Origin of the sequence: Massilia sp. PWRC2 (assembly GCF_049896725.1) — a bacterium.
Classification (GTDB): domain Bacteria; phylum Pseudomonadota; class Gammaproteobacteria; order Burkholderiales; family Burkholderiaceae_D; genus JAFCUW01.
This window is the reverse complement of sequence record NZ_JAFCUW010000014.1, coordinates 1-57671: the sequence shown is the minus strand read 5'-3', so window position 1 is coordinate 57671 and position 57671 is coordinate 1. Positions and strand designations below refer to the sequence as shown.

The following is a 57671-nucleotide window of genomic DNA, read 5'->3' as shown; positions in this document are numbered from 1 at the left end:
GCTCGACCTGGCACAGCGCGAACTGCTGCTCGACACGATGGTGCAAAACACCCCGGTGGCGATGTTGCTGCTGGCTGACACGGGCGGCAGCGGTAGTAAAAACGAAGGCACCAGCGGGCGCCAGCAAGCCATCGTCTACGCCAACCTGGCGGCGCGCCAGCTGCTCAACCGCGGCCACAAGCTCGAAGGCTTGTTGATGGACGCCCTGCTGGCCCAGTCCAGCCCCGCCCTGCGCGAGGCGCTGGCGCGCAGCGGCGACGGCCTGTTCACCACCGGAGAAGGCGAATTCGAAGAGGTCTACCACCTGGCGCGCCGCCACTTTCAGCTCAATGGACGGCGCCACCAACTGCTGCTGCTGCGCCAGCTGACGGCGGAAATGCGGCGCCAGGAAGTGCAGACCTGGAAAAAAGTGATCCGCGTAATCAGCCACGAATTGAACAATTCACTGGCGCCGATGGCCTCACTGGCCCACTCGGGCGCCGAACTGGTACGCCGTGGCCAGTTAGAACGGCTGCCACAAATTCTCGCCACCATCGAAGAGCGCACCGGCCACCTCGAGCGTTTTATCCTTGGCTACGCCAGCTTCGCCAAGCTGCCGACGCCACGCCTCGAGCGCATCGACTGGCCCGCCTTTGTGGCCCAGCTGGCGGCGCAAACGCCCTTCACGCTAACCGGCGCGCTGCCGCTGGAAGCGGCCCTGCTCGATGCGGCGCAGCTGCAGCAGGCCTTGCTCAATTTGCTGAAAAACGCCCACGAATCCGGTTCGCCGCCCGACCAGGTACAACTGCGCATCAGCCGCGTGCAAGCGCTGCTGCGCATCGAGGTGTGCGACCGCGGCAGCGGCATGAGCGAGGCGGTGTTGACCCATGCGCTGGTGCCGTTCTATTCGACCAAGCGCAGTGGCACCGGTCTGGGCCTGGCCCTGGCGCGCGAAATCGCCGAAGCCCATGGTGGCCGCATCACCCTCGGCAACCGCGACGGCGGCGGCCTGACGGTGACCCTGATCCTGCCGGCCTGAGGGCACGCTCTGCTAAGATGGGCCTGCGCAGCTTTTTTTCATTCTCATGTCTTCCAACGATCACCTTGCCGACGGCCGCTTCGAGCAGCCCGGCCATCCCCCCGCCACCGTCACCGAATTTCGCGGCGTGCGCTTTCTGCACCTGGGCACCTCGTGGGTGCAAGGCGCCATGCGCCTGAACAAGCCGGACGCCATCGAACTCGAATACATCCAGATGATGATGTTGTGGCTGTTGTTCATGGATGCGCCGCGCCACGTGGTGCAGCTGGGCCTGGGCAGCGCCGCGCTGACCAAGTTTTGCTATCACCGCTTGCCAGGCACCCGCGTGACCGCCGTCGAACTCAATCCCAACGTGATCGCCATCTGCCGCGCGCTGTTCGCCCTGCCGCCGGACGACGCCCGCCTGACGGTGCGCGAAATGAACGCGCTCGACTTCGTGCTCGAGCGCGCCAACCACGGCCAGGTCGACGTCTTCCAGGTCGACCTGTACGACGAAGACGCCCGCGGTCCCGTGCTCGACACCGTCGAGTTCTACCAGGGCTGCCACGATTGCCTCAGCAGCGACGGCGTCATGACCATCAATGTGTTCGGCGAATACGCCAACTACGACATCAACCTGCGGGCGATGGAAGAAGTGTTCGATGCCGTGGTGTGGCTGCCCGAGGTGAGCGATGCCAACATCGTGGTGATCGCCTTTAAAAAATCGCCGCAGATCGATTTCAGCGTGCTGTTCGAGCGCGCCGGCGCCATCAAGCGCAGCATGAACCTGCCGGCCAAGGGCTGGGTCGAGGGTTTGAAGGAATGGATGCACGACCAGGCGGCGTAGCATTGACTTGCTCGCATCCATAGCAGTGACTGCGCCAGCGCGCCCCTCGCAGTCCTGCTAGCTGGTTATGCAGCATGGCCCTCGCGTAGGCTGATCCGACCATGACTTCGGAGACAGCGATGCGCAGGCAGACCGGTAATACCGTCCTCATCCCGACCGTGCTCACGTTCGCTGCGCTGGCGCTGGGTACCAGCACACCGGCACGGGCGCAGACGGCGACGGCCGAAGCGCCCGCCACCGTCGTCGTCCTCGGCTCGCGCGCCAGCGCCAAAAGCGCCCTCGATACCGCCGTCCCGGTGGGCCTGATCAACAGCCGCGACTTGCAGGCGGCCGGACCGCTCGAACTGGGCAAGCTGCTGCAAACACTCGACCCGTCGGTCAATTTTCCCACCACGTTTGTGAGCGATGGCACCGACATCATCCGTCCGGCCACCCTGCGCGGGCTGGGACCGGACCAGCTGCTGGTGCTGGTCAACGGCAAACGGCGCCACCAGCAGGCGCTGGTCAACGTCCAGCAAACCATCGGCCGTGGCGCCGCCGGCACCGACCTCAATGCGATCCCGCTGTCGGCCATCCACCACATCGAAGTGCTGCGCGACGGCGCCGCCGCCCAGTATGGCTCGGACGCCATCGCCGGCGTCATCAACATCGTCCTCAAGCAGCAATCGAACCAGACCCAGTTGAGCGGCACTGCCGGCACCACCAAAGTGGGCGATGGCGACCTCGCCTCGGCCAGCGTCAACCAGGGCTTTGCCGTCGGCGACCGCGGCGGTTACCTCAATCTGACGCTCGAAGCGCGCCGCCGCGGCGAGACCAACCGCGCCGGCCTCGATACCCTGCGGGTCGATCCGCCGCGCGTCACCCAGAGAATTGGCGACAGCCTGGCCAAGGATGCCTACCTGTGGTGGAATGGCGCCGTGCCCACCAATGCCAGCGGCTCGAGCGAGCTGTATGTGTTTGGCGGCCTCTCCAAGCGCACCGGCGACGCCGCCGGCTTTTTCCGGCCGAAGGACGATGGTCGCACGGTGCCGGCAGTCTATCCGGACGGCTTTTTGCCGAATATTCTCACCACCGTCAGGGACGCGTCCGTGGCGATCGGTTACCGCCGCGACCTCGAGCGCGGCTGGAAAATCGACACCAGCGTCAACCTGGGCCGCAGCGAACTGGCTTTCCACGAACGCAATTCGATCAACGTCAGCTACTGGTACGAGCCGAACGCCTGCACCTGCCAGCCGTATGCGCAGTCGCCACTGGAAGCCGATACAGGCACACTGCGCATGACCCAAACCACCTTCAATGTGGACCTGCACGGTCCCCTCGGCCCGCTGCAGGCGGCCGCTGGCTTCGAATACCGCAACGACAATTACGACATCGAGGCGGGCGAGCCGGTGTCGTACCAGTACGGCCGCACCAACAACCCGGCCATCCCGATTTTCAATCAGCTTGGGCTGCCAGCAGCGTCGGGCATCCAGGGTTTTCCCGGCTATACCCCGGCCAATGCCGTCAACGACGGCCGCCACAACATCGCCCTGTATGTGGACCTGGAGCGCCGTTTCAGCGACAAATTGAGCGCCGCCGCCGCCGTGCGCACGGAAAAATACTCGGACTTCGGCACCACCACCACCGGCAAGCTCAGTGCCCGCTTCGACCCCGTCAGCAGCGTCGGCCTGCGCGCCAGTGCCTCGACCGGCTTTCGCGCACCCGGCGTGCAGCAAAAATTTTACAGCTCGGTGTCGACCAATCTGAATGCTGCCGGCGTGCTGACCGAAACGCTGACCGCACGCGAGGGCAGCGCCGTCACGCGCGCCTTCGGCATCGCCCCGCTCAAGCAGGAGACGTCGAAAAGCGCCAGCATCGGCGTGGTGCTGCGCCCGACCAGCAGCCTGTCGCTGACGGCCGACCTGTACCGCACCGACATCGCCGACCGCATCGTCTTTTCGAGTAACATCGCGCCCGAGACGGGCACCTGCGCCAGCGCCGCCGACTGCCCCATCAAGGCCATCCTGGCGCCCTTGAGGGTGGGCCAGGCACAGTTCTTTACGAATGCGATCGACACTTCGACCGAAGGCCTCGACCTGGTCGCCGAGCACACCAGCCGCCTCGCCGGCGGCCGCCTGGTGCTCACTGGTCAACTGGGGTTTAACCGCACCGAAGTGACCGGCCGCCATTCGCCCTCGCCGGTACTGAGCGGTGCGCAGCTGTTCGACGACGCCCAGGTCACCCTGATCGAACGGGGCCAGCCGCGCAAGCACCATGTGGTGGCCGCCGATTACGGCATCGGCCGCTGGAACCTGACCACACGCGCCAATTACTATGGCCAAGTGCAGGGCCAGGGCTTTACGGCGCCGTTCATCCAGACCTGGGAAGCGAAGTGGCTGGTCGACGCCTCGCTGCGCTATGCGATCTCGCCGCGCGTTGCCATCAGCGCCGGCGCCAACAACCTGTTCGACACCTACCCCAGCGAGTGGGACAAGGTGCGCGCCGCGCCCTTCCCGCAACTGGGGTTCACGCGCTGCTGGGAGACTTGCCCGGTCGGACTGAATGGCCGCTCGGTGTTTGTCAAACTCGATGTGACGCTATAACCGCCAGGAGGGCGCGGGAGGGCGGGCCGGCCGGCGCATGCTACGCTTGACCTGCCCGGCCGCTTGACCCATGATCGCCGGTGCGGGCGCATGCCCTTATCTAATTACCGGAGAGACCATGAAACAACTGATCCTGGCGGCCATGCTGGCCGTTGGACTGTGCGGGGCCGTCCAGGCTGCCGACGATGTCGCCCTCAAGGCGGCCATTGCAGCGCCCACCCGCACCCCCGCCAACGTCGCCCGCGACGGCGCCCGCCATCCTTACGAAACCCTGTCCTTTTTCGGCATCAAGCCGACCATGACGGTGGTCGAACTGACGCCATCGGGCGGCTGGTACACCGAGATCCTGGCGCCCTACCTGCGCGAGAACGGTGTGCTGATCGGCGCCAGCGAAGAAGTCGTCGAAGGCAAGCGCGCCGGTACCCAGTTCCGTGCCAAGGTCAATTCGAATCCCGTCTACAGCAAGGTGCGGCTGGGGATTTTTCAGCCGCCGACCAAGTACGCCATCGCCCCGGCCGGCAGCGCCGACATGGTGCTGACCTTCCGTAACCTGCACAACTGGGTCGAACTCGGTCCCGACAAGCTGCAGGAAGTTTTTAAGAACGTTCACACCGTGCTCAAGCCGGGCGGCATCTTCGGCGTCGTCGACCACCGCCTGCCAGCGTCGAAAACCCAGGATGCGACGGCATCGACCGGCTACCTGCATGAAGCGTGGGTCATCAAAACGATCGAAGCGGCCGGCTTCAAGCTGGTGGCCAAGTCCGAGATCAATGCCAACCCAAAAGACAATGCCGATCACCCGAACGGCGTGTGGGCGCTGCCGCCAGTTTTGGCCAACAAGGATGACAAGCGCAGCGAGTACCTGGCAATCGGCGAGAGCGATCGCATGACGCTCAAATTCGTCAAGCAGTAAACAGGCTTCGGCTGCGGCAGCGGCGGACGGCCCAGCAACAGCCGTTCGCCCTGTTGAATCACGCCTTTTAGTTACGTTTTTTAGTCACGCCTTTTAGAAATACCTTTTAGTTAGTTACGTTTTTTAGTCACGCCTTTTAGAAATACCACCCATGGTTGACGCTACCCGGACCGATTCGTGACGACGCCTGCATTCGATGGCAAGGCCGGGCGCAGCGCTGCGCGCGCTTGTGCGATGGCGGCGATGGCGGCGCTGTACCTGCTCGCTGCCTGCAAGCCGGTGCCGGCCACCGACAGTGGCGTGTTCGCGGCGCCTGCCGCGCCGGTGCCGGCGCCAGTCACCATCAGCGCGCTGATCTGGGCGCCCGACTGGGCCGACGACATGCGCCGCATCGCCGCTGAATTTCACCGCCTGAACCCGGACGTCAACGTCGCCCTCGAGTTCATGGGCGGTAACTCGGTAGAAGCGAACCTCAAGCCGAAGGTGGCCGCGCACCGGTTGCCCGACCTGATGTCGGTGAACCCGAATGCCTACGCTGCCGAACTGGCCGATCGCGGCATGCTGGCCGACGTCGGTGCAACGCAGGCGTGGCAGCGGCTGCGTCCTGGTCTGAAAGCCGACTGGCTGTCACCGAACGGCAAGCGCTTTGGCATCGCCGGCGGTGTCGCTGCCACCGTCATTTACTACAACAAGAGCATGTTCAAACAGGCAGGCATCGAGCGCCTGCCGACCAATTTCAGCGAATTTCTCGGCCTCTGCGAGCGCCTCAAGCAAGCCGGCTTCACGCCACTGTACTTCAGTGGTGGCTATCCCAACCTGATCGCCAACGGCGCCTTCAGCTTCGGCTTTGCCAACAACATCGTGCCTGCCACGCCAGACTGGCGCGCGCGCATCGCCGATGGCACCCTGGAACTCGACAACAGCGCCGGCGCCGACATGTTCAGCAAGATCCACACGCTGGTCCAGCGCGGCTATGCCCAGCCCCAGCTGATGCAGTCCGGTTACGCCGGCAGCGTCAGCAGTTTCGTCGAGGGCCGCACGGCGATGGCGTTCGACGGCACCTGGGCCGCCGGTGGCCTGCTGCACCCGCAGGGCTTCGAGGTGGGCCTGCTGGCGCCGCCGTGGAATGACCATGGCAACACCAGCGTGCCGGTGATCGGCAGCGAAACCGGCTTTGCCGTCGCCGAAACGGCCAACAAGGCGCAGGCGCTGCGTTTTCTCGAATACTTGAGCGACGCCGGCTTTACCATCGAACAAGCCAAGCGGCAAAACATCAGCCCCTTCATCAGCGAGCGCGCCACGCCCGAAGGCGACCCGCAGATCATCGCCTATCTGGCGCAGATCGAACGCGCGCCCGTGACCGGCAGCCCGTACTACTCGATGCTGCCGGCGGCGACCATCGATGTGCTGCACCAGCTCATTGGCGAGGTGTTGTCGAACAAGCTGACGGCGCGCCAGGCAGCCCGCCGGCTGCAGACATCGATTCGCGACGAGTCACGTCACAATGACAAATAAGGCGCGGCCAGGCCGCTCATGCCGTTCGATGATTCAAAAAATTGGGGACCGGGGACTGGCACTGCAGGGTGCCTGTCCCATTTTTACTTTACTGACCGGCATGACGACAAGACTGCCACGTATATTGCTCCCCCCGCCGTTCGCGGTCTGACTACTCCACTTGATCACTTCAACCATGCTTCGATTTGCTACTCTCCTGATGCTGCTGGCCGCCAGCGCTGGCGCCTTCGCCCAAACTCCTCCAGCGACCGCCGCCGCCGAAGTGGCCGCACCGATCGCGCCAAATATCGAGAACGCCGTCGTCAAGGTGTTTTCCACCCTGCGCGCGCCTGACCCCAGCAAACCGTGGAGCAAGGCGGCACCGCAGGAAGTGACCGGGTCCGGTGTGGTCATCGAAGGCCGGCGTATCCTCACCAACGCCCACGTGGTGGGCTACGCCAGCCAGGTACAGATCCAGGCCAGCCAGTCGGGCGACAAGATCGGCGCCACCGTGGTGGCGATTGGCCGCGGTATCGACCTGGCCATCCTCAAACTCGACGACGACAGCTTTTTCGACAGCCATCCGCCGGTCAAGCGCGCCAGCCTGCTGCCGGACGTGCGCGAAGCGGTGTTCGCCTATGGCTATCCGACCGGCGGCAGTTCGCTGTCGATCACCAAAGGCATCGTCTCGCGCATCGAGTTCGTGCCGTATAACTTCGGTAACCTGGGACTGCGCATCCAGATCGATGCCGCCATCAATCCCGGCAACAGCGGCGGCCCGGTAATCGCTGGCGACCAGATGGTGGGGCTGGCCTTCGCCGGCGCCAACGGTGCCCAGAACATCGGCTATATCATCCCCAACGAAGAAGTCGAACTGTTCTTGCGCGACGCCGGCGACGGTCACTATGACGGCAAGGTCGGCATGTTCGACGACACCCAGACGCTGGAAAACCCGGCCCTGCGCAGCTACCTCAAGCTCGACAAGGCAGTCGAAGGCGTGGTGGTGCACCGGCCATATTCAAGTGACCCGGCCTATCCGCTCAAGGAGTGGGACGTCATCAGCAAAATCGGCGACGATGTCATCGATAACCAGGGCATGGTCAAGCTGGGCGCCAACCTGCGGGTGCGCTTTCAATACCGCGTGCAGCAGCTGGCCAAGGACGGCAAGCTGCCACTGACGGTGGTGCGCGGCGGCCGCTCACTGACCATCGCGCTGCCGGTGGGACGCGCGCGCAAGCTGTTGATCAGCGATCTCGATGGCGGCTACCCGCCCTATTTTATTTATGGTCCGATTGTCTTTTCGCGTGCTTCGGCCGAATTTTTGGGCGGCGTCTCGGGCAACCCGAATGTGCTGCAGGCGCTGGCCTATAACGCCAGCCCCCTGATGACGCGGCGGGGCGACGAACCGGAGGGCGGGCGCGACGAGCTGGTGATCGTCAGCGCGCCGTTCTTCCCCCACAAACTGGTGAGCGGCTACAGCAACCGCTTCGGTGCGGTGATCTATTCAATCAACCAAGTGCCGGTCAAGAATCTGCGCCACCTGGTGGCCCTGCTGCGCGACCTGAAGGACGAGCTGGTGGTCATTCACTTCGACCAGCGCGCTGGCGAAACCATGGTGATGCCGCGCCGCGCGATGGTCGAGGCGACCGAAGCGATCCTGACGGACAACGGCATTCGCCAGCAGGGTTCGGCCGAGTTGATGGAGGTATGGAGCGGCAAGGCCAGGCAGTAAATCAGTGCCCGGGCAGCGTCGACAGCGCCCGCAGCACCGCCGCTTCGGCATGCAGCGCAGTGGTGTCGTACAGCGGCACGGCGCTGTCAGCAGGGCCAACGAGCAGCATGAGTTCGGTGCAGCCGAGGATAATCGCCTCGGCGCCGCGTGCCACCAGCCGCGCAATCACCTGGCGGTAAGCGTCGCGCGACGTCTCCAGCAGCCGTCCGTGCACCAGTTCCTGGTAGATGATGCGGTGTACGGTGGCGCGGTCCAGCGTCTCCGGCACGATCACATCGAGACCGTGCTGACGCGCCATGCGTCCCGAATAAAAATCCTGCTCCATGGTGAAGGCGGTGCCCAGCAGCCCGACCCGGCGCAGCCCGGCCGCCTTGATGGGGGCGGCGGCGGCATCGGCGATGTGCAGCAGGGGCAGATCGACCGCTGCCTCGATCTGCGGCGCGCTAATGTGCATGGTATTGGTGGCGATGACGAGAAAATCGGCGCCGCCGCGCTGCAGCCGCTGCGCCGCATCGACCATCAGGGCAGCTGCCTGCTCCCAGCGGTCGGTGCGCTGCAACAGTTCGATGTCAGCGAAATCGAACGACCATAACAGGCAGCGCGCCGAATGCATGCCACCGCGGCGCTTGCCCACCGCCTCGTTGATCAGGCGGTAGTACTCGGCCGAGCTTTTCCAGCTCAAGCCGCCGATCAGGCCGATGACCTGGGTGCTGCGTTCGCTCGTTGTCGACATCGAGACTCCTTGGTGGCAGGGGCGGGCAAGTGCTGTTCAGCGAGTATAGTTTAAGGGAAAGCTATTAACAAACCATCCTGCATCAGCTGCATCAGTTGCTTCAACTGCTACAACTGCTGCAACTGCAGCCACTGCCAAGCTCAGGGCGTTTTTTTGTTCGCCTTCACCGGCAGCAAATTCAAATCGGCGAAATCAAAACTGAAATCGGTCTCCATCGACACCGGCGCCATCTTGACGCGCTCGATGCTGCCGTCCGGGTTGAGCGAAAAGGTGACGTAAGCGTCGGCATTAAAATTGCGCTCCTTCCAGCGGACGATGAAGGTGTCGTGCTGGAAGTGTTCGAGCGTGCCATTGAGGTCCGGGGTGCGCGAAAAGCGCATGATGTGCTTGCCGCCCTCGGCAGCGATCGTCACCTTGCCATACCAGGCGTCGGCATAGTCGCCGTCATAAGCGGCCAGCGCCAGCGAGGGCTGCGATTTGGCGACCCGCTTGCCCGCTTCGCTTTGCAGGCGCGCCAGCTCCTTGTCGTGCGCTTCGCGGGCAATGTCGCCGTAGCGGCCGATCCAGTCGGTCGGCGCAAAGTCCAGGTACTGGTCGAGAATGCGGTACTGCAGCGCCGTCATCGCCGGGCTGCTTTCGGCATTGGTGAAAATGGCGATGCCAAGCTTCGCCTGCGGCACCAGGGTGACCTGCGAATAAAAGCCCTGCAGGGCGCCGCCGTGGGTGGCCAGCTTGACGCCGCGGTAATCCTTCAGTTCAAAACCCAGCCCATAGGCGCGGAAATTCGGCCTGGTCGCCGCCAGCGCCGGTTTCGGTTCGGCGATGGCGATCGGCGTTTGCGCCGTCCACAGCTCGCTGCTGCGCGCCTGGCTAAACAGGCGCTGCTCCTTGCCATCGGCGCCGCCTGCGGGCAGCTTGCCGGCGTCGAGCAGCACCATCATCCAGCGGGCGATATCGTCGGCGTTGGTGTTGATGCCAACGGCGCCGGCGCCGTTCGGTGCCGGCATCGGTTTGACGACGGCGATGCGGTCGTCAATGTTGGCGTGCGGGCTCGATTGATTGGCGACGCTGGCGTTTTCCGCCAGGCTGGTGGTGGTAGTGCGCATGCCGACGGGCACCAGGATGCGTTCGCGCACCGCCTCGCCCCAGCTTTTACCGGCCTTGCTGGCGACGATTTTGCCGGCGGCGATGTAGAGCAGATTGTCGTAGGCATAGCTGTTTCTGAAGCTGGTGGCGGGACGGATGTAGCGCAGCTTTTCGATGATCTCGTCGGCGCTGAAGGTGGTGGTGGGCCACCACAGCAAATCACCGGCACCGAGGCCCAGGCCACTGCGATGGGTCAGCAGGTCACGCACCGTCATTTCATGGGTGACGTAGGCGTCGAACATTTGAAAATCGGGCAGGTGTTTGGTGACCGGATCGTCCCAGGCCAGCTTGCCTTCGTCGACCAGCATGGCCAGCGCCACCGCCGTAAACGCCTTCGAATTGGACGCTACCTCAAACAGGGTGCCTGCGTCGACCGGCGCTGGCGCGCCCAGCTTGCGCACGCCGAAACCGCGCGCGGCGACCACTTTACCGTCCTTGACGATGGCGATGGCCATGCCCGGCACATTGAAGGTGCGCATGGAACGCAGCACATCGGCTTCGAGGTTGAAGGCGGCAGCGTCGGCGCTGGCGGCCGCTGGCGCGCTCTGGGCGTGCGCGGTGGTCGCTACGGCGGCGTTAGCAATGAGGGCCAGCAGCAAGGCTGCGGCGAGTCGGTTCATCGTTGGCACGGATATGTTCCTGGTTGGGTGGCGATCGGGCGCAAGAAGAATAGCACCGATGCGAACGGCATGGAAGGCGGCGCCGTCAGCGCGCGCTGGCACCCTGCTGGCTGACCCACACTGGCGCCGACCACACTAGCTTGCCGTCGTCCTGGGTCACCCTGACATAGTAAAAATGCTGGCCCGGCGCGGGCTCGATGGTGCTGTCGAAGCCGATCGGGGTTTCAGTGACGGCGCCGTTGCGACCGGGCACACCGTCGACCAGCAGCACGCTGGCGGCGCGCCTGCCGCCGCTATTAAAAAAGCGCGCCTGCAGCGTGAGCGGGCCGCGATTACTGAAACGCTCGCCCATCAGGTGGCCGTTGGCGGTCAGTAGCAGGGTCGATTCCCTGTCCATGGTGGCGAACACCCGCCGTGCGCGCAAGGCGTCAAGCAGGGCGCCCGGCTCGAAAGCGTCGCCGCTGCGCAGCAGCACGCCGGTGCGGTTGGTCGACGACATGCCCCAGTTGGCGCAGTGGTTATCCTGGTCGCTGCTCAAGGCCACGTGAAAGCCCGCTTCGAGCACCTGCCGGCAGGCGTTTTCAAAGGTGCTGCGACGCGGTTCATCTTCGCTGTCGCGGTTCGAAAAGGCGTTCGTGTTGAGCACTTCGCACAGCACCATGGTGGCGTCGCCATCGGCCGTATAGCCAAAGGCCTTGCCGTCGACCATAAACTGGTCACTGCTGGCCGGGTGGTTGAACTGGCCGATCCAGCCGCGCTGGCGCATGGTGGTGTAGAGGGCGGCGTAATCGCCCTTGGCGGTGGCGACATCGGCCAGCAGGGCGCCGGCGCGGTTGCTCTCCCAGCCGGGCAGCACGGTCGCATTCAAGATATTTAAGTGACCGCCATGCTCGATCACGCCCCACTCGGTGCCGTACAGCGCCACAAAACCAGGGTGGCTGCTGTTGTAGGCGGCCGCCGCGGCCAGGCCGGAATGGTACAGCGCATGCACGCGCTGCGGGTCGGCGTCGGCGTTGGTGGCGGTCGAGCCGTCATACAAATGATTGTGTTCGGAGGCGAGCAGAAAATCGAGGCCGTGCAGATCGGCGTAGGCGTAGGCGGCCGCTGGCCCCAGCGGCGAGCTTTGGGGTGCCTGCGCACCGTGGCAGCTGGCCAGCGCGCCGCCGCCATCGCTGTGGCCGGTCTGGCTGTGCAGGTTGCCCAGCACGATGCGCCACGGCGCCGGCGTCGATATCGGCGCCAGTGCCGGCGTGGCCGGGTTGGCGACGGCGCCCACCGCGATCTCCCAGCCTTGCTCGATGGCGCCGGCGACCAGGGTGGCGCGGTAGATGCCGGCGGGCGCCGGCATGGCGCCGAAGCGGCCATTCCATGCCACTTCGATGGTCACTGGCGCACCGCTCAGTGACTGCTCGCCACGCCAGGTTTGACCGATGGTGCCGTCAGCTGACGACAGCGAAAAGTGCCAGGGGACGGCGAAGTGGGCGGGCGGGTGCGGATGCTCGAGGACGATCTGGAACAGGCGGGCGGCGCCGTTGTCGTTGCCACGGTAGGGCGCCAGCAGGGTGGCGTCGAATTCATCGTGGTCGCCGGCGTGGCAGGTCGCTGCGGCAAGGAGCAGCAACAGTACAGGAAAGTGATGGCGCATGCTTGTCTCGCTGGAAGAGGGATCACCATTCGATGATCCGGCCTTAGCAATAAGACAAGTTGATGCAGAGATATCGGTGCTGCTATTTTGTTAATGGCGGCTTGCGCCGGCTTAAGGGGGATACTTGCGCTGGCCGCAGCGGGGACTGGGGCGCAGTCGCCTGTCCCCGTCTTGCTTAACCGCGCAGTACGGCAGCCTACTGCGTTTTCTATGGTTTGGCCACCACCAGCGTCACCGCATGCGTCCCGCCATCATCGACCAGCGTGATCACATTGCCATCGACCTGCCGGCCATCGACCGTCAGGCTGGCCTGCGGCCCGCTGCTGACGGCGATGGCATAGCTGGCCGTACGGTACTGATAATGCATGCTAAAGCCATCCCATTCGGCCGGCAGCGATGGCGCCACCGTCAGCTTGTCGATGGCCAGGTCGAGGCCCAGCAGCGATTCGATCATCAGGCGGTACATCCAGCCCGACGATCCCGTGTACCAGCTCCAGCCGCCGCGGCCGATATGCGGGGCGACGGCATAGACGTCGGCGGCCACCACGTAAGGCTCGACCTTGTAGAGTGCCGCGCTGGCGGCGCTGCTGCCATGCTGGACCGGGTTGATCATGCGCAGCAGCTCCCATGCCTTGTCGCTGTCACCCATCTTGGCGAACGCCATCGCGGTCCAGATGGCGGCATGGGTGTACTGGCCACCATTTTCGCGCACCCCCGGCACGTAGCCGCGGATATAGCCGGGATTGAGCACGCCCTTGTCGAACGGTGGATCGAGCAGCTGCACCAGGCCATAGTGGCGCCGCACCAGGCGGGCGTCGACCTGCGCCATGGCGCTGACCACGCGCGCCGGATCGGCCGCGCCCGACAGCACGCCCCAGCTTTGCGAGATCGAATCGATCTGGCATTCGTCGTTGGTGTGCGATCCGAGTGGCGTGCCATCGTCGAAATAGGCGCGCCGGTACCATTGACCGTCCCAGGCATGCTGCTCGACGTTGGCGGCCAGCTGCTTCGCTTCTGCGCGGCAGCTCTCGGCAAACACGGCGTCACCGCGCAGGTCAGCCACGTGGGCGAACTTGGTGAGCACATCGAACAGGAACCAGGCCAGCCACACCGATTCGCCCCTGCCCTCGTTGCCGACGCGGTCCATGCCATCGTTCCAGTCGCAGGTGCCGATCAGCGGCAAACCATGCTCGCCGAAGCGCAGGCCGCGGCGGATCGCCCGCACGCAGTGCTCGTACAGGCTGGCCGTTTGATGGGTGTGGCCGAACATGTCGTAATACGATTCTTCGTCCTGCGCCAGCATGCGCCCTTCGAGGAACGGCGCCTGCTGGTCCAGCACGCCCGTATCGCCAGTGCTGGTGACGTAGCGGTGCGCTGCCAGTGGCAGCCACAGATAATCGTCCGAACAATGGGTGCGCACCCCGCGGTCAGTGGGCGGATGCCACCAGTGCTGGACGTCGCCTTCGACGAACTGGTGCGCCGCGCACAGGATCAGGTGCTCGCGCAGGATGTGCGGCTGGGTATGGATCATCGCCATGGCGTCCTGCAGCTGGTCGCGGAAACCGAACGCGCCGCCCGACTGGTAATAGCCGCTGCGCGCCCACATGCGGCAGGCGATGGTCTGGTACATCAGCCAGCCATTGGCGAGGACGTCGAGCTGCGGCTCCGGCGTTGCGATGCGCACCGCACCGAGCACGCGCTGCCAGTGCTGGCGCACCAGCTCAAAGGCGGCGGCGGCGGCCACGCTGCCGTGGTACTTCTGCACCAGGCCACTGGCGTCGGCATTGCGCCGTCCGCCCACGCCCAGCATGTAGACCAGTTCGCGCTCCTGGCCCGGCTGCAGTTCGAGCTGCACCTGGATGGCAGCGCACGGGTCGAGGGCGGCGCCCAGCTTGCCGGACAGGCGTGCGCGCAGCATGGCGGCGGGACGCGCCAGGCTGCGGTTGCGGCCGACGAATTCATTGCGGTCGGCGGTGACGGTGCGGTTTTGCGCCTCCACCTGGAAGAAGCCGACGCGGCCCGAAAACTCGGTGTTGTAGGCATTGCGGGCGAACAGCGCGCCCGATTGCGGGTCCTGCTCCGTCACCACGTGCATGGCCGACTTCGAGCGCAGGTCGCCGAGCACCCATTCGACGTAACCGGTGACCGACAGCTTGCGCGGCACGGTGCTGTCGTTGCGCAGCTTGATGACCGCATACTTGATGGGGGCATCGAGCGCCACGAAGGTGGTGAGCGTTGAGTGGATCGCTTCGCGCTGGTGCTCGAACACGCTGTAACCGAAGCCGTGGCGGGTCGTAAAACTGCCGCTGCCTTGCACCGGCAGCGCGGTCGGCGACCAGAAGGTGCCGGTCGCTTCGTCGCGAATATAAAACGCTTCGCCGCCGCTGTCGGCCACCGGGTCGTTGTCCCACGGCGTCAGGCGAAACTCGTGGGCGTTCTCGCTCCAGGTATAGGCCTGGCCCGATTCCGACACCACCGAGCCGAAGCTGGGGTTGGCCAGCACGTTGACCCACGGCGCCGGAGTGCGGTTGGCGTGGTCGGTGTGGATGACGTACTCGCTGCCATCGGCAGTAAAGCCACCGGTGCCGTTGTCGAGGATCAGCGCCAGCGGCGGCGCTGCTGCCAGCAGCTGCGCCGCCGGACGCAACTCGTAGGACTCGCCGCGCGCGTCGAACACGCCGGGCGGCAGCTTGGGGAAGCTGGCGGCGGCGCGCTTGATCTGCTCGGCCAGCGTGCCTTTGCTGTCAGTCAGGATGGCACGCGCCACCGATTGCATCAGCACGCGGTCTTCGGGAGAGATCTGGTCGAGCAGACGCACAAAGATGCCACCCGGCCGGTCGATCGCCTGGGCATCGATGCCGGAGGCGATCAAGCCCATGATCTGGTCGTGCAGCGCCTGCCGGTAGCCCGACTGGTCTTCGTACCAGATGACCAGATCGACCACCAGCCCCTTCAGGCGCCAGTAGGCATGCGCCTGCACCATCTGGCGCGCCAGGTCGATGTTGGCGGGGTTATTGATCTGCATGAGGACGATCGGCAGGTCACCGGAAATGGCGTACGCCCACAGGCCGGACTGGCCGCGGTGATTGCGGATCAACACCGACGGGTCGGCGCGCAGGCTGGCGTTCGGGTAGATGACGGCGCTGGCCAGCCGGCTGTAGAGCTGGGCATCGGCCTCGGTGGCATTGAGCTGGCGCAGCACCACCTGGCTGTGGGTCCAGGCCAGTTCGAACACGCGGTCGGCCAAGTGGCGGTCCTGGTATTTGTCGATCAGGTGCAGGGCCGCTTCGCGCGTTTCGGTCATGCCGGTGACGACGTCGAGAATGACTTGCTGGTCCGGTTGCAGGGTCAGCATGTAGCGGATGGCGACGATGGGGTCGAGCACCGAGCCTTCGGCGCCTTTCAACGCACCAGCTTCGAGCATGGCGCATGGCGCCACCGTGCTGTTGGCGCGGCCAATAAAATCGGCGCGGCTGGTCTCGAAACTGGCGTCTAGCAGCACGCCGTCATGCACCGTCATCAGGTTGAGCATATACGGCATGTGCTCGCCCTTCGAACGGGGCCGGCGCGTGCACAGGATGGCGTTTTCGTTGCGCAGGATTTCGGTCTGCACGAACAGCTTGGAAAACGCCGGGTGGGCATTGTCGGCGGCGGCCGGCGCCATCACCACTTCGGCGTAGCTGGTCACCTCGATGGTGCGGCGCAGCGCGCTCTTGTTGGTGATGCGGGTGCGCCGCATTTCGATGTCGTCCTCGGGCGAGACGACAATTTCCGTGTACAGCTCGAGGCCACGGTCCTGGCGGCGGAACTCGGCGCGCCCTTCGGAGAAAATCACTTCGTATTTTTTCGGCTCGACCAGCGTCGGCTGATACGTGGTCGACCAGAAGGCGCCGCTGTCGACGTCGCGCACGTAGCAGAAATTGCCCCAGTTGTCGGTGGTGGCATCTTCGCGCCAGCGCGTCACGGCCAGGTCTTTCCAGCGGCTGTAGCTGCCGCCGGACGACGTCACCATCACGTGGTAGCGGCCATTCGAGAGCAGCTGCACTTCCGGCTGCGGCGTGCTGGTCTGGCCGATGATGCGCATCGGCATGGACGAGTCGCTGCTGGGCGTGCGCACTGCCGCCAGGTCGGCCGTGTGCGACTGGAAGGCGCCCGCTTTCGGCACCCGTTCCTGCAGCACCAGCATGGTGGCCTGGAACAGCGGATCGGCGTCGAAGCGTTTTTGCATGGGGCGGTCGTGCAGCAGGTAAGAGAGCGCCAGAAAGCCCATGCCCTGGTGGTGCGCCATGAACGAGCGCACCACGGCGAAATCCTGGCCGCGCGGCAGGCGCGCGGTGGTGTAATCGATGGCTTCGTAAAAGCCGTAATTGCCCATAAAACCGAGTGCGGCCATGCGCTGCAGGTTGTCGGTGGCCGCTTCGGCGTCGACCATCAAGCCCATCATGGTGGCATACGGCGCGATCACCAGGTCGTCGGCCAGGCCGCGCTTCATGCCGGTGCCGGGCACGCCAAAGGCGCGGTACTGGTAGTTCAAATTGGCGTCGACGGTGTTGTAGCCCGACTCGGAAATGCCCCACGGCGTACCGCGCTGGCGGCCGTATTCGATTTGCGTCTTGATGATGGCGCGGTAAGTCTGGTCGAGCAGTGTGTCCGGATAGGTCGGCATCACCAGCAGCGGCATCAGGTACTCGAACATCGAGCCGCTCCACGACAGCAGCAGCTGTTCGCCGCCGACGATGCACAGCTGGCGGCCGAGGGCGAACCAGTGCTCCTGCGGGAACTGGCCCTGGGCGATGCCGACAAAACTGGCCAGCCGCGCTTCCGAGGCCAGCAAGTCGTAGCAGCTGGCGTCGAGGCGGCGGTCGGAGACGTTGTAACCGATCGCCATCAGATTCGTGGTGCTGTTGTAGAGAAAGCCAAATTCCATCTGGGCGAAGGCGCGCGCGCGTGCGGCCAGTTCGGCGATGTCGGCCAGCTTGCGGCGGGCGCAGACACTGCCTTCGGCCACCAGCTGGGTCAGCGCGTGCTGGCGCGTGCGTTCGGCCGGCGCCAGATCGCTGACGGTGGCCGACACCAGGCTGAAATTGGCCAGTTCACGCAGGGTGGGAATGCGCGTCAGGCGCGAATCGACGACGTATTCTTTTTCGGCGCGCATCCACGGCGCCAGCTCGAACAGCTCGTCGCGGGCGGCGCGGCACTGCACCGCCAGCTTTTCGCACCACGCCGCCAGCACGGTGTCGTGCTCGGGGGCGGCGGCGACGCTGGCCGACAGCGCGCAGGCGGCATCGGCCAGCTGCACGAAGCTGTCGGTCAGGCCCGGCAAGGTATCCGGGTGGCGCTGGCCGTCGGCCAGCAAGGCTTGCATGGCGCTGACGGCATCAACCACCACGGCAGCGCTGGCGGTGGCCGCACTGGCGGCGCTGACGGCGGCGGCGCTGGCGCTCGAGGTGATCAGGGTGCCGGCCAGCGGCGCGGCGCCCAGCGCGGCATGGGCGTCACCGGCCACCTCGAGCAGCAGGCGCAGGGTGATGGCGACGCCCTCGAGCGAGCGGGTGCTGGCGATCGGCTGGTCGGCCAGCGCATTGATGCCGGGAGCCAGCGTGAGCAGGTGACCGGCCAGGTTGCCGCTGTCGACCGCCGACACATACATGGGCAGCAGCGGCGCCAGGCTCTGGGTGTCGTACCAGTTATAGAAATGGCCGTGGTGACGCTCCATGCGGTCCATGGTGTCGAAGGTGCGGGCGACCCGGGTCAAGGCCTGGCCGGCGGTGGCAAAACCAAAATCGTAGGCGCTCAGGTTGGCCAGCAGCGACATGCCGATATTGGTCGGCGAGGTGCGGTGCGCCACTGCCAGCGTGGGGTGCTCCTGCATGTTATCGGGCGGCAGATAATTGTCGGCGGCGCCGACGAAGTCTTCGAAAAAGCCCCAGGTACGGCGGCCGAGCGATTGCAGGAAGACCGTTTGCCCGGCTTGCAACTGGGCCTGGCGGCGCGGCATGGGCAGGCTGATCCACCAGGCGATGATCGGCGACAAAAACCACAGCAGCAGCACGGGGGCCGCAGCAAACAGCGCCGGCGGGTTGGCAAACGACACCATCAGGGCGGCGCCGATGGCCGCGGCCGGGCCGAACCACATGCGGCGCCAGCTGGCGTCGAGCGCGGTCGACGACTGCGCCTGCGCCGATGGTTGCCACTCGAGCAGGCGACGGCGCGAGACCGCCATGCGCCAGCAGGTGCGCGCGATGGCATCGGTATTGACCCATGCTTCATACGGCAAAAATGCCGTTTGCAAAAAGGCGTGGCCGAACATCGCGCGCAGGCTGGGCAAACCCGATTGCAGATGCTGGTTCCAGCCGATGTCGTGCGGCTTTTCGATCAGGCCAAACAGGGCGTTGACAAAGGTCGGCAGGAAAATCACCGCCAGCACCGCGCCGGTCCAGAACACGGGCGAAGGCAGCAGCGCCCATGCGATGAGCAGCAGCGCCGTGAGGACCGGCGCCACCACGCTGCGGCGCAGATTGTCGAACAGCTTCCAGCGCGACAGCGCCGACAGCGGGTTTTTTTCGCGGCCGTGGGCAGCCGGTACGCTCGGCAACAGCCAGCCGATCAGCTGCCAGTCGCCGCGGATCCAGCGGTGGCGGCGCTTGACGTCGTCGCTGTAGCGGGCCGGATAGGCTTCGTAGAGTTGGGCGTCCGACAGCAGGCCGGCGCGCAGGTAATTGCCCTCCAACAGATCGTGGCTGAGAATCTGGTTGTCGGGGAAGCGCTGCGCCAGCAGATGCTCGAACATGTCGACATCGTAAATGCCCTTGCCGACAAACGAGCCTTCGTAAAACACGTCCTGGTAGACGTCGGAGACGGTGCGCGTGTAGGGATCGATGCCCGGTTCGCCGCCGCACAGGCGCTCGTAGCGCGAGGCGTTTTCGCTCGGTAGCGAAGCGGTCACGCGCGGCTGCAAGATGCCGTAGCCTTCGACCACGCGGGTGCCGGCGCTGTTGAGCAGCGGCTGGTTGAGCGGGTGCGCCATGGTGGCGACGAACTGGCGGGCGGCGTCGCGCGGCAGCTGGGTGTCGGTGTCGAGGGTGATGACGTAGCGGACGGTCTCGAGGCCGCAGGTGTCGCCCACCACCAGCGAAAAGCGTTCGCGGGCGCCGCCGCGCAGGAAGCTGTTGAAGTCGCCCAGCTTGCCGCGTTTTCGCTCCTGGCCCATCCACGCCCGTTCGGCCGCATTCCAGCGGCGCGGCCGGTGCAGCAGCAGGAACGGGGTGATCGGCTGGCCGGGATCGGCGACGCCGTCGAGCATCGGCACACCGAGCGGACTGTCGGCCGGCTCGAGCCGGTATTTGCCATTGAGCTGCTCGATGGCGGCGCCGGCGAGCGCCAGCAGGTCGGCGTCGTTCGGCATGGTTTCGCTGGCGGCGTCGGCGAAGTCGGTCAGCAGGCAAAAGCGCAGGCCCGGATCGCGGTTGGCCAGGTAGCGCACTTCCAGGTCTTCGACCAGGCTGGCGATATTGGCGTGGCTGTAGAGCATGGTCGGCACCACCACGATGGCGTGCGCGTGGTCCGGCAGGCCGGCCTTGAAATCCATCCGCGGCAAGGGGTGCGGGCGGGTGAGCTGGGTGGCCATAAAATTCACCAGCGCCAGCGCCAGCTGGCTGGCGCCAATCGCGGCAAACAGCGCCAGCAGCACCAGCAGCACGCCGTCCAGACCACCGCGCCAGGCATACAGGGTGACGCTGCCAGCGAACAGCACGGTAAACGCGCCGATGGCGCCCAGATAGCTTGCCAGTGGCGCCGCGCGGCCCGCCTTGTCGAGTACTTCGACCACCGGCTGGCGCGTTTGCAGGCGTTTTTCCAGCAGCGGCAAGGCATTGCCGATCAGGTAATAGCCGACGTGGCTGCGGCGCAGGTCGCCGCTAGCGCCACCTTGCTGGGCGGCGCTGTCATGCGCCGTCTGCGCCATCTGCAGTACCGTCGCCGCCACCGCGGTTTCGGCCATGCCGGCGCGCTTGGCCAGCCGTTCGATGGCGTGACGATAATTGTCGCGGGTGGCAAAGTCCATCTTGCCGTAGGTGTCGGCGGGGTCGAGCCGCAGGGTCGATTCGACCGCGCTCATGGTTTCGACGAATTCGCGCCAGTCCATGGTGCCCAGAAAACGCAGGCTGCCGATGCTGTTGCTGATGGTGACCTGGTCGGCCGCCTGCTGCTGGATCTCGGTCTGGATCTGCTGCTCGATGGTCAAACCGGCGTCGGCCAGCCGGGTGGTGACCCATTGCAGGGCCACTGCCAGCGCCGAATTCTGGCCTTGCAGGCGGCGCGCCAGCTCGGCGACGAAACCGCTGCTCATCGGCTGGCGCGAGCGCGCCATGTCGGCCACCAGTAAAATCAGCTCGGACGGGGTTTTTTCGGCCGTCGCGCTCATCTGGTCGGCCCAGCTGTTGGCGCGATCGCGCTGGCTGCGGTTGTCATACACGCGCGCCGCCACGCGGCGCAGGTTTTCCAGCAGCGCCAGGCGCAGCATGATGGGGATCGCCCACAGCTCGCCCAGTTTTAAGGGGGCGATTTCCTGGTAGGCATCGACAAAGCGCGACAGGCTTTCCGGATCGACGCGGCCGTCGCCGTGGGCGATGATTTCCAGCGCAATCTGGTAGACGCGCGGATTGTTTTCGGCATCTTCATTCGCTAGCCGCGGCAGCTCTTTGCTGTAATTTTTGGGCAGGTGTCGGCGCGCCGTGCGAATCTGTTCTTCGATCAAATAAAAATTATCGAGCAGCCATTCGGAAGCGGGGGTGATCTGGCGACCCGCCTTGATGGCGGCGGTCAGTTCGTCGCAGGTGGCGGCGATCACCTCGGCATTTTCCGTCAAGCGGCTGAGCAGGCGATCGGGGCCGCCTTTTTTGCTCAGCTGGTGGCGCGCGGCCAGATGGCCACCGTGCGCGGCCATCTGCGCGGCGCTGAACAACTCCGAGCGCAACGGCAGTTCGTCAGCGGCGACGCCGCCATCGACACTGTTGGCGGCGCCGTTTTGCCAAGGGAAACGGGTGTCGGAAAGGGTGAAAGATTCGTGATTCAACAGTGACCTCGCTTAGGCGTGAGCTGCCAACCGCCCAAAACAGGCGAGTCGCGACCGGGTCATTCACAGCGGAAAAGCATGAGCGAACGGCTGGTGCCATGGTACCGCAAGGGGCAAAATGTTGACTGTGCGCTAACGTACAGATAGCCCGCCCAGCCCGTGATCAGCGTTGTGCCAGCGCCAGGCCACCGCGTAGATGATAGACGTTTTTGTGGCCAGCGTCGCGCAGCATGTGCAGGGCCAGCAGGCTGCGGTTGCCGCTGCGACAGAACAGCAGCAGCGGCTGCTCGGGCTGGTCCAGGCAGGCGGCCAGCTGCTGCGGCAGACTCGACAGAGGCACACTGGCGACGGCGCGCCCATGCCAGCTGCCGATGGCGGCGGCGGCGTGTTCGACCGCCTCGCGCACGTCGACCAGCCGCGCTGCGGGGTGCTGCGCCAGGAAGGCGCCGAGGCCGGCGGGGTCGATGCCGACGCCATGGTCACCACGGTCGCCATGGTCGGCCGCCGCTGTCTTGGTCGGCGGGGCAGCGCTGGCCGGCTGCGGATGGCCAACAAAAGCGGCGCCGCAGCGAGCGATGCGGGCGCAGGCGGCATCGATAAACGCGTCGCTGGCGGTAGGGCTGAACGACAGCCGCACGGCGCTGGCGGCGCGCGCATGGTCGATTCCCATCGCCAGCAGCACGTGACTGGGCGCGGCCTTGGCCGCCGAGCAGGCCGAGCCACCGCTGACACACACGCCAGCGGCATCGAATACATTCAGTAGCAGGGTCGAGGCGGCGCCCGGCACGCTGAAATTGAGCGTGGTGGGCAGGCTGTGGTCAAACGGCGCATTAAAGTGCAGGCCGGGGAAGCTCGCCTGCAGCGTGTGCGCCAGCCGCTCGCGCAGCCGCGCCAGCTCGGCGGCAGGGCGAAACAGTCCTTCTTCGAGTGCCGCCAGGACGGCGCCGAAGGCGGCAATGCCGGCCATGTTCTCGGTGCCGGCGCGCAGACCACTCTCCTGGCCGCCACCGACCATCAACGGGGTGAACGGCGCCTGCTTGCGCACGTACAGCATGCCGACGCCTTTCGGTGCATACAGCTTGTGGCCGGAAAACGGCGCGTAATCGATGCGGGTGCGGGCCAACTGCAGCGGCAGCTTACCCAACGCCTGCACGCAGTCGACCATCCACAAGGCCTGCGGCGCGTGGGCATCGAGCAGCGCTTCGATGGCGGCCAGGTCGGTCACCACGCCAGTCTCGTTATTGGCCGCCATGGTGCACAGCAGGGCCACGCGCGGCGCCAGCGCCGTCAAGTCTTCGAGCCGGTGGCGGCCGTCGGCGTCGACCGCCAGCGGGTGCACGGTACAGCCGGTACCGAGAATATTGTTCCAGTGCGCCAGGCATTCGGCCACCGCCTTGTGCTCGGTGGCGCCCACCAGCAGCAGGTCACCGACCGCTTCGCCGCCCAGCTGGCGCTGGCGCACGGCGCACAGGGCCGACAGCACCGCCGTCTGGATCGCTTCGGTGGCGCCGCTGGTGAAGATTACGCTGCCGTCGCCGGCACCGATGACCCGGCGCGCGCAGGCGCGGGTGGCGTCGAGCACGGCGCGCGCGCGCAGGCCGGCACCATGGCTGCTGCTGGGATTGCCAAAGCGCGCTTGCATGGCATCGACGGCGGCGGCCACGGCGGCAGGCAGCGCCGGCGAGGTGGCATTGGCGTCGAGGTAAACTTCGTTTGTCATAGTGAAAATAAAAGTTAATTAAATACAGTCAGGAAGGCTTGTTTTGTTTACTATATTACGTCGCCAGCGCATCAAAGACGTACTAAAGTTTGTCGATTTATTCCAAATATCAGCATAAACATTACATAAATCAGATATATATAGAATGAGTCATCTCGATAAGTTTGACTGCGCCATTTTGGCTGCGCTCCAGTCCGAGGCCACCCTGTCGATTGCCGCCCTGTCGGAGAAGGTTGGCCTGTCGAGCACGCCGTGCTGGAAGCGCGTCAAGCGGCTCGAAGAAGACGGCTACATCGAAAGCCGGGTGACCCTGGTCAACCGCCACAAGGTGGGTTTGCCGGTCACCGTGTTCGTCAGCGTGCGCACCTCGGAGCACGACGAAAAATGGCTGCAGCGCTTTGCCGCCGCCGTCGTCGCCCTGCCCGAAGTGCTGGAATTTCACCGCATGAGCGGCGACGTCGACTATTTGCTCAAGGTGGTCACCACCGATATCGGCGGCTACGACCGCTTTTACAAAAAACTGATCGCTTCGACGGCGCACCTGACCGGGGTGTCGTCGGCGTTCTCCATGGAGCAGATCAAGTATTCGACGGCGCTGCCGCTCGAACTGATCGCGCGCGATTTGCCCGCCTGATTCCCACAAGGAGACTGTCATGAACCACCTGCGCCGTTGTAACGCCGCCTTTGCCACCGCCTTCGCCGCATCCGCCGGCGCCCTCTGCCTGCCCGCACCGGTCTGCGCCGCCGACCTTCAGGCCATCAAGATCGGCCTGTCCGGCCCCCTGTCCGGCGCCAACGCCTTCGCCGGCAAGGACAATGAAAACGGCGTGCGCCTGGCCATCGAAGAATTACATAGCCGGCTCTTCAAGGTGGCCGGCAAGCAGGTGCGCTTCGAGCTGCTGTCGGAAGACGACCAGGGCGACCCCAAGGCCGGTGTGGCGGTGGCGCAGAAGTTCGCCGACGCCGGCGTCGGCGTGGTGCTGGGCCCCTACAATTCGGGCGTCGCCCTGCCCGCTGCGCGCGTCTACAACGATGCCGGCATCATGATGTCGACCGTCGGCACCAATCCGAAGATCACCCAGTCGGGCTACCAACTGGTGTTTCGCATCGTCGCCAGTGATGCCCAGGTGGGCGCGCAGGTGGCCAGTTACGCTGCCCGCACATTAAAACTCAAAACCATCGGCGTGATCGATGACCGCACCGCCTTTGGCCAGGGCATCGCCGCCGAATTTAGCCGCCAGGCCAAGGCGGCCGGCGTCACCATCGCCGGCCAGGAGTTCACCACCGACAAGGCGAGCGACTTCACCGCCATTCTCACGCGCCTGAAGGCCAAGGGCGTCGATGCGATTTTCTTCGGCGGCTATGCGCCGCAGGCAGCGCCGATGGCACGGCAAATGAAATCGCTGGGCTTGCGCGCCAAACTGCTCGGTGGCGACACCCTGTGCAGCCCCGAGATGGCCAAGCTCGGTGGCGACGCCGTCGCCGACAATGTACTGTGCGCGCAAGCCGGCGCGGTGCTCGACAAACAGAAAACCGGCCCCGCCTTCCAGGCCCGCTACCAGGCCCGCTTCAAGCACAACCCCGACGTCTACGCCGCCGCCTTTTACGACCAGACCATGTTCATCGCCGCCGCCATGGCGGCCACCAATTCGGTCGATCCATCGGTGCTCGGCAGCGCCCTGCGCAGCATGACCCATGCGGGGGTAGTCGGCAGCTACGGCTACGATGCCAGCGGCAACCTGAAGGCATCGACGGTGACGATGTACACCTTTAAAAATGGCGCCCTGGTCGCCCTGTCCAATTAATTGAGAATCGAAAGTCGTTCTTATGCAAACACGCTTGATCGCCGCTGCCATCAGCACCCTTTTTATATTCACGCCGGCGCACGCCGGCAATACCACTGGCGCGGCTTCTGGCGCGACTTCTGGCGCGACTTCTGGCGCGACCTCGCCAGCGACTGCCAGCGCCCGCCTCGACCGGCTGGCCGACACCTATTACGACGCCCTCGCCCGCTTTGAGCCGATCAACGCCACCGAGAGCGGCGACGCCCGCTTCGACGACCAGCTCGGCCTGTCGATCGCACCGCAGGCGCGTGTGCGCCAGTACGCGCTCTACCACACCTATCAAATGCGCCTGCGCGCCATTGACCGCAGTGCGCTCAACGAAAAACAGCAGATCAATTACGACATCCTCGCCTACGAACTGGCCAACGAGCTGCGCTTCGAGGCCTTCCCCACCCACCTGCTGCCAATCACGCAGATGGACAGCGTGCCCGTCACCCTGGCCAATTACGCCAATGGCCAGAGCGCCCAGCCGTTGACCACGGTGCGCCAGTACCGCGCCTACCTCAAGCGCCTCGCTGCATTGCCGGCGTGGACCGACCAGGCCATCGCCAATATGCGCGAAGGGGTCCGGCGCGGCATCACCGAACCCAAAGCGGCGATGGTGTCGGCCGCGCCGCAGTTGCGCAAGCTGCTCGCCGCCAGCGCCGAACAGAGTGTGTTTTATACGCCGGTCAACCACTTCCCGGCCAGCTTTTCGGCTGCCGACCAGGCGGCCCTGCGCGCCGCCTACCGCAGCACCATCGACAAAAAACTCACGCCCGCCTTGACGCGCCTGTCGACCTACATCGAACACGAATATTTGCCAGCAGCGCGCAGCAGTGCCGGCTGGGGCGCGCTGCCGCAGGGCGCCGACTGGTACCGCGCGCGCGTGGCCAGCCAGACCACCACCAGCCTCACGCCCGCGCAGATTCATGCAATTGGCCTGGCTGAAGTGGCGCGCATCCAGAACGAGTTCGCCGTGGTTGGCCCGAAGATGGGTTACACGGGCCCCGCCAATGGTTTGCCGAACTGGGTGGCGGCGCAGGACAAATTTAAACCGTTCAGCAGCGAAGCCCAGGTGATCGCGGTGTATCGCCAGCTCGACGCGCAGTTGCGCCTGAAACTGCCGGCGATGTTCACCCTGGTGCCGAAGGCGCCGCTCGACTTGCGGCTCGAGCCTGAACTGAGCCGCGAGAGCGCTTCCGATCACTACTCGGCGCCCGCGGCCGACGGTTCACGGCCGGGCGTATTCTGGTCGGTGGTGAACGATCCGAAGCAGTACGGCAGCACCGGCATGGTCACCCTGTTCCTGCACGAAGGTCAGCCGGGCCACCATTTTCATATCGCCCTGCTGCAGGAACTGGGGCTGCCGAACTACCGAAAATTCGGCGGCAACAACGCCTTCACCGAAGGCTGGGCGCTGTACGCCGAAACGCTGGGCAAGGAGATGGGCCTGTTCGACAAGCCGGAAGATTATTTTGGCCACCTCAACGACGAAATGCTGCGCGCCGTGCGGCTGGTGGTCGACACCGGCATCCACCAGCAGGGCTGGAGCCGCGAGCAGGCGATTGCATATATGCGCGACACCCTCGGCTACACGGAGGCGGAAGCGAAGAACCAGGTCGAGCGCTACATGGTGTGGCCAGGCCAGGCGCTGGGCTATAAAATCGGCGCGCTGAAAATCGTCGAACTGCGCCAGCGCGCGCAGGCGGCACTGGGCGACAAATTCAGTTTGCCGAAGTTTCACGAGATCGTGTTCAAGGATGGCACCATGCCGCTGTCGCTGCTGGAGGCGAAGGTCGATCGCTGGATCGCGGCGAGCAAATAAAACAGGAAGGCGAAAATGGAGACAGGCAGCGCGCTGCGCGCGTGCCAGTCCCCCAGCCGCCCGATTTTACCGTTAGTCCATGACCATGAACACGGGGTAGCGGCGCCACTCCGGTTCGCGATAGCGCTCGCAGTGGGCAAAGATAAAATCGAGCACGGCGTTCTGGTTAGCGAGCAGCGCCGGATTGGCCAGCTTCCAGGCGGCGAACTTGACTTGCAGGGCCGGTTCGTCGCGCAGCAGTTCGGCGGCGTGGTCTTCGAACACGTAGTCTGAATAGGCTTCCTTCTTTTCCAGCACGCTGTTAAACAGGCCCCAGCGAAAATAACTGTCGTGCCCCTGCGGTTCGAGCATCTCGACGGCGTAGCGGGCCTGGTCCTGGTCGAGCCGCACCAGGTAGTCGCCGGCGCGCAGCTGCAGCGGCGCACGGCGCCGTTCGAGCACGACCTCGTCATGGAACATGTGCCCTTCGTAGGCATTCGCGCGCGAACTGACGTCGGCGATGTGATAGTAGTCGAGTTCACGCGTTTCATCGGCACTCAAGCGCTCCATCAGCACCCCGTTCCACTGCAGGCGCTCGATCGCTTCGATCCACTGCTGCGGCACGATATACGCGCTCGGCGCCGGCACTTCGATATCGGCGGGGAAGCGGTTGTAATAGGCGATCTGGCGTTCCCACGGCGCCGAGCGGTCGTACGACAGCCGCGTGTAGTCGCCCAGCACACTCGGACTGTAGACGGCGGCGTAACCTTCGAAGCGAAACTGCGATGGCCGCGACGCATCCATCGCCCAGTGCACTGGCAGGCGGCGCGCGCTGCGCAGATTGGCGCGGTCGACCCGGCGCAGGGCGGCAATGGTGGCGCCGTGGGCAACGGTAAATGCCAGGGCCGTCTCGACCAGCGCACGCATCGAATCGTAGCGCGCCGCAAAGCTCTTGAGCATGTGCGTTTCCGGCATGAAGCCGATGGTGTGGTGGAGCGCAGCGTAGCCGGTCGAAAAACGCGGCGTCTCGAGGAATTCGGCGATGCCGTGGTCGGGACTGTCCTGCACCGGATTGACATACGGGCAGGTAGGCCAGCCGCGCTCGGCCATCCCGGCAAACATCGCCGGCAGCATGGTGTCGGTGAGGAAGGGACCGAGGCTGCCACCGAGCTTGTCGGCCTGGGTGTGAATGAGCGTCATGGTGTAGCTGTAGTCGGCGCCGTTCGACGTGTGGGTGTCGACCATGACGTCCGGATCCCAGTACGTAAAGTGTTCATTGAAGACGCGGGCGGCGCGGGTGTCGCACTTGGCAAAATCGCGGTTCAGGTCAAGGTGGCGGCTGTTACCGCGAAAGCCGAACGATTCCGGGCCGTCCTGGTTGACGCGCGAGCTGGCGTTGCGATTGACACTGCCATCGACGTTATAGATCGGGATGAACAGCAATACCGTGTGTTTGAGGGCCGCCAGCCGCGCCGGCTCGACGCAAAAATCGCGCACCAGCGCCATGCAGGCATCGATGCCTTCCGGCTCACCGGGATGGATGCCGTTGTTGTTGAAGAAGACCGGGCGGCCGGCCGCCTTGATGGCGTCGCGGTCGAATATACCGTCGGCGCTGACGACGCCCGCGTGCATCGGCAGGCCCATGTCGGAGACACCAATTTGATCGAACTGCAGCACGCCGGGAAAGCGCGCCGCGAGCATCTGGTACCAGGCGATGCAATCGGCCCAGCTGGTGGTCTGGTTGTGGTTGCCCTGCTCGTAGGGCGTGAGGAGACTGTTGTGCATGGGAGTGCTCATGAAAGAAAGGACGGTGGCATTACGATACAGCAGTTGGCCCGGCCAGGGGCAAGGTGATCGACACCACCGTGCCCTCGTCGGGGTTTGATTCGAAGGCGATGCTGCCGCCCAGCGCATGGACGCGCTCGCGCATGCCGATGATGCCGATGCCCGCCGAGACGGTGGCGGCATCAAAACCGCCGCCATTGTCGGCCACCTCGATGGTCAGCCGCGACTCGGCGGACGACAGCATCAGCGCCACCTGGGCGTGGCTGGCGCCGGCGTGCTTGATGACGTTTGACAGCGCTTCCTGGACGATGCGGTAAGCCGAGATGGCCAGCTCGTTGCCGAGTACCGAAAAATCGCCTTCCGAGTGAAACGTGAAGCGGCAGCCCGACTCGCGGTCGTAATGGCGCAGCATTTCTTCGACGGCGCCGTGCAGACCCAGCATGTCGAGCACTTCCGGCCGCAGGCGCCGCACCAGCCGCCGGCCGCTGGCGTACAGGTCGAGCGTGAGGCGGGTGATGGCGGCCGATTTAAGTTTGATCTGGGCGATGGCGATGGCGCTGGCGCTGGCGCTGAGGCTGCCCGCACCCCGTTCGACCTGTTCGGCCAGCTGCAGGATCGATTGCGATTCCAGGCGCGCGGCTATCAGCGAGGCATTGAGTTCGTCGTGGATTTCAATGGCAATGCTTTTGCGTTCATCTTCGACGATGGAATTGACCTTGGCGATCAGCTTGCGCTTGTCGGCGTCGGCCTTCAAGGCATCGTTGCGCGACGCTTCGAGGTCGCGCGTGCGCGCGGCCACCTTGTTTTCCAGCTGCTGCTTGGACTGATCGAGCGCCACCGACATCTCGCCAATCGATGCCTGCAGCTCGCCAATCTCGCCGCCGGTCGACACCGGCAGGCTGACCCGATAATCGCCGCCACGAATCTGCCGCAGCGCGCCGATCGCCGCGCGCAGGGGCGTGGTCAGACTCCTCGCCAAAAACAGCGCAAACGCCGCCGATACCAACAGCGCCAGCGCGGCGATCGCCAGCTCGATCTGGAAGCGGCGCGCCTGCGTTGCCAGCATATTCGTCGGCGACATCGTCACCCGCACCGCGCCCACCACTTCGGCCGGCTGCGTGGGCGGCTTGGTGTCGCTGGGGCTCGAGACGTGCGGCGCACCGTTATCGGCGAACAGGTTGACCCAGATGACCTGCTTTTTGATGGGCGCGGCGTAATAGCGCGCTTCGGCCTTCAGGGCAAACTGGCTGGTCACGCTGATCGCCGGGCGGTCAGCGGCGTCGCGCACTTCGATGCGATAGATGCTTTTGTCCGACTGCACCAGGCCATTGATGGTCAGGCGCAGGTCGGACAGGTTGCCCGAGATGACGTTGTATTCGCTCGTTTCAGCCAGCGCGCGCGCCAGGATGCGGCCCCGTTCGGCCAGCTCTTCATCGACCTGTGCACGGTGCGAATACCACGAGTACCAGACAAACGACGAGAACAGAAATGCCACCGGCAGCATGGTAATAAAAATCATGCGGGTGCCAATGCTCCAGCCCTGCCAGAAGCGGCGGCGGTTCATGGGGTGGCGCTCGCTGCGGGAGCGCGGCGGGCCAGCGCGCGCGCGGCGGCGCTGACGTCGAGGTCGAGCGAACGGGCGACGCCATCGTTGATGGTGGTCCGAAAATAGCGGGGAAACTGCGGCGCTGGCAGCGTGCCGGTGCTGGCAAAGGCGCGCGCCATCTCGACCACCTGGGTGTCGATGTCTTCGATCTCGGAATAGGTGGTCGCCAGCGCGCCGGCCTTGACCATGTCGGCCGAAAAACCAATCACGCCCTGCTTGTGGCGGTAGGTCGACAGCAGGATGTTGCGGATGGTGTCGGTGTTGTAGACGGCGCTGTCGGGCATGGCCAGCAGCACATCGGCGGCGGCGATGCGGTTGAGGATGCGGTTGATGTCGTCGGCCGCCGTCATCTGTTCGATGACGATCGGGCTGTGGGTGGCCAGCAGCAGCGGCTTGACGTACAGGGTGTCGTCGCCCAGCACGGCGGCCACCGTCACCGCGCGGCCATACAGCTGGGCGATCAGGCGCAGCTGGTCGGCCGGCGCCGGCTCGGCATAGACGGCGCTGATGGTGCCGGCCGGCGCCTTCGCCGCCACCGCCTGCACCACCTGGCTGGCGGTGAATGCGGCGATGATGACGCTGCCGTCGTGGCGGCCGGCCGCATCGCGCAGCGCCACCGGGCCGATGGCGATATAGACCAGGCGGCGGCGCTGCGCCAGCTCGGTGCGAAAACTGGCCGCCAGCGGCGCCAGGCGCCGGTATAAATCTTCGGCGATGTGGCGCGTTTGCGCGCTGTCGTCGCCGGTGACGATGTGGAAGCGAAAGCCGCTGACCGCGCGGACGGCGCTGGCGGCACTGGCAGGCGGCAGCACCGCCAATAATGCCAGCGCCAGCGCCAGCGCCAGCCGCGGTGCCCGGCGCCAGATCGCCACTACGGTTCGATCAGGCCGTGCTTGACGGCCAGCCGGGTGATGTAGGCCTGGCGGTGCACGCCCAGCTTTTCCTTGACCGACTGGCTGATATTGCTGATGGTCTTGGTCGACAGGTTGAGCCGCTCGGCGATTTCGGCATTGGTCAAGCCTTCGGCCATCAGCTTGAAAATCTCCAGGCCGCGCTGGTCGAGCTGCGATTGCGGCGAAACGTCGCCGCGCACCGACAGATTGGCCAGCCGCTCGGCGATCGGCGGCAAAAAATACAGCCGCCCTTCATGCGCATGACGCACCGCGGTGGCCAGGTCGGCCGGGTCGCAATCCTTGGTGACGAAGGCGCGCGCGCCCAGCCGGTAGGCTTCCTTGATCAGGCTATCCTGGTCGAACTGGGTGAGGAACACGATGTTGGCCGCCGGGTAGGCCGCCAGCAGCGAGCGGGCAGCGTCCAGCCCCGTCAGCTCGGTACCGAAGCGGATGTCGAGCACCAGCACATCGGGAGTGAGCTCGGCATACATGGCGGCGGCTTCCTCGGGACTTCTGGCCTGGCCCACCACATCCATGCCAACGGCGGCCAGCGACATGGCAAAGCCCGTCATGACGATCGGGTGATCGTCGGCCAGCATGACGCGGATGGGCCGCAAGGACCCTGTTGCGCTTAAATTTGTAACACCTTCCACAGCATCTCCCCCGAGCGGTACGGATGACCTTACATCTGCTTACCATTGGCTGGTAGCTAAGTGTGCGTGAGCACGGAAGCAATTGTTGGCCGATGCCATGATTTTACACAGGGATGCCGCCATCGCAGCGGCTTTTCGGCCTGTTTTTTGGCCTGTTTTTCGGTCTTATCGCCCGTCTGCGCTGGCGCATATTCATTACAGCGCAATCAAATTACTATCAAAGTGCTTTTCAATTGCTAGGCAATAGCATATATTACTTCCATCAACCAGCCGCGGCGCGCCGCAACACCATTGCGCAACCCGGCGTGACGATCAGGAGAACACCATGCATTTCAGCGATCTCAGTGAAAAAGGTGGTACCAAGTTCAGCAAGCTGGCGCTTGTCGCCGCCCTCCACGTAGCAATCGGTGCGCTGTTTATCCACACCCTCAACAGCCGCGGGGTGGCCTTGCCCAAAATGCCGGAAGAGCTGATCGTCATGTTCACGCCGGAAGCGCCGCCACCACCGCCACCGCCGCCAGAGCCGCCCAAGCCGATGCCGAAGACGGCGCCGCCACAGGTAATCGCGCCGCCCGTTGAAGTGCCGGTGCAGCAGCCGCCGCCGCCGGATGCGGCGGCCGCCGTGGTATCGACCGAGACGGCGCCGCAGCCGGCCACCTCTGCGGTGGCCGATCCCGGTCCGGTGGCGCCGGCGCCAACCAGCGGCGTGATGCGCACCGTCGCGCTGGCCGACGCCAGCGGCTGCGCGACGCCCAACTATCCGGTGCGGGCGGCGCGCAACAACGAAAGCGGTACGGTGACCCTGGCGCTGCTGGTCGGCACCAACGGCCGCGTGAGCGATTCGCGCATCAAGTCGTCGAGCGGTTCGCGGGAGCTCGATCGCGCGGCCATTGCGGCGCTGTCGACCTGTACTTTCAAGCCGGCCATGAATGGCGGCGTCGCCGAGCCCGGGTGGGCGCAGATTGCTTATGTGTGGACGCTGGAATAGTTTGGCGTTCGCGTGAGCGCCAGTCCCCCTGCTGCTGGCGCTTGCAGAAGGGGGCACTGGCACCGCAGGTATATGTCCCCATTTTGAATATCCGCCCTGCCGGCCCTGCCGGCTTTTTTTCGGCCCGCGCTCCTCGACGGCGCCCTCTCAACCCACTAGGATCGACATGTTGACCAAGTTATGGATCGCACTCGCGCTCGCCCTCGCCGCCCTGGGCGCCATCGTCGTCCACGTCGCTAGCAGCGACAAAGCGCTGCCGTCCCCCGTGCTATCGCGCGCCATGCACGACGTCGCGGTCCTCGCCAGCGCGCCGCGCCCGATCGCCAGTGCCGCCAACGGCGAGGCGCGTGCCCACATCATCAGTGAGCTCACGGCGATGGGACTGGCCCCGCAGGTGCAAACGGCGCTGGCGCAGCACGACACCATCGACCGCCGCCGCAACCTCGAGGTGGCGCTCGGCATGGTCCATAACGTCGTCGTCCTGATTGCCGGCAGCGCGCCCGATCACGCCAGCCGCCCTGCCCTGCTGCTGGCGACTGCCTACGACAGCGGCGCCCGCAGTGTCGGCGCCGGCGCCAGCGCGGCGCCCACCGCCGCGCTGCTCGAAGCGCTGCGCCTGTTCACCGGCATGCCGGCGGTGGCCAACGACATCGTCGTGCTGTTCGCTGACGGCGAGCAGGTCGGCGGCCTCGGTTCGCGCGCGTTCGCCAGCGCGCACCCGCTGGCCGGACGCATCGGCCTGGTGGTCCGCTTCGACGGTGCCGGCAGCGAAGGGGCGCCGCTGCTGGTCCACGCCAGCGGCGGCAGCGCCGCCGCTGCCGTCCACGGCTGGGCCACGGCCACGCGCGCGCTCGACGGCGGTGCGCACGGCGCCGCCGCCCTGCAGGGGCTGTATCAAACGCTGCCCGGCATCCAGATGGGCGCGCTCGCCACATTGGGCAGCGCCCGCCTGCAGCTGGCCAATGTGGCCGGCGCCAATGGCGGCGGGCTCGGTTCGCGCGACACCGTGGCGCGGCTGGCGCCGGCCACGCTGGTGCAGACGGCGGCGACCATGCTGGCGCTGGCGCGCCAGTTCGGCGATGGCGCGCCCTTGAGCGCAGCGGCGTCTGCACAGACTGCCAGTGGCGGCGTGGCGCCAGTCCTGTATTTCACTTTGCCGCTGGTCGGCGTGGTCAGTTACGGCGTCGACGCCGTCTGGACCTTCACCCGGCTGGCGTGCCTGATGCTGCTGATCGTCTGTGGCCTGGCGGTGCAGCGAGGCGAAGTGAGCGTGCGCGAGATCATCGACGCCGCGCTCGGCTTTGTCGCCATCGCCGCCGTGCTGGTGCTGGCCGCGGCCCTCGTATGGGGTTTGCTGCCGTCGCTGCACCGTGGCTATGATGCCCAACACTACGGCGCCGGCAGCGCCGACTGGTGGTTCGTCGGCGCCTACAGCGCGCTCGGTAGCGCCCTGTTCGTGCTGCTGCAGCGGGGCTTTCGCCGCGTGATCGGGCAGGCAGCGGCGGCGCTCGGGCCGCTGCTGGCGGCCAGCGTGTTGCTGCTGGTGCTGAGCTGGCAAACACCGCAGGCCAGTTACGTGCTGGTGTGGCCGCTGATCGGCACCCTGCTGGCGTATGGCCTGCTGTATGCGCCACGGGCGGCCCGCCTGCCCGCCAGCGGCCGCGTCGCCGTGCTGGGCGCCGGCGTGCTGCCGGCGCTGCTGATTATCGGCCCGCTGCTCAAGGACCTGTATTTGATCACTTCGCCCGAGCACAGCGAACTGCCGATGCTGGTGCTGGCGCTGCTGCTGGGGATGGCCAGCGTGCTGCTGACGGCGCAGCGCCGTTTTATTGTGCGTGGGCTGGGGCTGGCGGGGCTGGCCTGCCTGGGCGTGGCGGGCGCCGCCGCACCGTACGGCAGCGCGCCGCTGCCGCAGCCGAACCGCATGGTGTATCTGCAGGATGGGGCGACCTGGCGTGCTTACTGGATGATGACGGCGATGCCGCATCTGCCGCATATGCCCGATGTGCCGATGGACGCCTGGGCGCGCGCATTCTTCCCCGCCAGTGCCAGCGCCCGCGTGCAGGTCGATGCGTTCGGCGCCAACAGCCGGCCCGTGTGGCTGGCGCTGGCGCCGCGCGCGGGCATCACCGTACCCGCACTGACGGCGCTGAGCGACAACGACGACGGCAGCCGGCGCCAGCTGCGCTTTCGCCTCGACAGCAAGCCATCGGTGCCAGCGATCGATGTGAGCGTGCGCGGCGCCGACGCTTTTCGTACCAGCGTCAACGGCCGCCTGCTGTCGCAGCAGCGCAGCGCCAGCTATACCCTGCACCTGTATGGCATGCAAGGCCAGCGCCTCGAATTTGCCTTCGATGTGCAGCCTGATAAACGGGTAGAGATCGACGTCGATGAACGCACGCCCGGCCTGCCGGCGCAGGCGGCTGCGGCACGGCCGCCGGGTCTGTCGCCACCGCTGACGCCGATGACGGCGACCACCATCGCCAGGGATCGTTTGGTCTTCCGTTAGGGGAACAGTCAGGCGGGTACAATAACAGCCTATCCCAGTAGGATGGGGAAAGCCGGTAGCGATGCATGGCCAGCGCGGGCAAGGCGCGCGGAGGCGGCATGGCCCGCCATGCAACGACGAGCAACGCAGTCCCCGCTTGTCGGGCGCGCTAACGGCGGCTCCGTACGACTGGCATAGGCTCTAAGTGCCAAGACGATTATTGGTATTTCATTGACCCTTTGTTTGCAGGCACCCATGCGCACGCTGATTTTTTCGATTGCTGTCCTTTCCACCGGCCTGGCCGCTGCCGCGGTTGTTGTGCCGACGGTCCAGGAGACGCCCCTGCGCGCCCACCTGCAATTTCTGTCGAGCGACTTGCTGGAAGGGCGCGGCACCGGCCAGCGCGGCGCCGACCTGACCGTCAGCTACCTCGAAACGCAAGCGATGGCACTCGGCCTGCGTCCCGCCAATGGCGCCAGCTTCCGCCAGAGCGTCAAGATTGCCGGCGTCAAGGCGCTGCCCGACGACAGCGACGTCGCCATCGACGTCGGCGGCAAGCCGCAGGCGCTGGTGTTCGGCCGCGACTGGGTGTGGGCGCCTGGCGACGCCAAGGCGCAGCACCCGATGAATGCCGAACTGGTGTTCGTCGGCTACGGCATCAGCGCGCCCGAACTGGCGTGGGACGACTACAAGGGTATGGATGTGCGCGGCAAGGTGCTGGTGATGATGGTCAACGATCCGATGCCCACCGCCGCCGAGCCGGAGCGTTTTAATGGCAAGGGCCTGACCTACTACGGCCGCTGGACCTATAAATTCGAGGAAGCCGCCCGCCATGGCGCCGCCGGCGTGCTGCTGATCCACACCGATGCATCGGCCTCGTACGGCTGGAGCGTGGTGCAAAACAGCTGGATGGCCGAGCGCTTTCAGCTGGCCACCGGCGCACCCGGTAGCGGCATGCAAGGCTGGATGACCGAGGCCACCGCACAGGCGCTGTGCAAGGCAGCCGGCCACGACCTCGACATGCTGCGCGCCGCCGCCGAATCGAGCACCTTCAAGCCGGTGCCGCTGGGCGCCCGCGTGCGCGGTGAAGCCGTTGCCAGCGTGCGCATGATTGAACAGTTCAATGTCGCCGGCATCGTGCCCGGCACCGATCCGACGCTCAAGGACGAAGTGGTGATTTATAGCGCCCACTGGGATCACCTGGGCAAACAGGGCGCCGGCGGCGACAATATTTATAACGGCGCCGTCGATAATGCATCCGGCTCGGCCGCCTTGCTGGCGATGGCGCAGGAAGCGGTCAAGGCACCTGCCCGCCGCAGCCAGATGTTTTTGTGGGTGGCCGCCGAAGAGCAGGGATTATTGGGTAGCGCCGCGTACGCCAGCGCGCCCCTGTGGCCGGTCGCCAAAACGGCCGCCAATCTCAATCTCGACAGCTTGAACTGGGTCGGCCGCACGCGCGACATGGGCACCAGCGGCAGCGAGCGCACCGAGCTGGGCGCGATGGCGGCAGCCACCGCCAGGGCCATGGGCTTGACGGTGGCGGTACCGAAGCCCGACTTATCGGGCGGCTACTTCCGCAGCGACCATTTCTCGTTTGCCAAAGCGGGCATCCCGGCGTTTTCCGTCGGCGGCGGCAGCGATTACGTCAAGGACGCCGAAGCTGCCACCGCGCGCCGCAAGGCGTATGGCGACGAACGCTACCACCAGGTATCCGATGAATACGATCCCAATTGGGATATGTCGGGCATGGTGCAGCAGGCGCAATTTACCCTGAACCTGGGCCGCATGGTGGCGAATGCCGCCAAGATGCCGGCATGGAAGGCCGGCGATGCGTTTGGCCGGGTCAGGGCGGGATCAAACTAAGCGCATGGTTTAGATGGGGTGATCGCCTTCCGCCAGCTGGGCGCGGCGAAACTGCCCCTGGCGCTCGAACATCCAGCCCGGATACTCGGGCGCCAGCGCGCTGGCGCCATCGATGGCGGCCAGGTCTGCCGCGCTGAGCGTCAGAGTGGTGGCGGCGATATTGTCTTGCAGCTGTTCGAGCCGCTTGGCACCGATGATGACGCTGCTCACTTGCGGCTGCTGCAGCAGCCACGCCAGGGCGACGCGCGCCACCGATACGCCATGGGCGGCAGCGATCGGCTGCATGGCATCGATGACTTGCCAGCCACGCTCCTTGTCGACCGGCGGGAAATCGAAGGCGACGCGGCGGCTGCCCGCCTCTGCCTGTTGATTGCGGCTGTACTTGCCGCTCAATAAGCCGCCCGCCAGCGGGCTCCACACCATCAAACTCAAGCCTTCGCTTTTGAGCATGGGGATCAGCTCGCGCTCGAGGTCGCGCCCGGCCACGCTGTAATACGCTTGCAGCGACTGGAAACTGGCCAGGCCAAGGCGCTCGGAGATGCCAAGTGCCTTGGCGATCTGCCACGCCGCCCAGTTCGACACGCCGATGTAGCGCACGTGGCCATGCTGCACCAGGGTGTCGAGCGCGCGCAGGGTTTCTTCAATGGGGGTGGCGGGGTCAAAACCGTGTACTTGGTAGAGATCGATGTGATCGAGTTGCAGGCGCTGCAGGCTGGCCTTGACGCCATCGATGATGTGGCTGCGCGACAGGCCGCGCGCATTGGCGCCCGTGCCCATGTCGCCAAACACCTTGGAGGCGATCACCACGTCGGCGCGGGCGATGTGCAGGTTCTTGAGGGCCTGGCCGAGGATGGTTTCGGCGGCGCCGCCGGCGTAGACGTCGGCGGTGTCGATGAAATTGATGCCGCTATCGATGGCGCTGCCGATCAGGGTTTCGGCGTCGCCCTGGCCGAGCTGGCCGATCTTGCCCCACATGTCGTCCTGGCCGCCGAACGTCATGGTGCCCAGGCACAGTTCTGATACAAATAAGCCGGTCTTGCCAAGTAAATGATGCCGCATGGTGGGTCGCTCCGCTGGAAGGGTTGGCCGGATCGAACGCTCGTCCGGCACCACCCAAGCATAGCGCCATGCGGCGATGTCTGCTCTGCAGGACGGCAGTTGTGCGAAGCAACAAACGCCAGTGCGGCGACGCTTGTAAAACAGCCTGGCGGGGCGAAAAATTTCGCACGGCCAGGCTGTTTGATCGGCACACGACCGATGAAAAAATCTTAAAAATCGAGCATGACGCCGGCGCCCAGCGATTTTTGCGCATAGTTATAGTCGATCAGGCTCTGGCCATAGCCGGTGAAGCCTTGCACGTAGGCTTTCAGATTGGTGACGACGGGGATCGACACGCCCACCTGCAGGGCGCCATGGCCGGTGCTGAAATTGCGGCGCAGCAGGGCCGAGTATTCGTAGCCGCGGTTGTAATAGACCACCTTCATGTCGCCATGGCCCATGAAATCGGTGATGTCGATGTTGTCATTGTCCGACTTGGCGCTGTCGAGCCGCTTCCAGATGCGCGTGGTCAGCTGCAGGTCGCCGCTTTCCAGGCCGATCGAGGCGTAGGCACGGTTCCAGCTGCGCGACAGGGTGGTGCCCTGGCCGTTCGACTGGTGCGATGCCCCCAGCGAGACATAACGGATGTTGACGGGACCGAGCTGCTTGTTGATCGGTAACACCGCCATCACTTCCGGCTGGTAATTGGTTTCACGGAAGGGACTCGAATACTTGCGGGCATAGGCCTGCCAAAAGCTTTGCTGGGTGTAGGCCGCCCACAGATCGATCGGGCTGCCGGCGATGCCTTCGATAACTTTCGATTTAAAACTGAGCTGGTAAGTCAGTTCGACGTGCTTGGCCTGGTAACCTTGCGGCACGAAGCCGGTGTATGGCCGGTCATTGGTGGCATTGCTCTGGTTGGCGAGCAACAGGTAATTTTCGCGGAACGGCCGCACCGCATAGACGCCGCGGTTGGCTTCATTGTTGAGCTCCCAGTCCTGGCTCATGCGGGAAATCGGCGTGGCTGGTGCCAGCACCTTGACGCCCGGCTTCGATGGCATGGCGGCGGCCACCGCGTTGGCCGCTTCCGGCGAAGCGCTCGCCGGTACGCCGACGGCCAGCTCGGCCTTCTGCAATTCCTTGGCCAGAGAATCGTAGCAACCGAGGCGGGCACTGGGGTCACCCAGCACGGCGCAGCGTTGCAGATATTGTTCAGGTTCGGCGGCGTGCGCGTGCGCGACGGTCAGCAAGGCTGCCGTGCACCAAAGGCGGGGAGTGAGTTTCATGGAATCTGTTGTGGACAATGGAATGGGCGCAAGTATATCCACAATTCACTTTTTGTGATGTCACAACAATTAACAAGTGTGCGACTTAATTTGACAAACAGGTGATATTGCAAGAAACAATTGACACCAACGAAAAGGCGCCCGTGGGCGCCTTGGCGTTTTCAGCTGGAGCACTCAGTGCAAATCGAATTCCGCCGGGCTCATGCCCAGTTCGCGGATGATGCGTCCCGCTACGACTTGCTCCTTGGCATCGAAGTCGCCGTCCGACGCCGCCACCGCGATGATCATGCGCACCAGCAGGCGCGACGCCTCGGCGTTCGATTTCATCTTGTGCAGCGCCTGGTAGGCTTTTGCTTCGCCGATATCCTTGTCGAATTCGAGCTGACCGACATAGTCCTGGAAGGACTTGATGACGTCATTGGTGGTGAAGATGGACAGCGCATCGTTGTTCTCGATGAACTTGATCATTTTTTGCTTCTCTTCCGCACTGACGCTGCCGTCAGCCATCGAGATGAGGGCGCAACCGGCCATGGCGGCGCTGAGGAAGTCCTTGTTTTTGTACTTCAGGGCTTCCGTTTTGAGCTCGCTGGCCTTGCTCTTTAAACGCGATAAGAAAGTATCGAAACTCATTGGCTAACTCCGCGCGTGGTGATCGAACCCTGATCTTACGCGCCAACGGGGAAAAGGCGCCGCACCGCTGCCATCACGTCGCGGCGCGACCGCTGTGCCTATTGGATACGCCCGCAGACCAGGCGCGCACCGCCACCGCCGAGCGGTGCCGGATGGTCGGCATGGTTGTCGCCGCCCACATGGACCATCAGCGAGCGGCCCTTCAGATCGGCCATCTTCAGGCGCGGCGCCAGCACCGGGTTGCTGGCGTTGCCCGAGGCGTCGACCGCCAGCGCCGGCAAATCGCCCAGGTGGCCATCGGCCCACGGCAAGCCGTGGCGCTTGCTGCCCAGCGGATCGTAATGGCCGCCCGCGGCCAGGCCGGCCACCATCTTGCCGTCTTTTTCGCCATCGGCGCAGCTATTGTTTTCGTGCACGTGGAATCCGTGCAAGCCGGCGGGCAGTCCCGTCAGCGCCGGCGTGAACACCAGGCCGTAAGGGCTTTCGCTGACCACCACGGAACCGACCGCGCCATCGCCCGGCGCGCCCAGCATTTTCATGGGAATGGTGAGCTCCGCGGCAGTGGCGGCGCCAACAGCACAGGCAAGTGCCAAGGCAATTGCGCTTCGGCATGGCAGGTGAATTTTCATCGTGAACCTTTCGAGGTGACGCAGGGGGAGCGATATGACAATCACTATACGAGACAACGTTACGCACAGTTACAGTCACTGTCAACCGGCGCAACCGAAGCGTCACCAATCGGCCATCGTCGCCGCTCCGGTCCGGCTGCCATGGCGCTGCGATCAGATCCTCGGCGCCGGCCTGACGGCATGAAAAGCTGGCGCCAGCGTGCAACAGCGAACAGACACAGCTGTTTTACTGACGGATTTCTTTACATATTTCAGCAAGGAAATTAACAGATATCACTTAAGTGTTTGTTAAATAAGGCAAACATGTTTTAGGCACGAAGATTGCTTAAAGTCGCGCAGGCAGCGTCGCACCATGCCACCTCTCATCCAAAAAAATAAGGGTCGTCAAAATGAAAATTACCATCAATCGTACGCTCGCTGCCATCAGCCTGGCATGTGCCTCCCTCACCGCGCACGCTGCACCTGTCACGCTCAACACGGGCCTGATCAAGATGGGCGTGGCAGACAATGGCGGCCTCGGCGCCGGTAGCATCGGCCTGATCGGCCCTAGTGGCGATGCCATCATGCCTGGCTGCCTGTGCGAAGGCTGGGGCGCCTCTGGCAATGGCAGCAGTGGCTACGTCTACGGCCTGGCCGGCACCAACATTGCCTCGGCACTGACCACCACCACCACAGCAACCGGCGCTGGCCTGGCGGCACAGTCAGTCGTCAAGCTGAACAATGGCCTGGTGATCACCCAGACCTACAGCTCGGCCGCTGGCGGCAAGCTGTTCGGCGTGAATGTCATGCTGACCAACTCGACGTCCTCGACGATGAGCGATGTGCGCTATGCGCGTACCATTGACTGGGATGTCACCCCTGGTTACTACGCCAACAATTACACCACCGTCTACGGCGGCACCGCCACCGGCCCAGGCGGCAAAGTGTTGACCACCTCGACCGATCCATTTGCCGTGCCCGATCCGCTGGTCAGCCGTACGCAGGACAAGAATCTGAACGTCGTCGATTCGGCCGGCGACAAGGGCGGTTTCTTTGTCTTTGGCTTCGGCAATCTGCTCGCTGGCAACTCGGTCTCCTTCGACTCCTTCATCGGTGCCGATAGCAGCGTTTCCGGTCTGCTGGCCGCACTCGGTTCGGTTGGCGTCGAGGCTTATTCGTACACCACCGGCAATACGCCGGGCACCGACGGCTACGCCCACGCGCCTGCCTATGGCTACGGCTTCCGTGGCCTCGACCTGGCGCCATCGCTGCCGGGCGGCGACGTGCCTGAGCCGCTGTCGCTGGCATTGGTTGGCGTGGCCCTGCTGGCCGCCGGCGCCGCCCGTCGTCGCGCCTGAGAGCCTTGCTCCAGCGCCTGACAAGCGCGCTCGTCACCATGCCGTTCAGTTCAATCTGAACGGCATTTTTTTTGGCGCCAAGCCACCACCGTGCGCGCTCCGGCAGAGCGCACGGCTGCGCGGCCGTTCAGGGCTGCAGCAATGCCGGCAGGATGGCTGTCGTCAGCAATTTTTCGCTGAGCGGGTGGGCGCCGCGCACCTGGAAATTGGTGGTGGTGATGACCACCACCGCATCTTGCGCGGGCAGGACGAACACCTTGTTGCCGCCCGATCCCGCCATCCCGTAACTGCTCACGGTGAGTCCATCGACCTTGAACGACTGCAGCCACCACAGGTAGCCATAGTCAATCCCCTCGCGCGCATTCGCATGGGGCGCGATCGAACGGCGCACCCAGTCGGCGGCGATGACTTGCTTGCCCTCCCAGCGGCCGCCATTGAGGTAGAGCTGGCCCAGCTTCATCAAGTCGCGGCTGCGCAGCTGCAGGCCGCCACCGGTCATCGCCGTGCCCTTCGGCTGGAACTGCCATTTGACCTTGTCGATGCCGAGTGGCGCAAACAGGCTGGCGGCGGCAAAGTCTGGCACGCTGCGACCACTGACGCGTTCGAGCAGCGGACCGAGCAGCGTGACGCCGGCCGTACAATAGCTCCACGCGCGCCCATACGGCGACTGCGCCGGGCCCGGCTGCCAGTCGGGAAAACCCTTGATGGGCAGGTCGACCACGAAGCGGCTCCAGTCTTCCACCAGGTACATGCGCTCTTCATTGCCGCGCGAGAGCTGATTGTCGTCGTCGCACTCGAGCAGCGAGCTCATGGTGAGAAAATCTTCGACCGTGATGCGGTCTTTGCGTGGATCGGCATGCGCCAGCGGACGCAGTTCGGGAAAATACGGCAAGACGGGGCTGTCGAGGCGCAGCAGCTTGCGCTCGACCGCCAGCCCGACCAGCATGCCGGTGACCGTCTTGGTGACGGACCGGGTATTGCGCAGGGCTTCGGCGCCTTCCTTGTCGAAATAGTGTTCGTAGACCAGCTTGCCACCGCGCGCCACCACCACGCTGGTGATCTCCTTGTAGGTGCCGGCCTCGATGGCGGCGGTGACGGCGTCGAACTGGTCGGCGCGGGCATCGGTGGTGGCCAGCAGCAGCGTTGACAAAACAATCGGCAGGAATCGCGACATAGGGTACTCCGGTCAGTTAAAAAAGCCCAGTCTAGTGAGCGCGGGTGGGCATCGTCTTGGACGTTTGCAACATCCGGTTCCGATAGGTGCTTGGCGTCATCCCATACACGTTCTGGAACGCGCGGTTCATGTGGCTCTGGTCGGCGAAACCGGCCATGAGTGCCACCTCGGCCATCGCCGCCGCCGGGCGACGCAGCAAGCCACTGGCGTGCTCGAGGCGGCGCCAGCGCAGCAGCTCGCCCGGCGAACAGCCCCAGGCCTGGCGGAACACGCGCGCCAGGTGCACCGGATGCACGCCGAGCAGGCCGGCGAGGTCGGCAATGCGCAGGTGGCGCTCGCTCGCCATGTCCACGACGGCGGCGTAGGCCCGGTGCGCCCAGGCGGGCAAGGCGCGTGCGCTCTGGTTGGCGGCGCTGTGCAGGCTGGCCAGCAGATCCCAGCCGCGTGCTTCGAGCAAGGCTGCATCGGCACCAGCGGCGCCAGCGCCCATCTCGCGGGCGATGCGGAAGGCGGCAGCGACGCTGGCCGGGGCGCTCAGCACGCAGGCTTGCTGTTGGGCGGCCTGCAATTCAGGGGCGCCGCCCAGCACGGCGGGATCGAGCGAGACGGTCAGAAAACTGCCCTTGCCATCAAGGAAACGGTCGCGGTGCGTGGTAGCGGCCGGATTGAACACCAGCGTGGGCGCGCAGGCGCGGGTCGGCGCATGACGCGCACTGGAAATATAGACGCCGGAAAGCACCAGCACGAAATGGGCGTCGTCATGGCGATGGGTGGCCACTTCGTCTTCGCTGCGGGTGGCATCGAGGCGCCGGATATCGAACACCTGGCCGCTGGTGCCATGCTGCAGGTCGCCGTAAAACTGACCGGAATGAAAGCGGATTGGTTGTGCCATCGGCCGATCATACGAGCGGGACAGCGCGCCGGCACCGGTTAAGCGACCAGTGGCTTGGAGCGTGGGACGAATGGCTGGCAGGCGGGGATCAGCGGATATCAGCGGCGCGCTGGTGGATGCTTGTTCGACCCCGGCTTCAACGCCAGATTGCGCGGCGCCTGCGGGCCGAAACCGTTCCCTTCAGTGTTTTTTCGCAAAATTGGCGTTCTGGACAGCGATGGCGTGCGCGCCATCGGTCAGCGTGTCGTTGTCTTGGCAACTTGGTGCCGTGAAAGTCAGTCCGAATACACTGTCAGAAACACACAGCCAGTTGGACTATGAAAGTATGCATCGGTGGTCCCGGTCGCGGCCACGGCAGCCCAGCCGGCTGATAGCGCCTGACCTTCTTGCACGGCAGCGCCTTCAATCAAATAAATGAATTCCGGGCCTCGATGGCGGTGCAAGGGAAACGAGGCACCCGCGGCAAAACGCACCAGTTGCATGGATTGGCCATCGCTGCTGCCCAGATCCTTGACCTCGATCCCCTCGGCAAAAGTTGACGGTCGCCACGCCAGGGCGTTGGCATCGTTGAATTGGTAGTGCATGCTCACTCCGAGAACGGTTGTCATGGAGGCTGCTGCTGGCAGCATGGCATAAGCCCGGTAGAAATTATAGTCAAAAAAACGGCGCCCGCGGGCGCCGTTTTTTGTAGCTGACTAGAGGATTACTCCTCGTCACCCAGATGGACCGCTGCAGCATTGCTGTCTTCCATTGCTTGCAACTCCGAAGCCATATTGGCCTTCTCTTGTTGCAGCAAGGCAGCGCGCTCTTCCACTTCCCACGCTTCTTTTTCTTTCTTCGCGCGGTGGAATGCCAGACCCGTGCCGCCAGGGATCAGACGACCAACGATGACGTTCTCTTTCAAACCACGCAGACCGTCGCGCTTGCCCATGATGGCAGCTTCGGTCAGGACCCGGGTGGTTTCCTGGAACGATGCAGCCGAGATGAACGAGTCGGTCGACAGCGATGCCTTGGTAATACCGAGCAACACGTTTTCGTACGTTGCCGGGATCTTGCCAGCGGCGCTGACGCGGTCGTTTTCGTCCAGCAGTTCCGAACGCTCGACCTGTTCACCGACGATGTAATTGGCATCGCCCGCTTCGACGATCTGTACGCGGCGCAGCATCTGGCGAACAATCACTTCGATGTGCTTGTCGTTGATCTTCACGCCTTGCAGACGGTAGACGTCCTGCACTTCGTCGACGATGTACCGGGCCAGCGCTTCGATACCCAGCAAGCGCAGGATGTCCTGTGGATCGGCCGGGCCGTCCACGATCATCTCGCCCTTGTTGACCACTTGACCGTCGTGGACCAGCACTTGCTTGTCCTTGGTGATCAAGAACTCATGCTTGTTGCCATCCATGTCGGTGATTTCCAGGCGCTGTTTGCCCTTGGTCTCTTTACCGAAGGCGACAGTACCAGTGACTTCCGCCAGCATGCCGGCGTCTTTCGGCGAACGCGCTTCAAACAGCTCGGCAACACGCGGCAGACCACCGGTAATGTCACGGGTTTTTTGCGATTCAGTTGGGATACGTGCCAGCACTTCGCCGACCGACACCGACTGACCGTCTTTGACCATGATCAGCGCGCCGACCTGGAAGCCAATCGCCACACTGTGTTCAGTGCCGGCAATCTTAACTTCTTCGTTGGCTTCGTTGAGCAGTTTCACTTGCGGACGCAAGGTCTTGGTCAACGAACCGCGACGCTTGGCATCGATGGCTACCAGGGTCGACAGACCGGTGACTTCGTCGACCTGGCGAGCAACGGTGACGCCCTCTTCCACGTTCTCGAAGCGCACGGTACCGGCGTACTCGGTAATGATCGGACGGGTCAGCGGATCCCAGGTTGCCAGGGCCGTACCGGCCTTGATGACCAGGCCGTCCTTGACGATCAGGGTGGCGCCGTACGGCACCTTGTGACGCTCACGCTCACGGCCATGGTCGTCGGTGATCAGCACTTCGCCGGAACGGGAAATGACGATCTGCGAACCCTTGCCATTGGTAACGTAACGCATGGTGGCAGTAAAGCGGATGGTACCGTTCGACTTCGCTTCCACCGACGATGCCACTGCCGCACGCGACGCTGCGCCACCAATGTGGAAGGTACGCATGGTCAGCTGGGTACCTGGCTCACCAATCGACTGGGCAGCGACCACACCGACGGCTTCGCCAGTGTTGACCAGCATGCCGCGGCCAAGGTCACGGCCGTAGCACTTGGCGCACAGGCCGAAGCGCGTGTCGCAAGTGAGCGGCGTGCGCACCTTGACTTCGTCGATCGACAGGCGTTCGACTTCTTCGACCATGTCTTCGTCCAGCAGGGTGCCTGCTTCGTACAAGGTTTCCTGGGTTTCAGGGTTGACGATGTCATGCACGTTGACACGGCCGAGGATACGGTCGCGCAGCGCTTCGATGACTTCACCGCCTTCGACCAGTGCCTTCATCACGGTGCCATTGCTGGTACCGCAATCGTCTTCGATGACGACCAGATCCTGCGTCACATCGACCAGACGACGGGTCAGGTAACCCGAGTTCGCCGTTTTCAGCGCGGTATCGGCCAGACCCTTACGGGCGCCGTGCGTCGAGATGAAGTACTGCAACACGTTCAGACCTTCGCGGAAGTTCGCGGTGATCGGCGTTTCGATAATCGAGCCATCCGGCTTGGCCATCAGACCACGCATACCGGCCAGCTGGCGAATCTGGGCTGCCGAACCGCGCGCACCCGAGTCGGCCATCATGTAAATGGCGTTGAACGATTCCTGGGTCGACTTGGTACCGTCGCGGCGGATGACGTCTTCCACTTTGAGCTGGTCCATCATGGCCTTGCCGACTTCGTCCGAGGTTTTGCCCCAGATGTCGACGACCTTGTTGTAACGCTCGCCAGAAGTGACCAGACCGGACGAGTACTGCTGCTCGATCTGTTTGACTTCCTGCTCGGCGGCAGCAATCAGCGTCGCCTTTTGTGGCGGCACCAGCATGTCGTCGACGGCGATCGAAATACCGGCGCGGGTTGCCAGACGGAAGCCCGACTGCATCAGCTTGTCGGCGAAGACGACGGTGGCACGCAGACCGCACTTGCGGAACGACGTGTTGATCAGCTTGCTGATTTCTTTCTTTTTCAGGGCGCGGTTGAGCACGCTGAAAGGCAGACCCTTCGGCAGAATTTCCGACAGGATGGCGCGGCCGACGGTGGTTTCGTAACGCGTGACAGTGCGCACGAATTCTTCGGTCTCGGCATCTTTCGGGTTTTCCACGATCCGCACAGTAATGCGGGTGGTCAGCTCGACTTCCTTGTTGTCGTAGGCGCGGATCACTTCCGACACGTCGGTGAACAACATGCCTTCGTTCTTGGCGTTGATGGCTTCACGGGTGGCGTAGTACAGACCGAGCACGATATCCTGCGACGGCACGATCGACGGCTCGCCGTTCGACGGGAACAGGATGTTGTTCGACGCCAGCATCAGGGTACGCGCTTCCATCTGCGCTTCGATCGACAGCGGTACGTGGACCGCCATCTGGTCACCGTCGAAGTCGGCGTTGAATGCGGCGCAGACCAGTGGGTGCAGCTGGATCGCCTTGCCTTCAATCAGGACCGGCTCAAACGCTTGAATGCCGAGGCGGTGCAGCGTCGGTGCGCGGTTGAGCATGATCGGGTGTTCACGGATCACGTCTTCCAGGATGTCCCACACCACCGGTTCTTGAATTTCTACGAGCTTCTTGGCAGCCTTGATCGTGGTCGCCAGACCCATCAATTCAAGTTTATTGAAAATGAAGGGCTTGAACAGCTCGAGGGCCATCAGTTTGGGCAGACCGCACTGGTGCAGTTTGAGCTGAGGACCGACGACGATGACGGAACGACCCGAGTAATCGACGCGCTTGCCGAGCAAGTTCTGACGGAAACGGCCGCCTTTACCCTTGATCATTTCAGCGAGCGATTTGAGCGGACGTTTATTGGCACCGGTCATCGCTTTACCGCGACGGCCATTGTCCAGCAACGAGTCGACCGCTTCTTGCAGCATCCGCTTTTCGTTGCGCGTGATGATTTCTGGCGCGCGCAGCTCCATCAGGCGTTTCAGGCGGTTGTTGCGGTTGATGACGCGGCGATACAGGTCGTTCAGGTCGGAGGTCGCAAAGCGGCCGCCGTCCAGTGGGACCAGTGGACGCAGTTCTGGCGGCAACACCGGCAGCACTTCCATGATCATCCAGTCCGGCTTGATGCCCGAACGTTGGAACGCTTCCAGCACCTTCAGGCGCTTGGCGTATTTCTTGATTTTCGCTTCCGACTTGGACTCTTTGAGTTCCACGCGCAGCGCTTCGGCATCGCGGTGGATGTCGATCGAGCGCAGCAGTTCACGAATGCCTTCGGCGCCCATGAAAGCAGTAAAGTCATCACCGTACTCTTCGTACTTGGCGGCGTAGTCGTCTTCCGACATGATCTGGCACTTTTTCAGTGGCGTCATGCCGGGGTCGGTGACCACATAAGCTTCGAAGTACAGCACCCGTTCGATGTCCCGCAGGGTCATGTCGAGGACCATGCCCAGACGCGACGGCAAGGACTTGAGGAACCAGATGTGCGCGGTCGGCGACGCCAGTTCGATGTGGCCCATGCGCTCACGACGCACCTTGGCCAGAGTCACTTCGACGCCGCACTTTTCGCAGATCACGCCGCGGTGTTTCAGGCGCTTGTATTTGCCGCACAGGCACTCGTAATCCTTGATTGGGCCAAAAATCTTGGCGCAAAACAGGCCGTCACGCTCCGGCTTGAAGGTGCGATAGTTGATGGTTTCCGGCTTTTTGACTTCGCCGTAGGACCACGAACGGATTTTTTCAGGCGACGCCAGGCCAATCTTGATGGCGTCGAAGGTTTCATTCGTTTGAACTTGCTTGAATAGATCGAGCAGTGCTTTCATGTATCACTCCAGAGGTGATTAAACTTCTATACCTTTAACCAAACAGCAGGGGGACTGGCACGCGCGCAGCGCGGTGCCGGTCCCATGTCTGCTATTTAATTACGCTCGAGGTCGATGTCGATACCCAGCGAGCGGATTTCCTTCACCAGCACGTTGAACGATTCCGGCATACCGGCTTCGATCACGTGATCGCCCTTGACCAGGTTCTCGTACACCTTGGTGCGGCCGTTCACGTCGTCCGACTTCACAGTCAGCATTTCCTGCAAGACGTACGATGCGCCGTATGCCTCGAGTGCCCACACTTCCATCTCACCGAAGCGCTGGCCGCCGAACTGGGCTTTACCGCCCAGTGGCTGCTGCGTTACCAGCGAGTACGGGCCGGTGGAACGGGCGTGCATCTTGTCGTCGACCAGGTGATGCAGCTTGAGCATGTGCATATAGCCAACGGTGACCTTGCGCTCGAACGCTTCGCCGGTGCGGCCGTCATACATCGTCACCTGGTTCTTCGATGGCGTCATGCCCAGCTTGGCGGCGATGGCGTCAGGGTAAGCCAGATCGAGCATGCGGTGGATCTCGGACTCGTGTGCGCCGTCGAATACTGGCGTGGCAAATGGCACACCGTTCTTCAGGTTGCTGGCGAGCGACATGATTTCGTCGTCAGTGAAGCTGTCCAGATCTTCCGTCTTGCCCGTCTCGTTGTAGATGGTATTGAGGAACTTGCGGACCTCGATGACCTTCTGCTGCGATTTGAGCATCTCGCCGATGCGCAAGCCCAGACCTTTGGCAGCCCAACCGAGGTGGGTTTCCAGAATCTGACCAACGTTCATCCGCGATGGCACGCCCAGCGGGTTGAGCACCACGTCTGCCGGCGTACCGTCCGCCATGAATGGCATGTCTTCGACCGGCACGATGCGCGAGACCACACCTTTGTTACCGTGACGACCCGCCATCTTGTCGCCCGACTGCAGGCGGCGCTTGACGGCCAGGTAGACCTTGACCATTTTTTGCACGCCAGGCTGCAGCTCATCGCCCTGGGTCAATTTTTTGCGCTTCTCTTCGAAGGCCAGATCGAACTGGTGACGCTTCTCGGCGATCGATTCCTTGATCGCTTCGAGCGCGGTCGCAGCGTCGTCGTCGGCAGGACGGATGTCGAACCAGTGGTATTTGTCCAGATCGTCGAGGTATTCCTTGTCGATCTTGGCACCCTTGGCCAGCTTTTTCGGGCCGCCATTGACGACTTTACCGATCAGCATTTTTTCCAGACGCTGGAAGGCATCGCCTTCGACGATCCGCATCTGGTCGTTCAGGTCGAGGCGGAAACGCTTGAGCTCATCATCGATGATCTGCTGGGCGCGCTTGTCGCGGACGATGCCTTCACGGGTGAACACCTGGACGTCGATGACGGTACCGATCATGCCCGATGGCACGCGCAGCGAGGTGTCCTTGACGTCCGATGCCTTCTCGCCAAAGATGGCGCGCAGCAGCTTTTCCTCAGGGGTCAGCTGGGTCTCGCCTTTTGGCGTGACTTTACCGACCAGGGTGTCGCCTGCTTGCACTTCGGCACCGATGTAGACGATGCCCGATTCATCGAGACGCGCCAGCTGGTTTTCCGCCAGGTTGGAGATGTCGCGGGTGATTTCTTCAGCGCCCAGCTTGGTGTCACGTGCGACCACCGACAACTCTTCGATGTGAATCGAGGTGTAGCGGTCGTCCTTGACGACGTTTTCCGAGATCAGGATCGAATCTTCGAAGTTCAGACCATTCCATGGCATAAACGCCACCAGCATGTTCTGACCCAGCGCCAGTTCGCCCAGGTCGGTCGAAGCACCGTCAGCGATGACGTCGCGCTTGGCCACGCGATCGCCCACTTGCACGATCGGACGCTGGTTGATGTTGGTGTTCTGGTTCGAACGGGTGTACTTGATCAGGTTGTAGATATCGACACCGACTTCACCCGCATGTGCTTCGTCGTCGTTGACGCGAATGACCACGCGGCCGGCATCGATGTAATCGACCACACCGCCGCGCAAGGCCTGCACGGTGGTGCCGGAGTCGACTGCCACGGTGCGTTCGATACCGGTACCGACGAAGGCTTTTTCAGGACGCAGGCAAGGTACGGCCTGGCGCTGCATGTTGGCACCCATCAATGCGCGGTTCGCATCATCGTGTTCAAGGAACGGAATCAGCGAGGCTGCGACCGAGACGATCTGGCCTGGCGCCACGTCCATGTACTGGATGCGCTCTGGCGAGACGAGGATCGTTTCACCGGCTTCACGGGCCGACACCAGTTCATCGGAGAGCGTACCCTCGGACGAGATGGTGGCATTGGCCTGGGCGATGATGTAGCGACCTTCTTCGATGGCCGACAGGTAATCGATCTTGTCGGTGACCATGCTGTTTTCGACCTTGCGGTACGGCGTTTCCAGAAAGCCGTATTCGTTCAGACGGGCAAACAGTGCCAGCGAGTTGATCAGACCAATGTTCGGTCCCTCAGGCGTTTCGATCGGGCACACGCGGCCGTAGTGGGTCGGGTGCACGTCGCGCACTTCAAAGCCGGCACGTTCGCGCGTCAGACCGCCGGGTCCAAGCGCCGATACACGGCGCTTGTGGGTGATTTCCGACAGCGGATTGGTCTGGTCCATGAACTGCGACAGCTGCGACGAACCGAAGAATTCACGGATCGCGGCCGAGATCGGCTTGCTGTTGATCAGGTCATGCGGCATCAGGTTGTCCGCTTCGGCCTGGCCGAGGCGTTCCTTGACGGCGCGCTCAACGCGCACCAGGCCGGCACGGAATTGATTCTCCGCCAACTCGCCCACGCAACGCACGCGACGGTTACCCAGGTGATCAATATCGTCGACTTCGCCGCGACCATTGCGCAGTTCCACCAGGATTTTAATCACGGCCAGGACGTCGTCGTTCGACAGCGTCATGGCGCCGGTCAGTTCATCGCGGCCGATACGGCGGTTGAACTTCATGCGGCCGACGGCCGACAGGTCGTAGCGCTCAGGGCTGTAGAACAAGCCGTTGAACAGCGCTTCGACCGAGTCTTCCGTTGGTGGCTCGCCAGGACGCATCATGCGGTAGATGGCCACTTTGGCAGCCATCTGGTCGGCGGTGTCATCGATACGCAGGGTTTGCGAGATATAGCCACCCTGGTCGAGATCGTTGGTGTAGAGGGTCTGGATGTCGCTAATGTCAGCATCACGCAGTTTGCCCATGACTTCTTCAGTCAACTCATCGTTGGCGGACGCGACGATTTCGCCGGTCTCCGGGTCGACGATGTTTTTGGCCAGCACGCGGCCCAGCAGGTAGTCTTCAGGCACGGAAATGTGCTTGATGCCAGCCGCTTCGATGTCGCGCACGTGCTTGCTGTTGATGCGCTTGTCTTTCAAGACCAGCGCTTTGCCGTCCTTGTCGACGATGTCGAAACGGGCCACTTCGCCGCGCAGGCGCTCGGCGACGAATTCCATTTCCGCGCCTTCGGAGCGCAGCTTGAAATTGTCGAAGACGAAGAAATTGGCGAGGATCTGCTCATGCGACATGCCGATTGCTTTGAGCAAGATCGTCACCGGCATTTTACGGCGACGGTCGACACGGAAGAACAGGATGTCTTTCGGGTCAAACTCGAAGTCCAGCCACGAACCGCGGTAAGGAATGATACGCGCCGAGAACAGCAGTTTGCCCGACGAGTGGGTCTTGCCGCGGTCGTGCTCAAAGAACACACCGGGCGACCGGTGCAACTGCGACACGATAACGCGCTCGGTGCCGTTGATGACGAACGAACCGGTGGTCGTCATGAGCGGCAATTCGCCCATGTAAACTTCCTGTTCCTTCATTTCCTTGACCACCGGCTTGGTCGGCGATTCCTTGTCCAGGATCACCAGGCGCACCTTGGCACGCAGAGGCGAGGCGAACGTCAGACCACGCTGTTGGCATTCCTTGACGTCAAAGGCAGGATCGCCCAGGACATACGACAGGAATTCGAGACGCGCAAAACCATTGTGCGACACGATCGGGAAAATCGAGGTGAAAGCCGACTGCAGGCCGTCATTCTTGCGGGTCGACGGAATGGTGTCGGCTTGCAAGAAATTCTCGTAGGATTCAAGCTGGGTAGCCAGAAGGAAGGGAACGTTGTGAACGTTGGCGCGCTTCGCGAATGATTTGCGAATGCGTTTCTTCTCAGTAAATGAGTAGTGCATGGACACTCCGTGAGTGACTAAAGGATGAGAATTCAGGATTTTCCAGCGGCGCGGGGCGTTGGAAAGGCCTCAAGTCTCGAACTTTCGTCAGATGAAAAGAAGGTAGTTCTTGCTCGCATGTGGGACAGACCCAAACCCATGCTATTTACTTATCAAACAGGGACGACAAAAGAGCCAAAGCCCGTTTTCCCCTCTCTCGAGGGGAATCCGCTAGCTTTGACTCTGGCGCTACCAAGCGCCCGGTACGACAGTTTACACCAATTACTTGATTTCGGCTTTGGCGCCTGCATCTTCCAGCTTTTTCTTGCCGGCTTCTGCGTCTGCTTTCGAAATTGCTTCTTTGACCGTCTTCGGTGCGCCGTCGACCAGGTCTTTGGCTTCTTTCAAGCCCAGACCGGTGATTTCGCGGACAGCTTTAATGACGCTGACTTTGTTCGCGCCGAAATCCGACAGGATCAGGTTGAATTCAGTCTGCTCTTCGACAGCAGCAGCTGCGGCGCCGCCAGCTGCTGGAGCCGACATTGCTGCGGCGGACACGCCGAATTTTTCTTCGAATGCTTTGACCAGGTCGTTCAGGTCCATTACGGACATTTCGCTAACTGCTGCCAGGATGTCGTCTTTGCTGATTGCCATTTGAAACTCCTAATTGTTTTGAATAGATTGATTACTTGAGAAAAAAGACAGCAACTGCTTAAGCAGCTGCTGGGGCTTCTTCCACTGCTGCTTCTTCTGCAGGAGCGGCGCCTTCGCCTTTTTTCGCTGCCAGGGCAGCCAAACCACGTGCAAAGCCCGACACCGGAGCCAGCATGACGCCCAACAACTGCGCAATGAGAACTTCACGGCTAGGAATGCTTGCCAGCGCGGTAACAGCGTCTTTATCGAGCGCTTTACCGGCATAGTTACCCGCTTTGATGACCAGCTTGTCATTGCCTTTGGCAAATTCAGCGATCACTTTTGCAGCTGCAACGGCATCTTCCGAGATCGAGTAGATCAACGGACCGACCATTGCATCGGCGAGCGAGGCAAACTGCGTACCCTCAACGGATTTGCGAGCCAGCGTGTTCTTCAGAACACGCAGGTACACACCCTGGGCACGCGCTTTGGCACGAAGTTGCGTCAAGTGACCAACCTGGATGCCACGATATTCGGCCACGACGATCGTTTGCGCAGTTGCTACTTTTGCGGAAACCTCGGCGACGACGGCCTTTTTGTCATTCAGATTGAGACCCACGGTCAACCTCCTTAAATGATGCGCGGCAAATGCCTTGCATCGGTTCGAACACGGCGTCCGAAGTTAAGAAGACCAAAGAGTAAATGAATTCACGCAACGGACTACAAAACTTGCTCGGGTGCACCATCTGCGTTGGGTCAGCTCTTTTAACCTCCACCTGACTGCGGCTTCGGCCCAACGGTCTTTGATTGTCTGGCCGGTGAAGCGAACTGCACCGACCATCCCAAAGATATGCCCGCAGCTTGCGCTGCAGGACTTGATTCTTTATGCCAACTGAAGGCTTACGCCGACAGCGAAGCCTGGTCGACGCGCACGCCGGCGCCCATCGTCGACGACAGTGCGACCTTGCGCAGGTACACGCCTTTCGAGGTGGCTGGCTTGGCTTTGTTGAGCGCTTCGATCAGGGCAACCAGGTTGCTCTTCAGATCGGCGTCGCTGAACGACTTGCGGCCAATGGTGGCGTGGATGATACCGGCCTTGTCGGTACGGTACTGGACCTGACCGGCCTTGGCGTTTTTCACCGCGGTAGCGACGTCAGGGGTGACGGTGCCGACCTTCGGGTTAGGCATCAGGCCGCGTGGGCCCAGGATCTGACCGAGGGTACCGACGATACGCATGGTGTCTGGCGAAGCGATGACGATGTCGAAAGGCATGTTGCCAGCCTTGACCATCTCGGCCAGATCTTCCATACCGACGATGTCAGCGCCGGCGGCTTTGGCCTGCTCGGCTTTTTCACCGGTGGCGAACACCGCGACGCGCACGGTCTTGCCGGTGCCAGCTGGCAGCACGACGGAACCGCGGACGACCTGGTCCGATTTCTTCGGATCCACACCGAGCTGCACCGAGACGTCGATCGACTCGTTGAACTTGGCGGTGGCGAATTCCTTGATCAGGGCCACTGCATTGTCGAAGCCATACGACTTGTTACGGTCAACTTTGGCCTTGATTGCTTTAAAGCGCTTGGAAATTTTAGCCATGATTAAACACCCTCTACCGTGATACCCATCGAACGGGCCGAACCGGCGATGATGCGCACTGCAGCATCCATGTCGGCGGCGGTCAGATCGGGCTGTTTCGTTTTTGCGATTTCTTCAGCTTGGGCGCGGGTCAGCGAACCGACTTTGTCGGTATGTGGCTTCGGCGAACCTTTGGTGATGCCGGCGGCTTTCTTGATCAGATAGGTCGCAGGTGGCGTCTTCATCACAAAAGTAAACGACTTGTCGGCGAACGCGGTGATCACGACCGGGATTGGCATGCCTGGCTCGACACCCTGGGTCTGGGCGTTGAACGCCTTGCAGAATTCCATGATGTTCAGACCGCGCTGACCCAGTGCTGGGCCAATCGGTGGGGATGGGTTTGCTTTACCAGCTGGCACTTGCAGCTTGATAAAACCAATGATTTTCTTTGCCATGATGGCTCCTATCAGGATGAGTAGTAGCGCCCCGCCGGAATTGCATTGGCAGGGCTCCTCTTGCCGGCTTCCGCGAATCTTTCAATTCGCGCCGCGCCGGTTGAAACGGTATTAAACTTTTTCGACCTGGCCGAACTCAAGCTCTACTGGCGTGGCGCGGCCAAAGATGGTGACCGACACGCGCACCTTGGATTTCTCGTAATTGACTTCTTCGACATTGCCGTTGAAATCGGTGAACGGACCATCCTTGATACGCACTTGCTCGCCCACTTCGTAGAGCACTTTTGGCCGTGGCTTTTCAACCCCTTCTTGCATCTGCTGCATGATCTTGTCGATCTCGCGGGCAGGAATTGGGGTCGGCTTGTTCGATTTGCCGCCGATAAAACCGGTGACCTTGCTGGTGTTTTTCACCAGGTGCCAGGTTTCGTCCGTCATTTCCATTTCAACCAGCACATAGCCGGGGAAGAAACGACGCTCGCTGACCGATTTGACGCCGTTCTTGACTTCAACGACTTCTTCGACCGGCACCAGGATCTGGCCAAACTGGTCTTGCATGCCAGCGCGCTCGACGCGCTCGGTCAGAGCGCGCATGACGCTCTTTTCCATGCCGGAGTACGCGTGGACCACATACCAGCGCTTGTTATTGACTGGAACGCTCAGCGGTGCCGCTTGCTGTGCCGCCTCGCCCTCAGGGACGCCGCTGACATCATCTTGCACATTTTCGCTCATTATTGTTTCCAACCCAGGATCACGTCGTACAACAGGAATTCCAACACCTTATCCGTGCCCCAGAGGAACATCGCCATCACCAGCACGAAGGCAAACACGATGCCGGTGATTTGCATGGCTTCCTTGCGGGTAGGCCATACGACTTTTTTCGTCTCGCGTACCGATTCCTTGGCAAAATTCAAGAAATCGCGGCCGGTCGCCGAAGCCCACAAAAGCGCGATCGCAACGACCAAACCAGCCACGAGTGCGGCAGCGCACATCAAAGCTGGTTTATTCTGGCCCTTCAGGTAAAAAAACCCGACGACGCCTGCAATCATGGCAACTACTGCCAGCGCTACCTTGAACTTGTCGTTCGACGTGCTGACGGTTTGCACGGATTGATTAGACATTTTTAACTTTCGGTGCCTGGCACCAGATCGGTGGCAGGGACGGAGGGCATCGAACCCCCAACCTTCGGTTTTGGAGACCGACGCTCTGCCAATTGAGCTACGTCCCTACGGTAAAGCTACAGTGGAATCGAAGATTGTATCATCACGCGGACGTGGTGGCAAATCTCCGACTTCCCTTTTCGACCGGCCAACGCCGGCCGAAAATTGCCCCAGGCGTGCGCCCAGGGCAGATTCCGACAAATTACTTGCTGGCTTCGCTCAGAATTTTAGCAACCACGCCGGCGCCGACGGTACGACCGCCTTCACGGATAGCGAAGCGCAGGCCTTCTTCCATGGCGATCGGGTTGATCAGCTTGACGGTGATCGACAC

37 protein-coding genes, 1 tRNA gene and 1 pseudogene (1 of these 39 running past the window's edge) are annotated in these 57671 nt (G+C 63.4%); 13 read left to right on the top strand and 26 right to left on the bottom strand.

Features of this window, described 5'->3' with window-relative positions; all coding sequences use genetic code 11:
• From ACP7BZ_RS21295 to ACP7BZ_RS21270, 6 genes are all read left to right on the top strand, one after another.
• Window positions 1-1018, top strand: partial view of a sensor histidine kinase gene (locus tag ACP7BZ_RS21295; RefSeq protein ID WP_426116907.1) — the 3' portion only. It extends 353 nt beyond the left edge of the window; only the last 1018 of its 1371 coding nucleotides appear in the window; the start codon falls outside the window, past its left edge; it ends in the stop codon at window positions 1016-1018.
• 46 nt (window positions 1019-1064) lie between these two features.
• Window positions 1065-1844, top strand: a complete 780-nt coding sequence (locus ACP7BZ_RS21290) for a spermidine synthase (RefSeq protein ID WP_426116905.1) — start codon at window positions 1065-1067, stop codon at window positions 1842-1844.
• 119 nt (window positions 1845-1963) lie between these two features.
• Window positions 1964-4426, top strand: a complete 2463-nt coding sequence (locus ACP7BZ_RS21285) for a TonB-dependent receptor plug domain-containing protein (RefSeq protein WP_426116903.1) — start codon at window positions 1964-1966, stop codon at window positions 4424-4426.
• A gap of 118 nt (window positions 4427-4544) precedes the next feature.
• Window positions 4545-5339, top strand: coding sequence for a class I SAM-dependent methyltransferase (locus tag ACP7BZ_RS21280; RefSeq protein ID WP_426116901.1), 795 nt, complete (start codon window positions 4545-4547; stop codon window positions 5337-5339).
• Window positions 5340-5516: 177 nt separating this feature from the next.
• Window positions 5517-6854 carry an ABC transporter substrate-binding protein gene (locus tag ACP7BZ_RS21275; RefSeq protein WP_426116899.1) on the top strand — a complete coding sequence of 446 codons (1338 nt, stop codon included), beginning with the start codon at window positions 5517-5519 and terminating at the stop codon, window positions 6852-6854.
• A 175-nt stretch (window positions 6855-7029) separates the two neighbouring features.
• Window positions 7030-8565, top strand: coding sequence for a trypsin-like peptidase domain-containing protein (locus ACP7BZ_RS21270; RefSeq protein ID WP_426116897.1), 1536 nt, complete (start codon window positions 7030-7032; stop codon window positions 8563-8565).
• A 1-nt stretch (window position 8566) separates the two neighbouring features.
• On the opposite strand, the gene ACP7BZ_RS21265 is transcribed toward ACP7BZ_RS21270, so the two are convergent.
• The 5 genes from ACP7BZ_RS21265 to ACP7BZ_RS21245 form a co-directional block, all read right to left on the bottom strand.
• Complete coding sequence (locus ACP7BZ_RS21265) at window positions 8567-9298, bottom strand: aspartate/glutamate racemase family protein (protein WP_426116895.1); 732 nt, start codon at window positions 9296-9298, stop codon at window positions 8567-8569.
• A gap of 140 nt (window positions 9299-9438) precedes the next feature.
• Window positions 9439-11064 carry a serine hydrolase gene (locus tag ACP7BZ_RS21260; protein WP_426116893.1) on the bottom strand — a complete coding sequence of 542 codons (1626 nt, stop codon included), beginning with the start codon at window positions 11062-11064 and terminating at the stop codon, window positions 9439-9441.
• Between the two features lie 85 nt (window positions 11065-11149).
• Entirely contained in the window at window positions 11150-12709 is a 1560-nt protein-coding gene (locus ACP7BZ_RS21255; RefSeq protein ID WP_426116891.1) for a CehA/McbA family metallohydrolase, read from the bottom strand.
• 208 nt (window positions 12710-12917) lie between these two features.
• A complete protein-coding gene (locus ACP7BZ_RS21250; RefSeq protein ID WP_426116889.1) occupies window positions 12918-21782 on the bottom strand; it encodes a GH36-type glycosyl hydrolase domain-containing protein in 8865 nt (2954 codons plus the stop codon).
• A 163-nt stretch (window positions 21783-21945) separates the two neighbouring features.
• Complete coding sequence (locus ACP7BZ_RS21245) at window positions 21946-23502, bottom strand: aminotransferase class V-fold PLP-dependent enzyme (RefSeq protein WP_426116887.1); 1557 nt, start codon at window positions 23500-23502, stop codon at window positions 21946-21948.
• 145 nt (window positions 23503-23647) lie between these two features.
• Between ACP7BZ_RS21245 and ACP7BZ_RS21240 the strand changes: the two genes are divergently transcribed.
• From ACP7BZ_RS21240 to ACP7BZ_RS21230, 3 genes are read left to right on the top strand one after another with little or no spacing between them, the layout of a single operon-like run.
• Complete coding sequence (locus ACP7BZ_RS21240; protein ID WP_426116885.1) at window positions 23648-24136, top strand: Lrp/AsnC family transcriptional regulator; 489 nt, start codon at window positions 23648-23650, stop codon at window positions 24134-24136.
• Between the two features lie 19 nt (window positions 24137-24155).
• Window positions 24156-25307, top strand: a complete 1152-nt coding sequence (locus ACP7BZ_RS21235) for a branched-chain amino acid ABC transporter substrate-binding protein (RefSeq protein ID WP_426116883.1) — start codon at window positions 24156-24158, stop codon at window positions 25305-25307.
• Between the two features lie 22 nt (window positions 25308-25329).
• The gene (locus ACP7BZ_RS21230) at window positions 25330-27153 is read left to right on the top strand and encodes a DUF885 domain-containing protein (protein ID WP_426116881.1); all 1824 of its coding nucleotides are present in this window, start codon (window positions 25330-25332) and stop codon (window positions 27151-27153) included.
• Window positions 27154-27225: 72 nt separating this feature from the next.
• Here ACP7BZ_RS21230 and ACP7BZ_RS21225 read toward each other — a convergent pair whose 3' ends face one another.
• Genes ACP7BZ_RS21225 through ACP7BZ_RS21210 form a run of 4 tightly spaced genes read right to left on the bottom strand, consistent with a single transcriptional unit; the run spans window position 27226 to window position 32033 of the window.
• The gene (locus ACP7BZ_RS21225) at window positions 27226-28917 is read right to left on the bottom strand and encodes a M14 family zinc carboxypeptidase (RefSeq protein ID WP_426116879.1); all 1692 of its coding nucleotides are present in this window, start codon (window positions 28915-28917) and stop codon (window positions 27226-27228) included.
• 31 nt (window positions 28918-28948) lie between these two features.
• A complete protein-coding gene (locus ACP7BZ_RS21220; RefSeq protein WP_426116877.1) occupies window positions 28949-30481 on the bottom strand; it encodes a HAMP domain-containing sensor histidine kinase in 1533 nt (510 codons plus the stop codon).
• On the bottom strand, window positions 30478-31395 hold the full coding sequence (locus tag ACP7BZ_RS21215; protein WP_426116875.1) for a hypothetical protein: 918 nt from the start codon (window positions 31393-31395) through the stop codon (window positions 30478-30480). Before ACP7BZ_RS21215 ends, ACP7BZ_RS21220 begins: the two co-directional genes overlap by 4 nt.
• Window positions 31395-32033, bottom strand: coding sequence for a response regulator transcription factor (locus tag ACP7BZ_RS21210; protein WP_426116873.1), 639 nt, complete (start codon window positions 32031-32033; stop codon window positions 31395-31397). Before ACP7BZ_RS21210 ends, ACP7BZ_RS21215 begins: the two co-directional genes overlap by 1 nt.
• Window positions 32034-32394: 361 nt before the next feature.
• On the opposite strand from ACP7BZ_RS21210, the gene ACP7BZ_RS21205 reads away from it, so the two are divergent.
• From ACP7BZ_RS21205 to ACP7BZ_RS21195, 3 genes are all read left to right on the top strand, one after another.
• A complete protein-coding gene (locus ACP7BZ_RS21205; RefSeq protein WP_426116871.1) occupies window positions 32395-33057 on the top strand; it encodes an energy transducer TonB in 663 nt (220 codons plus the stop codon).
• Window positions 33058-33223: 166 nt separating this feature from the next.
• Window positions 33224-35566 (top strand): M28 family peptidase, encoded by a 2343-nt coding sequence (locus ACP7BZ_RS21200; RefSeq protein WP_426116869.1) that lies wholly within the window; start codon window positions 33224-33226, stop codon window positions 35564-35566.
• A 234-nt stretch (window positions 35567-35800) separates the two neighbouring features.
• A complete protein-coding gene (locus ACP7BZ_RS21195; protein WP_426116867.1) occupies window positions 35801-37408 on the top strand; it encodes a M28 family peptidase in 1608 nt (535 codons plus the stop codon).
• A 9-nt stretch (window positions 37409-37417) separates the two neighbouring features.
• On the opposite strand, the gene ACP7BZ_RS21190 is transcribed toward ACP7BZ_RS21195, so the two are convergent.
• The 4 genes from ACP7BZ_RS21190 to sodC form a co-directional block, all read right to left on the bottom strand.
• Window positions 37418-38467 (bottom strand): aldo/keto reductase, encoded by a 1050-nt coding sequence (locus tag ACP7BZ_RS21190; protein ID WP_426116865.1) that lies wholly within the window; start codon window positions 38465-38467, stop codon window positions 37418-37420.
• A gap of 209 nt (window positions 38468-38676) precedes the next feature.
• Window positions 38677-39732 (bottom strand): phospholipase A, encoded by a 1056-nt coding sequence (locus tag ACP7BZ_RS21185; RefSeq protein WP_426116863.1) that lies wholly within the window; start codon window positions 39730-39732, stop codon window positions 38677-38679.
• Between the two features lie 174 nt (window positions 39733-39906).
• Window positions 39907-40362 (bottom strand): tellurite resistance TerB family protein, encoded by a 456-nt coding sequence (locus tag ACP7BZ_RS21180; RefSeq protein ID WP_426116861.1) that lies wholly within the window; start codon window positions 40360-40362, stop codon window positions 39907-39909.
• Between the two features lie 98 nt (window positions 40363-40460).
• Window positions 40461-40991, bottom strand: coding sequence for a superoxide dismutase [Cu-Zn] SodC (gene sodC / locus ACP7BZ_RS21175; protein WP_426116859.1), 531 nt, complete (start codon window positions 40989-40991; stop codon window positions 40461-40463).
• 389 nt (window positions 40992-41380) lie between these two features.
• Here sodC and ACP7BZ_RS21170 point away from each other — a divergent pair, with 389 nt between their 5' ends.
• A complete protein-coding gene (locus ACP7BZ_RS21170) occupies window positions 41381-42328 on the top strand; it encodes a PEP-CTERM sorting domain-containing protein (protein WP_426116857.1) in 948 nt (315 codons plus the stop codon).
• A 127-nt stretch (window positions 42329-42455) separates the two neighbouring features.
• Here the strand turns inward: ACP7BZ_RS21170 and ACP7BZ_RS21165 are convergent, their stop codons facing one another.
• The 13 genes and pseudogenes from ACP7BZ_RS21165 to ACP7BZ_RS21105 form a co-directional block, all read right to left on the bottom strand.
• Window positions 42456-43502 carry a serine hydrolase domain-containing protein gene (locus tag ACP7BZ_RS21165; protein ID WP_426116855.1) on the bottom strand — a complete coding sequence of 349 codons (1047 nt, stop codon included), beginning with the start codon at window positions 43500-43502 and terminating at the stop codon, window positions 42456-42458.
• 31 nt (window positions 43503-43533) lie between these two features.
• Window positions 43534-44394 (bottom strand): helix-turn-helix transcriptional regulator, encoded by an 861-nt coding sequence (locus ACP7BZ_RS21160; RefSeq protein ID WP_426116853.1) that lies wholly within the window; start codon window positions 44392-44394, stop codon window positions 43534-43536.
• A gap of 275 nt (window positions 44395-44669) precedes the next feature.
• Window positions 44670-44978 (bottom strand): cupin domain-containing protein, encoded by a 309-nt coding sequence (locus ACP7BZ_RS21155; RefSeq protein WP_426116851.1) that lies wholly within the window; start codon window positions 44976-44978, stop codon window positions 44670-44672.
• Window positions 44979-45097: 119 nt separating this feature from the next.
• Window positions 45098-49339 (bottom strand): DNA-directed RNA polymerase subunit beta', encoded by a 4242-nt coding sequence (gene rpoC, locus ACP7BZ_RS21150; RefSeq protein ID WP_426116849.1) that lies wholly within the window; start codon window positions 49337-49339, stop codon window positions 45098-45100.
• Window positions 49340-49434: 95 nt separating this feature from the next.
• Complete coding sequence (rpoB, locus tag ACP7BZ_RS21145; RefSeq protein ID WP_426116847.1) at window positions 49435-53541, bottom strand: DNA-directed RNA polymerase subunit beta; 4107 nt, start codon at window positions 53539-53541, stop codon at window positions 49435-49437.
• 261 nt (window positions 53542-53802) lie between these two features.
• Window positions 53803-54174 (bottom strand): 50S ribosomal protein L7/L12, encoded by a 372-nt coding sequence (gene rplL, locus ACP7BZ_RS21140; protein ID WP_426116845.1) that lies wholly within the window; start codon window positions 54172-54174, stop codon window positions 53803-53805.
• 58 nt (window positions 54175-54232) lie between these two features.
• Window positions 54233-54772: a 50S ribosomal protein L10 gene (gene rplJ, locus ACP7BZ_RS21135; protein WP_426116843.1), complete on the bottom strand. Its 540-nt coding sequence runs from the start codon at window positions 54770-54772 to the stop codon at window positions 54233-54235.
• 281 nt (window positions 54773-55053) lie between these two features.
• Window positions 55054-55749, bottom strand: a complete 696-nt coding sequence (gene rplA, locus ACP7BZ_RS21130) for a 50S ribosomal protein L1 (protein ID WP_426116842.1) — start codon at window positions 55747-55749, stop codon at window positions 55054-55056.
• A 2-nt stretch (window positions 55750-55751) separates the two neighbouring features.
• Window positions 55752-56183 (bottom strand): 50S ribosomal protein L11, encoded by a 432-nt coding sequence (gene rplK / locus ACP7BZ_RS21125; RefSeq protein WP_099916524.1) that lies wholly within the window; start codon window positions 56181-56183, stop codon window positions 55752-55754.
• A gap of 111 nt (window positions 56184-56294) precedes the next feature.
• Window positions 56295-56912 carry a transcription termination/antitermination protein NusG gene (gene nusG, locus ACP7BZ_RS21120; RefSeq protein WP_426116839.1) on the bottom strand — a complete coding sequence of 206 codons (618 nt, stop codon included), beginning with the start codon at window positions 56910-56912 and terminating at the stop codon, window positions 56295-56297.
• Entirely contained in the window at window positions 56912-57301 is a 390-nt protein-coding gene (gene secE, locus ACP7BZ_RS21115; RefSeq protein ID WP_426116837.1) for a preprotein translocase subunit SecE, read from the bottom strand. The genes nusG and secE overlap by 1 nt, the downstream gene beginning before the upstream one ends.
• Before the next feature lie 31 nt (window positions 57302-57332).
• Window positions 57333-57408, bottom strand: a tRNA-Trp gene (locus ACP7BZ_RS21110).
• Between the two features lie 134 nt (window positions 57409-57542).
• A pseudogene (locus tag ACP7BZ_RS21105) lies at window positions 57543-57671 on the bottom strand (elongation factor Tu); the annotation flags it as partial.

What these genes read in the sequence shown, in the direction of transcription:
- ACP7BZ_RS21220 (WP_426116877.1), bottom strand. Translation starts at nt 30,481, where the DNA reads ATGAACCGCCGCCGCTTCTGGCAGGGCTGGAGCATTGGCACCCGCATG.
- nusG (WP_426116839.1), bottom strand. Translation starts at nt 56,912, where the DNA reads ATGAGCGAAAATGTGCAAGATGATGTCAGCGGCGTCCCTGAGGGCGAG.
- ACP7BZ_RS21190 (WP_426116865.1), bottom strand. Translation starts at nt 38,467, where the DNA reads ATGCGGCATCATTTACTTGGCAAGACCGGCTTATTTGTATCAGAACTG.
- ACP7BZ_RS21265 (WP_426116895.1), bottom strand. Translation starts at nt 9,298, where the DNA reads ATGTCGACAACGAGCGAACGCAGCACCCAGGTCATCGGCCTGATCGGC.
- rplA (WP_426116842.1), bottom strand. Translation starts at nt 55,749, where the DNA reads ATGGCTAAAATTTCCAAGCGCTTTAAAGCAATCAAGGCCAAAGTTGAC.
- ACP7BZ_RS21200 (WP_426116869.1), top strand. Translation starts at nt 33,224, where the DNA reads ATGTTGACCAAGTTATGGATCGCACTCGCGCTCGCCCTCGCCGCCCTG.
- ACP7BZ_RS21255 (WP_426116891.1), bottom strand. Translation starts at nt 12,709, where the DNA reads ATGCGCCATCACTTTCCTGTACTGTTGCTGCTCCTTGCCGCAGCGACC.
- secE (WP_426116837.1), bottom strand. Translation starts at nt 57,301, where the DNA reads ATGTCTAATCAATCCGTGCAAACCGTCAGCACGTCGAACGACAAGTTC.
- ACP7BZ_RS21180 (WP_426116861.1), bottom strand. Translation starts at nt 40,362, where the DNA reads ATGAGTTTCGATACTTTCTTATCGCGTTTAAAGAGCAAGGCCAGCGAG.
- ACP7BZ_RS21260 (WP_426116893.1), bottom strand. Translation starts at nt 11,064, where the DNA reads ATGAACCGACTCGCCGCAGCCTTGCTGCTGGCCCTCATTGCTAACGCC.
- rpoB (WP_426116847.1), bottom strand. Translation starts at nt 53,541, where the DNA reads ATGCACTACTCATTTACTGAGAAGAAACGCATTCGCAAATCATTCGCG.
- rpoC (WP_426116849.1), bottom strand. Translation starts at nt 49,339, where the DNA reads ATGAAAGCACTGCTCGATCTATTCAAGCAAGTTCAAACGAATGAAACC.
- ACP7BZ_RS21270 (WP_426116897.1), top strand. Translation starts at nt 7,030, where the DNA reads ATGCTTCGATTTGCTACTCTCCTGATGCTGCTGGCCGCCAGCGCTGGC.
- ACP7BZ_RS21235 (WP_426116883.1), top strand. Translation starts at nt 24,156, where the DNA reads ATGAACCACCTGCGCCGTTGTAACGCCGCCTTTGCCACCGCCTTCGCC.
- rplK (WP_099916524.1), bottom strand. Translation starts at nt 56,183, where the DNA reads ATGGCAAAGAAAATCATTGGTTTTATCAAGCTGCAAGTGCCAGCTGGT.
- ACP7BZ_RS21170 (WP_426116857.1), top strand. Translation starts at nt 41,381, where the DNA reads ATGAAAATTACCATCAATCGTACGCTCGCTGCCATCAGCCTGGCATGT.
- ACP7BZ_RS21195 (WP_426116867.1), top strand. Translation starts at nt 35,801, where the DNA reads ATGCGCACGCTGATTTTTTCGATTGCTGTCCTTTCCACCGGCCTGGCC.
- ACP7BZ_RS21285 (WP_426116903.1), top strand. Translation starts at nt 1,964, where the DNA reads ATGCGCAGGCAGACCGGTAATACCGTCCTCATCCCGACCGTGCTCACG.
- ACP7BZ_RS21225 (WP_426116879.1), bottom strand. Translation starts at nt 28,917, where the DNA reads ATGCACAACAGTCTCCTCACGCCCTACGAGCAGGGCAACCACAACCAG.
- ACP7BZ_RS21160 (WP_426116853.1), bottom strand. Translation starts at nt 44,394, where the DNA reads ATGGCACAACCAATCCGCTTTCATTCCGGTCAGTTTTACGGCGACCTG.
- ACP7BZ_RS21240 (WP_426116885.1), top strand. Translation starts at nt 23,648, where the DNA reads ATGAGTCATCTCGATAAGTTTGACTGCGCCATTTTGGCTGCGCTCCAG.
- rplL (WP_426116845.1), bottom strand. Translation starts at nt 54,174, where the DNA reads ATGGCAATCAGCAAAGACGACATCCTGGCAGCAGTTAGCGAAATGTCC.
- ACP7BZ_RS21245 (WP_426116887.1), bottom strand. Translation starts at nt 23,502, where the DNA reads ATGACAAACGAAGTTTACCTCGACGCCAATGCCACCTCGCCGGCGCTG.
- ACP7BZ_RS21280 (WP_426116901.1), top strand. Translation starts at nt 4,545, where the DNA reads ATGAAACAACTGATCCTGGCGGCCATGCTGGCCGTTGGACTGTGCGGG.
- ACP7BZ_RS21230 (WP_426116881.1), top strand. Translation starts at nt 25,330, where the DNA reads ATGCAAACACGCTTGATCGCCGCTGCCATCAGCACCCTTTTTATATTC.
- sodC (WP_426116859.1), bottom strand. Translation starts at nt 40,991, where the DNA reads ATGAAAATTCACCTGCCATGCCGAAGCGCAATTGCCTTGGCACTTGCC.
- ACP7BZ_RS21290 (WP_426116905.1), top strand. Translation starts at nt 1,065, where the DNA reads ATGTCTTCCAACGATCACCTTGCCGACGGCCGCTTCGAGCAGCCCGGC.
- ACP7BZ_RS21155 (WP_426116851.1), bottom strand. Translation starts at nt 44,978, where the DNA reads ATGCACTACCAATTCAACGATGCCAACGCCCTGGCGTGGCGACCGTCA.
- ACP7BZ_RS21185 (WP_426116863.1), bottom strand. Translation starts at nt 39,732, where the DNA reads ATGAAACTCACTCCCCGCCTTTGGTGCACGGCAGCCTTGCTGACCGTC.
- ACP7BZ_RS21205 (WP_426116871.1), top strand. Translation starts at nt 32,395, where the DNA reads ATGCATTTCAGCGATCTCAGTGAAAAAGGTGGTACCAAGTTCAGCAAG.
- ACP7BZ_RS21165 (WP_426116855.1), bottom strand. Translation starts at nt 43,502, where the DNA reads ATGTCGCGATTCCTGCCGATTGTTTTGTCAACGCTGCTGCTGGCCACC.